This is a genomic window from Methylocystis sp. (genome assembly GCF_050246715.1).
Classification (GTDB): Bacteria; Pseudomonadota; Alphaproteobacteria; order Rhizobiales; family Beijerinckiaceae; genus Methylocystis.
Map to the genome: position 1 here is coordinate 1 of NZ_JBFWVN010000009.1, position 55,555 is coordinate 55,555.

At 60.8% G+C, this 55,555-nt stretch carries 56 protein-coding genes and 2 pseudogenes; 31 read left to right on the forward strand and 27 right to left on the reverse strand.

Annotated features, from left to right (window positions below):
• Positions 1 to 555 precede the first annotated feature (555 nt).
• The 4 genes from AB7I51_RS05335 to AB7I51_RS05350 all read right to left on the reverse strand — a co-directional run bounded on the left by AB7I51_RS05335 (position 556) and on the right by AB7I51_RS05350 (position 3,534).
• Positions 556 to 1,428, reverse strand: coding sequence for an outer membrane protein (locus AB7I51_RS05335; protein ID WP_428404988.1), 873 nt, complete (start codon positions 1,426 to 1,428; stop codon positions 556 to 558).
• A 192-nt stretch (positions 1,429 to 1,620) separates the two neighbouring features.
• Positions 1,621 to 2,040, reverse strand: a complete 420-nt coding sequence (locus AB7I51_RS05340) for an EVE domain-containing protein (protein WP_428404986.1) — start codon at positions 2,038 to 2,040, stop codon at positions 1,621 to 1,623.
• A complete protein-coding gene (locus AB7I51_RS05345; RefSeq protein WP_428404985.1) occupies positions 2,040 to 2,321 on the reverse strand; it encodes a YciI family protein in 282 nt (93 codons plus the stop codon). Before AB7I51_RS05345 ends, AB7I51_RS05340 begins: the two co-directional genes overlap by 1 nt.
• Positions 2,322 to 2,445: 124 nt before the next feature.
• The gene (locus AB7I51_RS05350) at positions 2,446 to 3,534 is read right to left on the reverse strand and encodes a hypothetical protein (RefSeq protein ID WP_428404984.1); all 1,089 of its coding nucleotides are present in this window, start codon (positions 3,532 to 3,534) and stop codon (positions 2,446 to 2,448) included.
• Positions 3,535 to 3,799: 265 nt separating this feature from the next.
• Here AB7I51_RS05350 and AB7I51_RS05355 point away from each other — a divergent pair, with 265 nt between their 5' ends.
• The gene (locus tag AB7I51_RS05355) at positions 3,800 to 4,225 is read left to right on the forward strand and encodes a hypothetical protein (RefSeq protein WP_428404983.1); all 426 of its coding nucleotides are present in this window, start codon (positions 3,800 to 3,802) and stop codon (positions 4,223 to 4,225) included.
• Here AB7I51_RS05355 and AB7I51_RS05360 read toward each other — a convergent pair.
• Both AB7I51_RS05360 and cysQ read right to left on the reverse strand, forming a co-directional pair.
• Positions 4,194 to 4,790 (reverse strand): DUF1134 domain-containing protein, encoded by a 597-nt coding sequence (locus AB7I51_RS05360; protein ID WP_428404982.1) that lies wholly within the window; start codon positions 4,788 to 4,790, stop codon positions 4,194 to 4,196. The genes AB7I51_RS05355 and AB7I51_RS05360 overlap by 32 nt on opposite strands.
• 124 nt (positions 4,791 to 4,914) lie before the next feature.
• A complete protein-coding gene (gene cysQ / locus AB7I51_RS05365; RefSeq protein WP_428404981.1) occupies positions 4,915 to 5,772 on the reverse strand; it encodes a 3'(2'),5'-bisphosphate nucleotidase CysQ in 858 nt (285 codons plus the stop codon).
• Positions 5,773 to 5,961: 189 nt separating this feature from the next.
• Between cysQ and chpT the strand changes: the two genes are divergently transcribed.
• The gene (gene chpT / locus AB7I51_RS05370) at positions 5,962 to 6,651 is read left to right on the forward strand and encodes a histidine phosphotransferase ChpT (protein ID WP_428404980.1); all 690 of its coding nucleotides are present in this window, start codon (positions 5,962 to 5,964) and stop codon (positions 6,649 to 6,651) included.
• A gap of 124 nt (positions 6,652 to 6,775) precedes the next feature.
• Positions 6,776 to 6,985 (forward strand): hypothetical protein, encoded by a 210-nt coding sequence (locus tag AB7I51_RS05375; protein WP_428404979.1) that lies wholly within the window; start codon positions 6,776 to 6,778, stop codon positions 6,983 to 6,985.
• 85 nt (positions 6,986 to 7,070) lie between these two features.
• On the opposite strand, the gene AB7I51_RS05380 is transcribed toward AB7I51_RS05375, so the two are convergent.
• The 3 genes from AB7I51_RS05380 to ctrA all read right to left on the reverse strand — a co-directional run bounded on the left by AB7I51_RS05380 (position 7,071) and on the right by ctrA (position 9,195).
• Positions 7,071 to 7,580: a DUF1697 domain-containing protein gene (locus tag AB7I51_RS05380; RefSeq protein ID WP_428404987.1), complete on the reverse strand. Its 510-nt coding sequence runs from the start codon at positions 7,578 to 7,580 to the stop codon at positions 7,071 to 7,073.
• Between the two features lie 185 nt (positions 7,581 to 7,765).
• Positions 7,766 to 8,329, reverse strand: coding sequence for a DUF4142 domain-containing protein (locus AB7I51_RS05385; RefSeq protein WP_428404978.1), 564 nt, complete (start codon positions 8,327 to 8,329; stop codon positions 7,766 to 7,768).
• Positions 8,330 to 8,493: 164 nt separating this feature from the next.
• Complete coding sequence (gene ctrA, locus AB7I51_RS05390) at positions 8,494 to 9,195, reverse strand: response regulator transcription factor CtrA (protein ID WP_409980011.1); 702 nt, start codon at positions 9,193 to 9,195, stop codon at positions 8,494 to 8,496.
• Positions 9,196 to 9,738: 543 nt separating this feature from the next.
• Between ctrA and AB7I51_RS05395 the strand changes: the two genes are divergently transcribed.
• From AB7I51_RS05395 to AB7I51_RS05450, 12 genes are all read left to right on the forward strand, one after another.
• The gene (locus tag AB7I51_RS05395) at positions 9,739 to 10,332 is read left to right on the forward strand and encodes a TetR/AcrR family transcriptional regulator (RefSeq protein ID WP_409980010.1); all 594 of its coding nucleotides are present in this window, start codon (positions 9,739 to 9,741) and stop codon (positions 10,330 to 10,332) included.
• Positions 10,333 to 10,397: 65 nt separating this feature from the next.
• A complete protein-coding gene (locus AB7I51_RS05400; RefSeq protein ID WP_428404977.1) occupies positions 10,398 to 10,667 on the forward strand; it encodes a DUF4242 domain-containing protein in 270 nt (89 codons plus the stop codon).
• Between the two features lie 33 nt (positions 10,668 to 10,700).
• Positions 10,701 to 11,984: a selenium-binding protein SBP56-related protein gene (locus tag AB7I51_RS05405; protein WP_428404976.1), complete on the forward strand. Its 1,284-nt coding sequence runs from the start codon at positions 10,701 to 10,703 to the stop codon at positions 11,982 to 11,984.
• Positions 11,981 to 12,664 (forward strand): SCO family protein, encoded by a 684-nt coding sequence (locus AB7I51_RS05410; RefSeq protein ID WP_428404975.1) that lies wholly within the window; start codon positions 11,981 to 11,983, stop codon positions 12,662 to 12,664. Before AB7I51_RS05405 ends, AB7I51_RS05410 begins: the two co-directional genes overlap by 4 nt.
• Positions 12,661 to 13,737 (forward strand): cytochrome-c peroxidase, encoded by a 1,077-nt coding sequence (locus AB7I51_RS05415; RefSeq protein ID WP_428404974.1) that lies wholly within the window; start codon positions 12,661 to 12,663, stop codon positions 13,735 to 13,737. The genes AB7I51_RS05410 and AB7I51_RS05415 overlap by 4 nt, the downstream gene beginning before the upstream one ends.
• Positions 13,738 to 13,960: 223 nt before the next feature.
• Positions 13,961 to 14,095, forward strand: a complete 135-nt coding sequence (gene rpmH / locus AB7I51_RS05420; RefSeq protein WP_083858773.1) for a 50S ribosomal protein L34 — start codon at positions 13,961 to 13,963, stop codon at positions 14,093 to 14,095.
• Between the two features lie 32 nt (positions 14,096 to 14,127).
• A complete protein-coding gene (gene rnpA / locus AB7I51_RS05425; RefSeq protein ID WP_428404973.1) occupies positions 14,128 to 14,556 on the forward strand; it encodes a ribonuclease P protein component in 429 nt (142 codons plus the stop codon).
• Between the two features lie 7 nt (positions 14,557 to 14,563).
• The gene (gene yidC, locus AB7I51_RS05430; RefSeq protein ID WP_428404972.1) at positions 14,564 to 16,345 is read left to right on the forward strand and encodes a membrane protein insertase YidC; all 1,782 of its coding nucleotides are present in this window, start codon (positions 14,564 to 14,566) and stop codon (positions 16,343 to 16,345) included.
• Positions 16,346 to 16,423: 78 nt separating this feature from the next.
• Complete coding sequence (gene yihA, locus AB7I51_RS05435) at positions 16,424 to 17,086, forward strand: ribosome biogenesis GTP-binding protein YihA/YsxC (RefSeq protein ID WP_428404971.1); 663 nt, start codon at positions 16,424 to 16,426, stop codon at positions 17,084 to 17,086.
• Between the two features lie 173 nt (positions 17,087 to 17,259).
• Positions 17,260 to 18,126, forward strand: coding sequence for an acetylglutamate kinase (gene argB, locus AB7I51_RS05440; RefSeq protein WP_428404970.1), 867 nt, complete (start codon positions 17,260 to 17,262; stop codon positions 18,124 to 18,126).
• 176 nt (positions 18,127 to 18,302) lie between these two features.
• The gene (locus AB7I51_RS05445; protein WP_428404969.1) at positions 18,303 to 18,998 is read left to right on the forward strand and encodes an NAD-dependent deacylase; all 696 of its coding nucleotides are present in this window, start codon (positions 18,303 to 18,305) and stop codon (positions 18,996 to 18,998) included.
• 121 nt (positions 18,999 to 19,119) lie between these two features.
• A complete protein-coding gene (locus AB7I51_RS05450) occupies positions 19,120 to 19,824 on the forward strand; it encodes a pyrimidine 5'-nucleotidase (protein WP_428404968.1) in 705 nt (234 codons plus the stop codon).
• On the opposite strand, the gene AB7I51_RS05455 is transcribed toward AB7I51_RS05450, so the two are convergent.
• Complete coding sequence (locus tag AB7I51_RS05455) at positions 19,821 to 20,330, reverse strand: DinB family protein (RefSeq protein WP_428404967.1); 510 nt, start codon at positions 20,328 to 20,330, stop codon at positions 19,821 to 19,823. The genes AB7I51_RS05450 and AB7I51_RS05455 overlap by 4 nt on opposite strands.
• 397 nt (positions 20,331 to 20,727) lie before the next feature.
• Here AB7I51_RS05455 and dapD point away from each other — a divergent pair, with 397 nt between their 5' ends.
• The 5 genes from dapD (at position 20,728) to dapE (ending at position 23,756) form a co-directional block, all read left to right on the forward strand.
• Positions 20,728 to 21,585 (forward strand): 2,3,4,5-tetrahydropyridine-2,6-dicarboxylate N-succinyltransferase, encoded by an 858-nt coding sequence (gene dapD / locus AB7I51_RS05460; RefSeq protein WP_428404966.1) that lies wholly within the window; start codon positions 20,728 to 20,730, stop codon positions 21,583 to 21,585.
• Positions 21,585 to 22,064, forward strand: a complete 480-nt coding sequence (locus AB7I51_RS05465) for a hypothetical protein (RefSeq protein WP_428404965.1) — start codon at positions 21,585 to 21,587, stop codon at positions 22,062 to 22,064. Before dapD ends, AB7I51_RS05465 begins: the two co-directional genes overlap by 1 nt.
• Before the next feature lie 111 nt (positions 22,065 to 22,175).
• Positions 22,176 to 22,403: a DUF1902 domain-containing protein gene (locus AB7I51_RS05470; RefSeq protein WP_428404964.1), complete on the forward strand. Its 228-nt coding sequence runs from the start codon at positions 22,176 to 22,178 to the stop codon at positions 22,401 to 22,403.
• Positions 22,403 to 22,597: a type II toxin-antitoxin system HicA family toxin gene (locus AB7I51_RS05475; protein WP_428404963.1), complete on the forward strand. Its 195-nt coding sequence runs from the start codon at positions 22,403 to 22,405 to the stop codon at positions 22,595 to 22,597. Before AB7I51_RS05470 ends, AB7I51_RS05475 begins: the two co-directional genes overlap by 1 nt.
• Position 22,598: 1 nt before the next feature.
• Positions 22,599 to 23,756: a succinyl-diaminopimelate desuccinylase gene (gene dapE, locus AB7I51_RS05480; protein ID WP_428404962.1), complete on the forward strand. Its 1,158-nt coding sequence runs from the start codon at positions 22,599 to 22,601 to the stop codon at positions 23,754 to 23,756.
• A gap of 37 nt (positions 23,757 to 23,793) precedes the next feature.
• Here the strand turns inward: dapE and AB7I51_RS05485 are convergent, their stop codons facing one another.
• Both AB7I51_RS05485 and AB7I51_RS05490 read right to left on the reverse strand, forming a co-directional pair.
• Positions 23,794 to 24,579, reverse strand: a complete 786-nt coding sequence (locus tag AB7I51_RS05485) for a hypothetical protein (protein ID WP_428406125.1) — start codon at positions 24,577 to 24,579, stop codon at positions 23,794 to 23,796.
• 468 nt (positions 24,580 to 25,047) lie between these two features.
• A complete protein-coding gene (locus AB7I51_RS05490) occupies positions 25,048 to 26,136 on the reverse strand; it encodes a hypothetical protein (protein WP_428406126.1) in 1,089 nt (362 codons plus the stop codon).
• A gap of 329 nt (positions 26,137 to 26,465) precedes the next feature.
• Between AB7I51_RS05490 and AB7I51_RS05495 the strand changes: the two genes are divergently transcribed.
• The 6 genes from AB7I51_RS05495 (at position 26,466) to AB7I51_RS05520 (ending at position 34,954) form a co-directional block, all read left to right on the forward strand.
• A complete protein-coding gene (locus tag AB7I51_RS05495) occupies positions 26,466 to 26,891 on the forward strand; it encodes an MAPEG family protein (RefSeq protein WP_428406127.1) in 426 nt (141 codons plus the stop codon).
• 114 nt (positions 26,892 to 27,005) lie between these two features.
• Positions 27,006 to 28,061: an MBL fold metallo-hydrolase gene (locus tag AB7I51_RS05500; protein WP_428406128.1), complete on the forward strand. Its 1,056-nt coding sequence runs from the start codon at positions 27,006 to 27,008 to the stop codon at positions 28,059 to 28,061.
• Between the two features lie 418 nt (positions 28,062 to 28,479).
• Positions 28,480 to 29,190 (forward strand): trehalose-phosphatase, encoded by a 711-nt coding sequence (gene otsB / locus AB7I51_RS05505; RefSeq protein ID WP_428406129.1) that lies wholly within the window; start codon positions 28,480 to 28,482, stop codon positions 29,188 to 29,190.
• The gene (locus tag AB7I51_RS05510; RefSeq protein ID WP_428406130.1) at positions 29,187 to 30,983 is read left to right on the forward strand and encodes a glycoside hydrolase family 15 protein; all 1,797 of its coding nucleotides are present in this window, start codon (positions 29,187 to 29,189) and stop codon (positions 30,981 to 30,983) included. The genes otsB and AB7I51_RS05510 overlap by 4 nt, the downstream gene beginning before the upstream one ends.
• Positions 30,980 to 33,268 (forward strand): alpha,alpha-trehalose-phosphate synthase (UDP-forming), encoded by a 2,289-nt coding sequence (locus tag AB7I51_RS05515; protein ID WP_428406131.1) that lies wholly within the window; start codon positions 30,980 to 30,982, stop codon positions 33,266 to 33,268. The genes AB7I51_RS05510 and AB7I51_RS05515 overlap by 4 nt, the downstream gene beginning before the upstream one ends.
• A 198-nt stretch (positions 33,269 to 33,466) precedes the next feature.
• Entirely contained in the window at positions 33,467 to 34,954 is a 1,488-nt protein-coding gene (locus AB7I51_RS05520; protein ID WP_428406132.1) for an MFS transporter, read from the forward strand.
• A 71-nt stretch (positions 34,955 to 35,025) separates the two neighbouring features.
• Here the strand turns inward: AB7I51_RS05520 and AB7I51_RS05525 are convergent, their stop codons facing one another.
• Positions 35,026 to 35,733 (reverse strand): cyclase family protein, encoded by a 708-nt coding sequence (locus AB7I51_RS05525; protein ID WP_428406133.1) that lies wholly within the window; start codon positions 35,731 to 35,733, stop codon positions 35,026 to 35,028.
• Between the two features lie 141 nt (positions 35,734 to 35,874).
• Positions 35,875 to 36,687: an SDR family oxidoreductase gene (locus tag AB7I51_RS05530; RefSeq protein ID WP_428406134.1), complete on the reverse strand. Its 813-nt coding sequence runs from the start codon at positions 36,685 to 36,687 to the stop codon at positions 35,875 to 35,877.
• 467 nt (positions 36,688 to 37,154) lie between these two features.
• On the opposite strand from AB7I51_RS05530, the gene AB7I51_RS05535 reads away from it, so the two are divergent.
• Together AB7I51_RS05535 and AB7I51_RS05540 are read left to right on the forward strand one after the other, a co-directional pair.
• A complete protein-coding gene (locus AB7I51_RS05535; protein WP_428406135.1) occupies positions 37,155 to 37,856 on the forward strand; it encodes a hypothetical protein in 702 nt (233 codons plus the stop codon).
• 513 nt (positions 37,857 to 38,369) lie between these two features.
• Positions 38,370 to 39,866, forward strand: coding sequence for an amidase (locus AB7I51_RS05540; protein ID WP_428406136.1), 1,497 nt, complete (start codon positions 38,370 to 38,372; stop codon positions 39,864 to 39,866).
• 101 nt (positions 39,867 to 39,967) lie between these two features.
• On the opposite strand, the gene AB7I51_RS05545 is transcribed toward AB7I51_RS05540, so the two are convergent.
• Positions 39,968 to 41,545, reverse strand: a complete 1,578-nt coding sequence (locus AB7I51_RS05545; protein WP_428406137.1) for a phytoene desaturase family protein — start codon at positions 41,543 to 41,545, stop codon at positions 39,968 to 39,970.
• A 293-nt stretch (positions 41,546 to 41,838) separates the two neighbouring features.
• Here AB7I51_RS05545 and AB7I51_RS05550 point away from each other — a divergent pair, with 293 nt between their 5' ends.
• Both AB7I51_RS05550 and AB7I51_RS05555 read left to right on the forward strand, forming a co-directional pair.
• Positions 41,839 to 42,117 (forward strand): transposase, encoded by a 279-nt coding sequence (locus AB7I51_RS05550; RefSeq protein ID WP_428406138.1) that lies wholly within the window; start codon positions 41,839 to 41,841, stop codon positions 42,115 to 42,117.
• A gap of 2 nt (positions 42,118 to 42,119) precedes the next feature.
• Positions 42,120 to 42,422: pseudogene (locus AB7I51_RS05555) on the forward strand (integrase core domain-containing protein); the annotation flags it as partial.
• 142 nt (positions 42,423 to 42,564) lie between these two features.
• On the opposite strand, the gene AB7I51_RS05560 reads toward AB7I51_RS05555, so the two are convergent.
• The 11 genes from AB7I51_RS05560 to AB7I51_RS05610 all read right to left on the reverse strand — a co-directional run bounded on the left by AB7I51_RS05560 (position 42,565) and on the right by AB7I51_RS05610 (position 54,213).
• Positions 42,565 to 42,858 (reverse strand): hypothetical protein, encoded by a 294-nt coding sequence (locus AB7I51_RS05560; RefSeq protein WP_428406139.1) that lies wholly within the window; start codon positions 42,856 to 42,858, stop codon positions 42,565 to 42,567.
• The gene (locus AB7I51_RS05565; protein WP_428406140.1) at positions 42,855 to 43,496 is read right to left on the reverse strand and encodes a cytochrome c oxidase subunit 3; all 642 of its coding nucleotides are present in this window, start codon (positions 43,494 to 43,496) and stop codon (positions 42,855 to 42,857) included. Before AB7I51_RS05565 ends, AB7I51_RS05560 begins: the two co-directional genes overlap by 4 nt.
• Positions 43,493 to 45,103 carry a cytochrome c oxidase subunit I gene (locus AB7I51_RS05570; protein WP_428406141.1) on the reverse strand — a complete coding sequence of 537 codons (1,611 nt, stop codon included), beginning with the start codon at positions 45,101 to 45,103 and terminating at the stop codon, positions 43,493 to 43,495. Before AB7I51_RS05570 ends, AB7I51_RS05565 begins: the two co-directional genes overlap by 4 nt.
• The gene (gene coxB, locus AB7I51_RS05575; protein ID WP_428406142.1) at positions 45,100 to 46,062 is read right to left on the reverse strand and encodes a cytochrome c oxidase subunit II; all 963 of its coding nucleotides are present in this window, start codon (positions 46,060 to 46,062) and stop codon (positions 45,100 to 45,102) included. Before coxB ends, AB7I51_RS05570 begins: the two co-directional genes overlap by 4 nt.
• Positions 46,059 to 46,841: an SCO family protein gene (locus tag AB7I51_RS05580; RefSeq protein WP_428406143.1), complete on the reverse strand. Its 783-nt coding sequence runs from the start codon at positions 46,839 to 46,841 to the stop codon at positions 46,059 to 46,061. The genes coxB and AB7I51_RS05580 overlap by 4 nt, the downstream gene beginning before the upstream one ends.
• Positions 46,842 to 47,246: 405 nt before the next feature.
• Positions 47,247 to 48,287, reverse strand: a complete 1,041-nt coding sequence (locus AB7I51_RS05585) for a hypothetical protein (RefSeq protein WP_428406144.1) — start codon at positions 48,285 to 48,287, stop codon at positions 47,247 to 47,249.
• Positions 48,284 to 48,769, reverse strand: a complete 486-nt coding sequence (locus AB7I51_RS05590; RefSeq protein WP_428406145.1) for a c-type cytochrome — start codon at positions 48,767 to 48,769, stop codon at positions 48,284 to 48,286. The genes AB7I51_RS05585 and AB7I51_RS05590 overlap by 4 nt, the downstream gene beginning before the upstream one ends.
• The gene (locus tag AB7I51_RS05595; RefSeq protein WP_428406146.1) at positions 48,766 to 49,299 is read right to left on the reverse strand and encodes a DUF3341 domain-containing protein; all 534 of its coding nucleotides are present in this window, start codon (positions 49,297 to 49,299) and stop codon (positions 48,766 to 48,768) included. The genes AB7I51_RS05590 and AB7I51_RS05595 overlap by 4 nt, the downstream gene beginning before the upstream one ends.
• Positions 49,296 to 50,699 carry an NrfD/PsrC family molybdoenzyme membrane anchor subunit gene (nrfD, locus tag AB7I51_RS05600; RefSeq protein WP_428406147.1) on the reverse strand — a complete coding sequence of 468 codons (1,404 nt, stop codon included), beginning with the start codon at positions 50,697 to 50,699 and terminating at the stop codon, positions 49,296 to 49,298. The genes AB7I51_RS05595 and nrfD overlap by 4 nt, the downstream gene beginning before the upstream one ends.
• Positions 50,696 to 53,572, reverse strand: a complete 2,877-nt coding sequence (locus AB7I51_RS05605; RefSeq protein WP_428406148.1) for a TAT-variant-translocated molybdopterin oxidoreductase — start codon at positions 53,570 to 53,572, stop codon at positions 50,696 to 50,698. Before AB7I51_RS05605 ends, nrfD begins: the two co-directional genes overlap by 4 nt.
• Positions 53,560 to 54,213, reverse strand: coding sequence for a cytochrome c3 family protein (locus AB7I51_RS05610; RefSeq protein WP_428406149.1), 654 nt, complete (start codon positions 54,211 to 54,213; stop codon positions 53,560 to 53,562). The genes AB7I51_RS05605 and AB7I51_RS05610 overlap by 13 nt, the downstream gene beginning before the upstream one ends.
• Before the next feature lie 398 nt (positions 54,214 to 54,611).
• Here AB7I51_RS05610 and AB7I51_RS05615 point away from each other — a divergent pair.
• Positions 54,612 to 54,758, forward strand: a pseudogene (locus tag AB7I51_RS05615) (IS3 family transposase); the annotation flags it as partial.
• Between the two features lie 75 nt (positions 54,759 to 54,833).
• Here the strand turns inward: AB7I51_RS05615 and AB7I51_RS05620 are convergent.
• Positions 54,834 to 55,322, reverse strand: a complete 489-nt coding sequence (locus AB7I51_RS05620) for a hypothetical protein (protein WP_428406150.1) — start codon at positions 55,320 to 55,322, stop codon at positions 54,834 to 54,836.
• Positions 55,323 to 55,555 lie beyond the last annotated feature (233 nt).

Below are 55,555 nucleotides of genomic sequence, written 5' to 3' on the forward strand. Positions count from 1 at the left end.
CCCTCCAACGCGTTCCATAAAGTGCGGTCCTAGAAGGGGTGAAAAACCCGAACGCCGCCGCGCGGCCATGCCGCCCGACATCACGACGACGCCGAAAGTCGCGCCGTCACGAATAAGACGGGCTAGGGCGTCGAACTCGGGTTGATTTCAGCTCACTCTCAGCCATCATGGCCGGGCTTGTCCCGGCCATCCACGCCGGGACATCGCGCAACGCTTCGAGCAGAGGCGGCCTGTCCGGCTCATGTTTTCACATTTGCGGGGCGTCATCGCGTGGATGGCCGCGACAAGCGCGGCCATGACGCTGTGAGATGAGGCCTCGTTAATCTGGATTCGGAGCCCTGCAGGTGAGACAGGGGCGGGGCAAGAGGCGGCGAGAACATGCGCCTGACCCCAGGGGTCATGCGCTAGATGTTATTGTAAAGGCTGCGTTTCTAAACAGAGTTTCGAGCGCCGCCGGGAACAATTCTTGACCCCCGCGGGTTCCATCCACACGGAGCTCCCCCTCCCCTTGGACTGCGCTCGACCGACCTGGCCGGGCGCTTTTTTGGTCGGGCGTCAGTATTTCGCGACGACCGGCGCGACGCCCCAGTTCAGATGATAGTTCACGCCGACGCGGACGACATGGCCGTCGAAACGCGTGCGGGCTTGTGTGGCGGTGGCGGCCAACAATTCTGGCAGCTCCCAGTCCGTGGCGACCGCCACCGGATAAGAACCTGCGCCAAGATCATAGAAGAGATATTCGAGCTTGGCGCTCCACTGCGGCCAGAACATCCATTCCAATCCGCCGCCGGCGGTCCAGCCGACGCGCATCTGCGAATACCGTCCCTGACTGGCGCCGATCAGCAGGAAGCCGGGATCGTCATTGGGCACGGTCTGGAAGAAATTCGTGGTCGAGGTCGCCTGGCCATAGATGAGGCCGCCGGTCGCATAGGCGAGCAATGTCGGGGTGATGAGATAGCCAAGGCGGGCGCGCGCGGTGCCGAGAAAATCGAGCGACTTGCCGCTCGAGACGCTGGTCAGAAGGTTGAGCCCGGCTACCGGCGCGGGGACGAGCGTCAATGCGGAGGCGCGGTTACTTGCGCCGGCGAGTCCCTGAACGTCGGTCTCGATTCCGGCAAGGAAGCGATCGTTGAATTGCCAGTCGTAGCCGAGCTGTCCGCCGCCGATGAAGCCGCCGTTGTTGGTCGAGAGCGCGCCCGTGCCTGTGATCGCCATAGCGGCCGCCCACGGGGCGTTCTCCACGTCATTGATGAAGAACGGCGCCGAAGCGAAGTTGGTCGTCGTGCTCGCAGCCCACGTGCCGCCGGCGTTCAGACCGACGTGGAAGCCGGTCCACAGCGGCGGCGGCGGCGGGACGTAGGCCGGCGGCGCCTTGAGGGAAGGAAGGTCCGCGGCGAACGCCGATCCGGCGGCGAGCGCCAGAGCCATAACCGCGCCCGCGATGAATTTATTCGTCACTGCTTTGTCCCCGCCACTGCAAGCAAATTTCAGCTAGAGCTTGAGGGGAAATGAGCAAGGCGAAAGGCTTTTCGCAATCAAAACCTTACGCTTTTGCAGCGACTTTGGTTCATTTCACGATGCGTGTGCCATATCTGCAACAGATGGCGATCGACTCTCGTCCTATGGCTTCTCGCCAGCCATCTCCAGCACCACGCGCCATTCTTCATCGGTCACCGGCTGTACGGAGAGGCGCGAATTATTGACGAGAATCATGTCCTTGAGACGCGGCTCAGCCTTGATTTGCGCGAGCGTCACCGGCTTCTTCAGACCCTTTACCGCCTTCACGTCTACCATGCCGAATTTGCCGGTCTCGTCGGTGTGGTCGGGATAATAGGTCTTGATGATCTCGACAATCCCGACGACCGCCTTGTCCTCGTTGGAATGATAGAAGAAGCCGCGCTCGCCCTTCTTCATCGCCATCAGATTGAGCTTGGCCGAGTGATTGCGCACCCCGTTCCAGAAGGTGCCCTTGGCGCCGGCCTCGACCTGCTGATCCCAGGACCAGCTCGACGGCTCGCTCTTTAGAAGCCAATGCGCCATCAGAGCTGCGCCCCCACCACGCGTTTCCAGGGTTTCAATTCGACAGAGGCGAAGAGGCCGGCGAGGGCGTAAGGGTCTTCGCTAAGCAGCGCGTGCGCCGCCGCCTCGTCTTCGCAGTCGAGAACGAGCATGGAGCCGACGGGTGTTTCGCCGTCGAGAAAGGGGCCGCCGAGCTTCACCCGCGCGGCGTGCTTTTCGAGAAAAGCGAGATGAGCGGCGCGCGTCGACAGGCGCAAATCGAGGTGATCGGGCTTATCCAGACAAAGGGCGACGAAGAGCACCAGCGGCCTCGCGTGAGAAGGAGGAAGGCGCAACTTGTTCCAAAGCGCGCGCCGCCGGTCAACCGCGCGCGCGTGCGATTCCGCTTTCGGACGAAAGTTTTGGTGGCAGGGAAGGGGCCGCGCCTCAGGCGCGCTTGGCCGGCGCCTCGTAGTCCTGCGCGACCACGCGGTCGCCGAATTCGAGGATCGCTTCCCGCAGGGAGGCGATTTCGGCGTCGCTCGCCGCGGCGGGAACGACGGACAGTCCCTTGGCCGCGCTAGTGGCGGCGCGACGCTGATTGGCCCGGTCGGCGCGCAACGCCTCCACGGCGCCTTGCAGCATGGCGTTGTCGGCGCGCGCCGATTCGAGCTTTCCGGCGGCGTCATTGGCTTCGGCGCGGGCGAGGCGCAGCGCGTCCTCCAATTGGTCCGCCTCGCCCTTCTGGCGCTCCTCGGCGGCTTTGAGCTTCACCCGCGCCTCGTCGAGTTCGGCGGCGAGCGTCTCGCCCAGCGCGCGGGTCGCCGCGAGCTCGCCCGAAATATGCGCGAGCTGATGTTCGAGCTCGGTCGCCCGCGCGTCCGGCAGGCCGGCCCGCGCATGTTCCTCGCGCAGAGCCTCCAGAACGCCCTGCAATTCGGCATTGTGCTGATGTAGCGCCGCGACGCGCGCCTCATAGGCGGCGACGAGCCCTTCCAGCTGCACGCCGGCCTCTTCGTTGAGTTGCGACGTCTCGGATCGAATCAGCCGCATCTGCGCGATGCGGGTCTCGGCGCGGTCGGTCATATCCTGCAGCGCCTTCTCCGTGGCGTGCAGAAGGCCGGTGCGCTCCGCCAAAGCCTTTTGCGCGTCGCCGACGCGGACATTCATGTCGCGATTGTCGGCCGCGGCGCGCTTGAGTTGCGTTTCGAGATCGGCGATTTGAGCTACATGGCGGCCGATCGTCGCGAGATCGGCGGCGCGCGAGGACTGAACCGCCTCCATCGCCTGTTCAAATCGCCGCTCGCGGACGGCGAATTCGGCGCGCAGCAGATCGCGCTCGGCGAAGACCTCCTCCATCGTCATCGGCGCAAGCATCTGCAGTCGCCGCATCGAAAGCCGAAGCGCGCGCCGCCAGAAAGCGGGCAGGAACATCAAGGCGAAAAGCCCGGCGACGAGAAAGCCGAGCGCAAAATACATCGCTTGTTCGATCAAGACGCAGCAACCCTTGATCCGTCTCAAAGCGGACGGCGCCATTTGATTTTGCCACGTAACGACGCCGAACGCAAAGCGCGCCGGGCGATTCGCGTCGTCGGTCGCCGCCAGAGGGGTTTGTCACGCTGTTTGCGCTTCCTCTGTTTAGATGACGACTTCTCCGCCGGCGCGCGGCAGAAGGCGCATCAATCGCGCGGCGCGCGTAGATCTCGGACGAATAGGAGAGAAGCCATATGTTTAAATTTGCCCGCCTTTTTTATGGCGGCGCCGGCGAGCGCGTCGCGCCGCAGTTCGCGCGTCCTGCTCGATGAGCGCCTTGCGCTGCCCTTTCGTTCCGGCGCTTCACGTCGGCGCGCGCAAGATTGGCGATCAGCCCCCGAGCGCCGGTCCCTTCATGACGACGCTTGCTGTGGACGAAGGCTTTCTGGCGGCGGCGCAGACGCAAGGCGCGCCGGCCGCGCGCAACCGATTCGCGCCGGCTTGCGTCGAAAACGACTGCGCGCATTGGAGCGGCGGCGGATGCGAGCTGCTTGGCCGAATCGCGCAACTACTGGCGGAGGCTAGCGCGCCAGTCAGGCCGAGCCCCGCATACGATTGCAGCATTCGTCAGGACTGCCGCTGGCGCCGGCAGCGCGGCGACGACGCCTGCGGCATATGCGGTTTCGTCGCGCGTGAGCCGCTGGAGCCGTCCTCCGATCGTTTCAGAACGGGTTCCAAGTCGATTCCGGCGTGAATTTGAGATAGCCGAGATTGAGGCCGAGCCGCGCGCCGAGTCCGGAGCGGACCGGCATGACGACGACCTCGTCATTGTTGAGCGCGGTGAAGCCGAATCCGCCGACGAGATAGGCCGATCCATTGGCGCCGGAGAACCGCCGATAAATGGCGTCGACGGACGGAAGATTATAGACCAGCATCATCGTCCGATCGCCGTCGCCGCCAGCGTCGAGGCCGATCGAAGGTCCTTGCCAAAAGACGCGCTGCTGGCCGGCGTTGCGCGTATACATCGTGCCCTCGCCGTAGCGGAGACCGCCGACGAACGCCCCGCTCGCCTCCTGGCCGAGGATATAGGCGTTCGGGCTGCCCCACTGGCGCGAGGCGCGCTCGACGCCCTCAGCGAGCCCACGGGAGATCGAGCCGAAAAAACGATGGCCGTTCTCGACGATCTCGCCGCTCGAAAAGGTTTCGGGGCGCTGAGCGGCGCGCGCGAAAGACAATGGCGCCGCCCATGCGCAGGCCGAAGCGGCGGCGAGGCGAATGAGGTCGCGACGCGAGGCGGCGTTGAACGAAGATTTGCTCATGGCGACGAAGCTCCGGAACCCAGATATTGCGGCAAGCATCGGCGCGAACCATGGCCGACGCGCGGCGCAGCGGCGTCGCAAAGGCGACGCCCGGCGTTGCTCCCCTTAAAATCGCGCGTCGCGGTTAAGGAAGCGTTGCGGCGGCGTCGTGCGCGGGGGCGTCGGCCCAGGCGATGAACGGGCCGTTGCGATAGAAGGCGTCACTCTTGCCGTAGCGCAGCGGCGCGCCTTGCGGATCAAGCGTGGCGCCGCCGGCCGCGCGCAGCACCGCGTCGCCCGCCGCCGTGTCCCATTCCATGGTCGGACCGAAGCGGGGATAGACGTCCGCCTCGCCCCTGGCCAGCAGGCAGAATTTGAGCGAGGACCCGGCGGGCACGCTGCGCGCAATGCGCTGGCTGGACAGAAACGCCTTCGTCTCCTCGTCGAGATGGGATTTTGAAATCAGCGCGACCATGCCGTCTTGGGGTCGCGGCCGCGCTTGAAGCAATCGCCAGTCCTGCAACGCGGGCAAGGATCGGCCAGGAACCGCCTCCGCCTCATAGCCGCGCGCGCCCGCGAACCAGACGCGCCCTTGCGCGGGCGCATAGACGGCGCCGGCTCGCGCCGCGCCATTTTCAGCGAGCGCCACATTGATGGTGAAATCAGAGCTGCGGGAGAGAAACTCGCGGGTGCCGTCAATCGGATCGATCAACAGAAAGGCGTCGTTGGCGCCGAAGGACTTGCTACGCGCGGCGCTCTCCTCGGCCAAAAAGGGAACGCCGGGCAAAGATTTTTCCAGCTCGCGAAGCAAATAAGCCTCGACGTGCTCATCAGCCTCAGTGACCGGCGACCTGTCGTTCTTGAGGCGCGACTCGATTTTCGCGTTGTTGAACGTCTCCATCGCCAGCGCGCCGGCGGCGATCGCGAGATTCGCGAACAGGCGGGCGAGGTCTTCGATCTCGTCGGACGCGATCGCCGAATGCAAGGATTTGTCTTCCGTCATCGTTCGATTTCTCCTCGCTCGTTCAAAAAATTTGCTGCGCGCGTGATTTGCAATCCGCGCCGCGCCCGCTAGTTTCGATCAGCCTGAATGCGGTGATTCGCGCGCTACGTCATTGCGTCGCGTATTCTACAGGAAGTTTAGACCGAACTTTCTTGGACCTCGCCGCTTTCGCCCGCTTTGGATGGCGCCATGACCAAATTCTCGCTCGATCCGCTCGATCTCGCCGCGCTCCTGTCGTCAAGGGTCTGCCACGACGTCATCTCGCCGGTCGGCGCGATCGTCAATGGCCTTGAAGTTCTCGAAGAGGAGAAGGACGCCGAAATGCGCGGCCACGCGCTGGCGCTGATCAAGTCGAGCGCCAATGAGGCCTCGGCGCGGCTGCAGTTTTGCCGGCTCGCCTTCGGCGCGGCAGGCTCGAAGGGCGCCTCGATCGACACGGGCGACGCCGAACTCGTCACGCGGCAGCTGATCGCCGATGAGCGCACGCAGCTTTTGTGGAGCGTGCCGCGCGTGCTGATGTCTAAGAACAAGGTGAAGCTGCTCCTCAATCTGTGCCTTCTCGCCGACGCGGCGATTCCGCGCGGCGGAATCATCTCGGTGAGCTCCTCGGGCGAAGACGACGGACTGGCGTTCAGGATCGAGGCGAAGGGCGTAAACGCGCGAGTCGCCGCCAATGTGCCGCAGCTCGTGGAAGGCGAATCGGAGGAGGGCGCGATCGACGCGCGCGCCATTCAAGCCTATTACGCCGGCCTTGTCTCAAAGGCGTGCGGGATGCGGGTCGTCGTATCGGGCGAGCCCGAACTCGTGACCATCGAGGCGGTTCCGACGCAGGCGCAGACGGCCGGCTCGGACGATTCCGCAGAGAGCGCCGCCGCCTGAGAAGGTGCTAGCCGGGAATGGGCTTTTCGCGCCCGATCGCCGTAAGATCATGCAGTCCAGTTCCCTAATGGCGAATTAAGCGGCTCTGAGTCGACGAAAAAAAAGCTGCATGCGGAGATGCTGAATGAAAATCTCGATCGGTTCCGCCTCGACGGCCGCCGCCGCCATCGCGCTGGTGCTTGCCGGAGCGGCCCCCGCCGTCGCCAAGGGCAAGAGCCCTAGCCGCTCCAAGGCGCCCGCCGCGAAGCAGGATTGCAGACAGCAGACCCAATGCGGCCGAAAGGCCAAGGCGGACAAGCCGGCCGACGGCGCCCCGGAAATGGGCGGCAAATAAGGCGTCGCGCAACAAAAGATTCCCGCCGACGCGTCGCGGCGCCCGCTGTGACGCGAAAACGAAAAAATCTGGGCGCGAGCGGCGGTCAGTCTTGAGCCATGCTGACGAGTTTCGCGACGGTATTCATATTTCTCGCGGTGCCTTGGCTCGCCGCAGGAATTTTCAATTTCGAACGGCCCATGCCGGCGCCATAGCGGACATAAATTTCCCGCGCGCCCAAGCGCATTTCCTCGTCCGCGCCGCCCACTGCGTGATCTAACGCATCGGGCGGCGGCGGTTCGTCGAGAAAAATCGCGACGGTGAAATTGGGCGGATGTTTCGGGAAGGGATTCCCTTCCAAAACGGCCTTCATCTCGCTGGCCGAGCGCAGCAGCACGCCCACGGGCTTGCCGGCGTAGGCGAGCAACTTCGCCTCAAGCGCCGATTTCACTTTTGCGGGAGAGTTCTTGGCTTCGAAGACGACATTGCCGCTCGCAATATATGTTTCGACATGGTCGAAGCCGGCTTCGCGACACATCGCCTTTAAGTCAGCCATTGAAAGCTTGCCGGTTCCGCCGACATTCACCGCCCGCAACAATGCGATGTATTTGGTCATGCCGAAGGTGAGCACGCGGGAAGGGCGGCGGTCAACCGACAGTCGAACGAGATTATGGTCGCCTCTTATATGCGAAATTTCGTCATGGGCGTCGCGCATGATCCGCTCGCGAGGACCCGCGCCGGACTTGAGCGCGGATCCTGCGATGTCCGGCGGGGCCGGTCGGCGTGGCGGCAGACGCCGAGCTATCGCGCCGCATGCGCGCCATGCGCGGGACGCGGCAGCGCCTTGGCGTCGCGCAAATGCTTCTCCAGCGTCGGAATGGCGCTTTGCGCCCATTTCTTCAGCTCCGCATTCTGACCGCTCTTCGCGTAATGCTCGAAAAGCTTCACCGCCTTCTCATGTCCATCGATCTGCTGCGTCCGGAATTGATCTTCGAAGCGTGCGCCGGTCATCGCGGACAATTGCTGCAGAAGATTCATGTGTTCCTTGTCGAGCGCGGTCGGAACGGGGAATCTGCTCTGCTGCATGATTTGCTTCAGCCCGTCGTCGAGACTGGCGTGATCCTTCTCAATCATGCGCGCATAGTCGAGATAGTCGCGCCCGCTCGCCTTGCTCTCGGCTTCCCGTCCGGCCTGAATTTCAAAATTGTTGATGTTCCAGGCGGCGTCCGCGAAGTTCTGGGTCGTGGCGTCGGCGCGCGTCGGCGATCGGGTCATCGGCGCCGTTCTCGACCAGGACGCCGCAAGGACGAGGCTCGGCGCCAGAAGCGCAAGCGCGATGGCGCCCGCCAGAAGGGGTTTTCTCATCTTCGTCTCCTCAGACGTTCGCCCCCCACGCTAAACCGATTGCGCGCACGCCTGTTCCGCGACAGGCTTCCGCTCGCGCGAAGAAAAAGCCGCGTCCTGAGGCGCTGCCTTTTTCCGGGAGACTTCTTAAATTTTAGCCGTGCTGGATTGAAGCGCCGCGCGCCTTAAGCCGTAATGCGCTCATCCGCCTCGCTCGGCTCGCGCAGCACATAGCCGCGGCCCCAGACGGTCTCGATATAGTTGCGGCCTTCGCTGGCGTTGGCGAGCTTCTTGCGCAATTTGCAGATGAAGACGTCGATGATTTTCAGTTCCGGCTCATCCATCCCGCCATAGAGATGGTTGAGGAACATTTCCTTGGTCAGAGTCGTGCCCTTGCGCAGCGAGAGCAGCTCCAGCATCTGATATTCCTTGCCGGTCAGATGCACGCGGGCCCCGGCGACTTCCACCGTCTTCTGATCGAGATTGACGACGAGTTCGCCGGTGATGATCACCGACTGGGCGTGGCCCTTGGAGCGGCGCACGATCGCGTGAATGCGGGCGACGAGTTCGTCCTTATGGAAGGGCTTAGTTAGATAGTCGTCGGCGCCGAAGCCGAGGCCCTTGACCTTGTCTTCGATGCCGGCCAGTCCGGAGAGAATGAGGATCGGCGTCTTCACCTTGGCGACGCGCAGCGTGCGCAGCACCTCATAGCCGGACATGTCTGGAAGATTGAGGTCGAGAAGAATGATGTCGTAGTCGTAAAGCTTGCCGAGATCGATGCCCTCTTCGCCGAGATCGGTCGTATAGACGTTGAAATTCTCGGACTTGAGCATGAGCTCGATGCTCTGAGCCGTTGCGCTGTCGTCCTCGATCAATAAAACGCGCATGTTGGTTCCCCACCGAGCTTCGTCGTCCGCAACCGGCACGCGCCAAGGGCGCGCGCCAATGGGCCGGCGAGTCCTCGCCCCAGCGACCTGACCGACCTTCCTGGAAGGTAAGCGGAATTGGTTAATAAACCTTCACTTACGCCTCAAACGCGGCCCAAAGTCTTAATCATGGGCGCCAAGCAAGGCGGACGCATTACGCAACGTCTGGAAGGATACGGACGGCGACGCGAATCACGTCGTTACCAATCTATACGCCGTTGCGAGTCAGGTGGGCAAAGACAAAATACGCGACGCGTATTCGGGGCTAAGGCGAGGCTGCGCATCAGCGTTTCTCGCCCCATTTGCATCATCATCAGGCCCGATGCGCGGCGTGAATGAGGCGCAGCGAAGAAATGCTGACGATGCGCGCAGCGGACCAAGCCCTTGGCCTCGGCAAACTCGCTTCATCGCGCTTTTCATCCATTGCGATTGGCGCGCGAGAGGCTGTCTTGCGCCCTTGCGCCCCTCTTGCCAAAATAAGACGACTGGTCATATCATGACGCCATGAGCCGACGCGACGTAAATGAGTTGAGAGAGAAACTCCTAGACCGTGGAGTCGCGCTCCTAATGGAGCAGGGCTATCACGGCACCGGGCTGCAGGAGTTGGTGCAGAGCGTCGGCGTGCCCAAAGGCTCCTTTTACAATTACTTCGAAAGCAAAGAGGCGTTCAGCGCAGAGGTCGTCAAACATTACATCGAGCCATTCATCCAACAACTCGACGCGCATCTGCGCCGTGAGGGCGTCACCGCTGACGTCGCGCTCAAGGGATATTTTGAGGAGATGATCGAGGAGACGGAGCGTCGTGATTTCAAAGGCGGATGCCTCCTTGGCAATCTCATCGGCGAGATCGGCGACACGAGCGAACTCTGCCAGACGTCGCTGCGTCAGGCTGTCCATCGCTATCGTGACAAACTGCGCGAGGGAATCGCCCGGGCTCAGCGCGAAGGTAGATTCCGCACCGACATGGAGGCGAAGGACATGGCGGATTTCCTCGTCAATGTCTGGCAGGGGGCATTGCTGCGCATGAAAATCGAGCGCTCCGTGCGTCCGCTGACGCAGTTTTGCGACATGCTGCTAAACGGCTACTTCAAGGCGTGATCTATTTTTCGCTGAGATGAGACGACCGGTCATATAAACACGTTGCTAGATAGGAAGGATGGACAATGCCGAAATTCATCATTGAACGCGACATTCCCGGCGCCGGCCAGATGACGCAAGCCGATCTTCAGGCGGTTTCGCAGCGCTCCTGCGCGGTCCTGCGCGAACTCGGCCCGAGGGCGCAATGGATCGAGAGTTATGTCACCGACGATAAGCTCTATTGCGTTTACATCGCGGACGACGCGGAAGCGATCAAAGAACATGCGGCGCAAGGAGGCTTTCCAGCAAACCGGATCAGCGAAATCAGGGCGATCATAGACCCTGCCACAGCCTGACCGGGGTCTGACCAAGAAGGGAGAATGGTTCAAATGAAAAGCTTGCCGTCTCGCGCCGCCGTCTGCGCGCTCGCCTTGGCTTGGGCGCTTGCGCCTGCCGCTGCGGACGAAACCTGCAACTCGCCGTTCATGACCGGTCTGATCAAAGGGCAGGAGCAGTATCTCCATGTCTGGACGCTTGGCGAAAAAGGCGTTGGCGATGGATCCGACAAGCTCGTCACGATCGACGTCATTCCTGGCTCTTCGACTTACGGCAAGGTGATTCACGCCATTTCCGTCGGCGGGCGCGGTGAAGCGCATCACATGGGATTCACCGACGATCGCAAACATCTCTGGGCGGGCCGTCTCGACGATAACAAGATTTTCATTTTCGACGTCGGCTCCGATCCCTCGACGCCGAAGCTCGTCAAGACCATCGACAATCTTGCCGAGAGCACAGGCTACGTCGGGCCGCACACATTTTACGCGCTGCCTGGCCGCATGCTCGTGCAGGCGCTTTCCAACAACAAGGATCACGGCGGCGTCACCGGGCTGATCACCTACAACAATGCCGGCGAGCTCGTGACGACGACGCCCATGCCGCTTGATGACGGCGGCGACGGCTATGGCTACGACATCGCCATCAATCCGGCCCAGAACCGCATGCTGACGTCAAGTTTCACCGGCTGGACCAATTACATGATGGATCTCTCGCAACTCATCCAGGACAGTTCCGCGATGAAGAACTTCGGGAACACGATGGTGATGTGGGATTTGAAGGCGATGAAGCCTCTAAAAGTCTTTTCCGTCCCCGGCGCGCCGCTCGAAATTCGTTGGGCGCTGAAGCCCGGCGCCAATTGGGCGATCACCGCCGGCGCGCTCACCTCCAAACTTTATCTGATCAAACAGGACGACAAGAACGAATGGCGGGCGAAAGCCGTCGCCGACATTGGCGATCCGTCGAAGATTCCCTTGCCCGTCGACATTTCGATTTCGTCCGACGCTTCGTCGCTTTGGGTCAACACGTTCATGGACGGGACGGCGCGGCTCTTCGATCTTTCCGATCCGGAAGCGCCGAAACAGGTCTATGCGAAAAAGATCGGCGCGCAGGTGAACATGGTCTCGCAAAGCTGGGACGGGAAGCGCGTCTATTTCACGACGTCGCTGCTCGCCAACTGGGACAAGAAGGGCGCGGAAAACGAGCAGTTCCTCAAGGGCTACTCCTGGGACGGCAAGGAGCTGAAGCAGGATTTCGTCGTCGACTTCCACAAGGAGGGGCTCGGCCGCGCGCATCATATGAAGTTTACCGCGCGCGCGCAGAAGGCCGAGCTGCCGTGAGCGCGCGCCGCAGCGGCCTGAGAGCCACGATCGCCTTTGCGCTCGCGCTCGGAGCGACGTCGGCCTTCGCTGTGGACCCGGCGGCCACGAGACTGCCGGCGCCCGGAAGCTATGTGCTGCATTCGATCCAGAGCGCGCCAGAGGCGTCGCTGCTCGACGCGCAAGGCAGACGGACGTCGCTCTCCGCATACACGCGGGGCGCGGTAACGGCGCTCGGCTTCTTCTATTCGCGCTGCGCCGATCCCCTCGGCTGCCCGGTCGCCTGGTCCACATTTGAAGAGACGCGAAAGCAGGCGGAGACCGATCCGCTCCTGAAGGGCAGGCTGCGCCTTGTCTTCGTCAGCCTCGATCCCAATCGCGACACGCCTTCCGTCTTGCGCATGCTCGAGACGCAGGAGCGGGGCGGCGACGTGCCCTGGGTCTTTCTCGTCGGCGCGAGCGAAGCAGAGATGACGCCGCTGCTCTCCGCCATGGGTCAGAATATCGCCTATGAGACGGATCGCGCCGGAAGGCGCACCGGCGCGATCAATCATATGCTGAAAGTGTTTTTGATCGATCCCGAAGGCTGGGTCCGCGAGATCTACAGCACGGCGTTCTTGACGACAGAAGGCTTGCTGAATGACCTCCGGACGCTCGCGATGGAATTTCCGGACGCGAGCAACGCGGTCGCCTTAAAATGAACGGCGCGCAGTTCTTCATTGCGCGCCTTCTGACCATTCTCGCTGTGATTGGCTGCATCAACAGCGCTGCAGGGGAGGCCATCAAACTCCCTTTGGGCCTCCCTCCAGTTCCCGCCGCAGTCGCGGGAACGCCAACGATGCGCAAGCTTGGCGAGAAGCTGTTCTTCGACCGCAGCCTTTCCGCGAACGGCACGCTCTCCTGCGCCATGTGCCACATTCCCGGGCAGGGGTTCGCCTCAAACCAAAGCGCGCTTTCGATCGGCATGGAGGGGCGCTCGCTGCGGCGTAACGCGCCCTCGCTTTATAATGTCGTCTTCAAGAAATTCCTGTTCCACGACGGTCGCGAGATCGATCTCGCCGCGCAGGTCTGGGGGCCGCTGCTCGCCGCCGACGAGATGGGCAACGCCGGTATTGGCCCGCTGATCGCCCGCCTCCGCGCCGACACGGACTATGGACCGCTGTTCGAGGCGGCCTTTCCGGGCGAAGGCGCGACGATGATGACGCTCGGGCGCGCTATCGCCGCCTACGAGGCCTCGCTGCTGCGCGGCGGCGGGCGCTTCGATCGCGCGCTCTATGGCGGCGAGCGATCGGCGCTGACTCCTCGCGAGTGGCAGGGCTATGAGCTTTTCGTCGGCAAAGCCGGCTGCGTCGCCTGCCATGAAATTGGACCTCAAACGGCGCTGTTCACCGACCAGACGTGGCACAACACCGGCGTCGCGTTTCGTTCCGGGGCGACGGGAGGGAAAACCGAGGTTCGGCTCGCGCCCGGGGTCTTCCAGAATGTCGACCTTGCGGCGGTCGGCCTCGCTCAATCCGGCGCGCCGAACGACATCGGCCGCTTCGAGATCACCAATGCGCCCGCCGACCGCTGGGCCTATACGACGCCCATACTGCGCGGCGTAAGAGAGAGCTCGCCCTATATGCATGACGGCAGTCTCGGGACGCTCGCTGAAGTCGTCGAGTTTTACGATCGCGGCGGCGGACCCAATCCGGCGCTTGATCCGCAAATCCGCCCACTGGGCCTGTCCGCTGAGGAGAAGGCATCCCTCGTCGCCTTTCTTGAGGCGCTCTGAGTCCTGATTTCGCGGCGACATACGTTGACTTGATCGCGCGCTTTCTCCTATATGCCTGCCATCGGCGCCGCTCCTCAAGGGGCGGCGAATGTTTTGTGACGGCTATGTGTCGTCGTGAACCCCGATACGACTTTTTGACCCGTCTGCGGCACGCCGTCAGCGGAATTGACAAGACGAGCGCGGGAGCAGGCGTTAAAGTCCCTTCCGCCAGCGGAGAAGAACGGTGAAACGGACATTTCAGCCCAGCAAGATCGTGCGCAAGCGGCGCCACGGCTTTCGCGCCCGCATGGCCACGGTCGGCGGCCGCAACGTTATCGCCGCGCGGCGCGCCCGCGGACGCAAGCGCCTGTCGGCCTAACCCGGCTCCAAGCGGACGAGGCGGATGACTGCATGAAGGCGCAAGTCCCCGCCGAAGACGAGAAATCTCCGCGGCCGGAGACTTTGCGCCGACGCGTCGATTTCGTCCGCGTTTCGCACGGCGCGCGCATCGCGCAGCCCGCCTTTACGGTGCAGATGGCGCCCCGGGAGCCTGTGGACTCGACAGCGCCGGCCCGTTTTGGCCTTACCGTTACGCGGAAGGTCGCCGGGGCGGTGGATCGCAACCGCATTCGCCGCAGGCTCCGTGAAGCCTTACGGCTCGGCGGCGCCCTTGGCGCGAAGCCCGGTCGCGACTACGTCTTCGTCGCGCGGCGCGCGGCCCTCTCAGCGCCGTTTCCCGAACTTCTCGCTCAGATGACCGAAGGACTCGCCAGAGTGAACGATCGTGGCGCGGCGGGTCCAAGAGCCAAAGCCCAAGACGCAAACAGGAAGACAGGCTGACACGGCCATGAATGAAAACACCAAGAACATGATCCTCGCTGCGGCCGTGTCGCTGGTCTTCATCGGCCTGTGGGATTATTTCTACGCCTTCCCGGAGATGGACAAGCAGCGCCGGGCGCAGACGGAGCAGGCGCGGCTCGCCAAGGTTCCCAAGCTCGGCGCGCCCGAGCAAAGGGTGACGGCGGCCCCTCCCGCCAAGGCTGCGCTCAAGACGCGGGCTGAAGCGCTGGCGCTCAGCCCCCGCGTCGCCATCGACACAAGGTCGATTTCCGGCTCGCTCGCCCTGAAAGGCGCGCGCATCGACGACGTCTCCTTGAAGAATTATCGCGAGACCGTCGACCCTTCGAGCCCGATCATCACGCTGCTTTCGCCGGAGGACGCGCCAGGCGCCTATTACGCCGAGCTTGGCTATCTGACTGCCGAAACCGAAAATGCGCCCGTTCTGCCCAACACCGAGACGCTGTGGACGGCCGATTCCGACAGGCTGACCGAGACAAGCCCGGTGACGCTCACCTGGGACAACGGCCAGGGTCTTGTCTTCAAACGCGTCATTTCCGTCGACGACGAATATCTTTTCACGGTCAAGGACAGCGTCGAAAACAAGGCGGACAAGCCGATCACGCTCTATAATTACGCGCGGGTCAACCGCGTCGGCCATCCGCCGTCCGCCGGCTACGCCGCCCTGCACGAGGGCTTCGTCGGCGTCATCGGCGACTCCGGACAGGAAGTCACCTACGACAAGATCGAGAAGGAAGACAACGCGGCCAAGACGTTTAAAGGCGTCGGCGGCTGGGTAGGACTGACCGACAAATATTGGGCCGCCGTCGTCGCCCCCAATCAGAGTGCGCCGATGGAGGCGCGCTTCGCTGCGATGGGCGGCGCGGTGAAAACCTATCAGGCGGATACGGTCAGCGACCCCGCCACGGTCGAGCCCGGGAAACCTATGGAGGCGACGACCTATGTTTTCGCCGGCGCCAAGGTTGTCGACGTGCTCGACGCCTATAAGGAGAATCCCGGCCTCAAGCGCTTCGATCTGCTGATCGACTGGGGATGGTTCTACTTCATCACCCGGCCGATGTTTCGCTTGATCGACTTCCTCTACAAGGTCCTCGGCAATTTCGGCCTCGCCATCCTGTCGGTGACGGTCATCGTCAAACTCGCCTTCCTGCCGCTCGCCAACAAGAGCTACCAGTCGATCGCCAAGATGAAGGCGATTCAGCCCAAGATCAAAGAGCTGAAAGAAAAATACGGCGACGACAAGCATAAGTTCAACATGGAGCAGATGGAGCTGTTCAAGCGGGAGAAGGTCAATCCCGCGAGCGGCTGTCTGCCGGTGATCGTGCAGATTCCCGTTTTCTTCTCGCTCTACAAGGTTCTGGTCGTGACGATCGAAATGCGTCACGCGCCCTTCTTCGGCTGGATCAGGGATCTTTCTGCGCCGGACCCGACCAATGTCTTCAATCTATTCGGTCTGCTGCCCTTCGATCCGACTCACATCGCGATCTTTGGCCCCTATCTCGCGCTCGGCGTCTGGCCGCTGCTGATGGGCGTCTCGATGTGGCTGCAGATGAAGATGAATCCGGAGCCCGCCGACGAGATTCAAAAGACGATGTTCGCCTGGATGCCGGTGATTTTCACCTTCACCATGGGCGGCTTCGCCTCGGGCCTGCTGATCTACTGGACATGGAACAATCTCCTGTCGATCGTGCAGCAGGGCGTCATCATGAAGCGCGCCGGCGTGAAGTTCGAATTCTGGGACAATCTGCGCAAGACGTTTCAGAGGGCATAAGGGCGGCAGTCGGGCTTAGGCGGTCGGCAGTAGATAACTACCCGACTGCCGACTGCCGAACTGCCGACTGCCGATCTCATGCAAAACGCAACAGAGACCGACTTTACTGAGCAGGGCCGCGTTCTTTTCGCCGGCCCCTGCGATTTCATCTTCGCAAGCGCCAAGGCGAGCGATCTGCCGCCGATCGGCCCGCCCGAGATCGCCTTCGCGGGGCGCTCGAACGTCGGCAAATCCTCGCTGCTCAACGCCTTGACGAACCGCAAGACGCTCGCGCGCGTCTCCAACACGCCCGGGCGCACGCAGCAGCTTAATTTCTTTGCGCTTGGTGGCGCGCCCGGCGCGGCGCGACTGCGCCTCGTCGACATGCCGGGCTATGGCTACGCGGCCGTTGGCAAGGAGAAGGTCGCGAACTGGTCGCAGTTGATGCGCGACTATCTCAAGGGTAGGGCGAGCCTTGCCCGCGTCTTCGTGCTCGTCGACGGGCGTCGCGGCGTGAAGCCTCTCGACGAAGAAATGTTCGATCTCCTCGATCAGTCCGCCGTCTCCTATCAGGCGATTTTGACCAAGCATGACGAATTGAAGACTGCCGAGCGGGACGAGGTCCTCGCCGCGACGATAAAAGCGCTCGAGAAGCGGCCGGCGGCGTTTCCCGAGGTGATTTTCACCTCGGCGCTTAAGGGCGAAGGAATCGCCGAATTGCGCGCAGCGATCGCAAAGCTCATCGCCGAACGAAACGCTTGAAAGCGACAGCCGCGCCGGGCTAGTTGGGCGCGCCAACCCTAGAAGAGGGCAGCGCCGCCAGGGGTATCGGGTGGAGGGCTTCCTCGTCCTTCGAGACGCGTGCTGCGCACGCTACTCAAGATGAGGAAGTCCTCCACCCGATCGCCCTGAGAGCTTGCCCGCGAGGCCACACGATGACCGACGCCGCCGACACCGCGCTCCAGCAGGCCCGCATTCTCATGCAGGCGCTGCCCCATATGCTGCGCTACGACGACGCCATCGTCGTGGTGAAATATGGCGGCCACGCCATGGGAGACGATCAGGTGGCGCGCGATTTCTCGCGCGACATGGTTCTGCTCGAACAATCCGGGGTCAATCCCGTCGTGGTGCATGGCGGGGGGCCGCAGATCGGCGCGATGCTGAAGCGGCTTGGCGTCGAGTCGCGCTTCGCCGACGGGTTGCGCATCACTGACGACGAGACCATGGACGTCGTCGAAATGGTACTTGCCGGCGCCATCAACAAGCAGATCGTCGGCTACATCAATTCAGAGGGCGGTCGCGCCATCGGCCTGACCGGTAAGGACGGGCGCATGGTCACCGCCAAAAAGCTCGAACGGCCCGACGGCGTCGATCTCGGCTTTGTCGGCGAGCCCGACAAGGTCGACACGACGGTGCTCGATCAGGTTTTGGGCCGCGAACTCATTCCGGTGCTGGCGCCCGTGGCGCAAGGCCCTGATGGCGCGAGCTATAATGTCAACGCCGACACCTTCGCCGGCGCGATCGCCGGCGCGCTACACGCCAAGCGTCTCATCTTTCTCACCGATGTGCCGGGCGTGCTCGATCGGAACAAGAACATCATCGAGGAGCTCAAGGTCGACGATATTCCCGAACTCATCGCCGAGGGCGTGATCACCGGCGGCATGATCCCGAAGGTCGAGACCTGCATGTACGCCATCGAACGCGGGGTCGAGGGCGTCGTGATCCTCGACGGCAAACTGCCGCACGCGGTGCTGATCGAATTGCTCACCGATCACGGCGCGGGCACGCTGATTACAAGGTGAGGGAGCGATTATTTCCCGCTTCATGGCCCCGCCTTGTGCCGGCCATCCACGCCGAGAAACGGCGCAGTCGCGGGAAATATGCTGTACGATCCAGCTTGACGATCCGGACGCTCGCAATGTCCTGGCGTGGATGCACGCGACAAGCGCGGGCGTGACGGAGAAGAACAGGCGCTCAGATGAATGTCTTCGTCCTCACCGGCGCGGGCGTTTCCGCCGAAAGCGGCCTCGGCGTCTTTCGAGGGTCAGGTACGGCGTTGTGGAAGCGCTACGATCCGATGCAGCTCGCCACGCCCGAAGCCTTTGCGCGCGATCCGGCGACGGTGCATGAGTTTTACAATGCGCGGCGGCGCAATCTCATCGCCGCTTCGCCAAACGCCGCACATGCCGCGCTCGTGCGGCTCGAAGCGGGACTTGCGCAGCGCGGTGGCGCGCTGACGTTGGTAACGCAGAATATCGACGATCTGCATGAACGCGCCGGCTCAAGCCGCGTTATTCACATGCATGGCGAATTGCTCAAGGCCCGTTGCGCTTCTTGCGGCGCCGTGAGCGACTGCCAACGCGATCTTGGCGTCGACTCACGTTGCGGCTGCGCCGGCGCGCTGCGGCCGCATGTCGTCTGGTTCGGCGAGACCCCGCTTTATATGGATGAGATTTATGCCGCGCTGGAAACTGCGGATCTCTTCGTCGCCATCGGCACGTCGGGCGCGGTCTATCCGGCGGCGGGCTTGGTGCGCGAGGCGCGGATGAGAGGCGTGCGCTGCTGTGAGCTTAATCTTGAGCCGTCGGATAACGCCGCCGAATTCGACGACAGGCGCTATGGCGCTGCGAGCGAGATCGTCCCGTCATGGGTCGACGTGATATTGGAGAAATGAGCCGGTCCCTGAGTCATTGCCGACGCGCGCAGCGCGATCGGGAATCCAGCGCAGCCACAACGATCGCCGACGTTGCTCTGGATTCCCGCTTTCGCGGGAATGACACGAAACTGGCCGCGCAATGACCAAACGCCTGCCCGAGAATTCGCGCTTCGTCGACATCGACACTTGGGTGTTCGATCTCGACAATACGCTTTATCCACAGACCGCCGATCTCTGGCCGAAGATCGACGCGCGCATCACGCTGTTCATGATGCGGCTCTTTGGCCTCGACGCCATTTCGCTGCGGGCGCTGCAAAAGCATTACTACCGCCAATATGGCACGACGCTGCGCGGGCTGATGACCGAGCATGGGATCGACGCCGAAGCCTATCTTTCCTATGTGCATGACATCGACCGCTCATCGCTCGCCCACAATCATTCGCTCGCTGAGGCGATCGCCGCGCTGCCCGGTCGCAAGCTGATCCTCACCAATGGCTCGCGTCATCACGCGATCGAAACCGCAAAGCAACTCGGAATCGATCACGTTTTTGAGGATATTTTCGACATCATCGCCGCTGAGTTCATCGCCAAGCCCGACGAAGGCGCGTATATGCGCTTTTTCCAGAAGCTGAAGATCGAGCCGAAGCGCGCCGCGATATTCGAAGATATCGACCGCAATCTTGTCGTGCCGCATGCGCGAGGCATGACGACGGTGCTCGTGCTGCCGTCCCACGACAACGGCCCCGAGCGCGAAGCTTGGGAAATCGCCACCGGCGAGGAGCCGCATGTTGATTTCGTCACCGACGATCTCGTCGGGTTTTTGGAGGGGTTGAGCGGAACTTAAGACGTAAACGGCTCCATCAACATCAAATCGGTATCTTGCGGCCTGGCGCCTGCGGCGGTCAGCATCGCATGAACCTGGCCCCTGTGGTGGGTTTGGTGGTTGAAAATATGGCTGACGACAAACCACTTCGGCCTTGCGAGTTCCGCTTTGATTATCCTCGAACGCCAGACGAGTTCGCCCGTGAGCCACTCGTCAGTCACGCCGTCGGCCCAAATGATCAGCCGTTCGTCACAGGTCATTCTATCCTGTTTCAGTGTCGTCCAATCGTCACGATATGAACCCGACTCCTCAAGCTGTACTGAGGGCGGCTTCCCGTCGGAAATGCGGCTCAGCCACATATGATCCGCCCAAAGCAGGTGGCTGAGGGTCGCATGAATTGACTTAAAAAATGCGCCGCGGTCCTTGCGCCGGTCGTCATCCGACAAACTATCGGCTGCGGCGTAGAGGCTGGCGTTCTGCCAGCGATTGTAGCGCGCCATGGTTTCCACAAATGCCGAACAGGTCATGTGATTGTCTTGCCTTTCGGAAGCTTCGCACGGCCCCTGAATTGTGCTTCGTCGCTGTGCTCTTCGCATTGACGGCGGGTGTGACTCCGCAAAACATAGGGCTTTGATGACCAGCGCATCAACATGTTCGTGGTGGCGCTTGCCAGGGTTTCGCCGTCATGGCCGGGCTTGTCCCGGCCATCCACGCCGGGACGTTGCGCCAATGCGACGGGATTTGCGTAACGGCGCCGCGTAGATGCCCGGCACAAGGCCGGGCATGACGCTAAGAAGGCGCGGCCCGTCTTGGCGGCGCTCCTCAGCACGAGGGCGAGGAGGAGTGCGTTCCTCTCCCTTGTTGACTCCCCTCGCCAGACTCCTACAACCGCGCCAGCCTCCACCGCATCAATTCGGGAATTTCATGCCGCACACCGGACTTGAGACGCTGATCACCGCCGCCTTCGAAGATCGCGCCAATATCAACGCCGAAACCCAGGGCGACATCCGCCGCGCCGTCGACGGCGCCCTGCGTTTGCTCGACGCCGGCAAGCTCCGCGTCGCCGAGAAGATCGAAGGCGAGGAGGGGCCGGAAAGCTGGAAGGTCAATCAGTGGCTCAAAAAAGCCGTGCTGCTGTCCTTCCGCCTCAACGACATGGCGGTGATCGCCGGCGGGCCGGGCGGCGCGACCTGGTGGGACAAGGTCCCTTCCAAATTCGTCGGCTGGGGCGCGGGCGAGCATACGGCTGCGGGCTTTCGCTCAGTGCCCGGCGCGATCGTGCGCCACTCGGCCTATGTCGCGCCGGGCGCGATCCTGATGCCGTCCTTCGTCAATCTCGGCGCCTATGTTGACAGCGGCACGATGGTCGACACCTGGGTCACGGTCGGCTCCTGCGCCCAGATCGGCAAGAATGTGCATCTTTCCGGCGGCGTCGGCATCGGTGGCGTGCTGGAGCCGCTGCAGGCGAATCCGACCATCATCGAGGATGACTGCTTCATCGGCGCGCGCTCCGAGGTCGTCGAAGGCGTCGTCGTCGGCAAAGGCTCGGTGCTGTCGATGGGCGTCTTCATCGGCGCTTCCACCAAAATCATCGACCGCGCGACAGGCAAGGTCCATGTCGGCCATGTGCCGCCCTATTCGGTGGTCGTTTCGGGGAGCCTGCCCGGCAAGGCATTGCCGGGCGGCGCACCCGGCCCGTCGCTCTATTGCGCGGTGATCGTCAAGACGGTCGACGCGCAGACGCGTTCGAAGACTGGCATCAACGAGCTGCTGAGAGACTGATGGACGCCGCGCGGCTACGCTTTCTCTATCAGACCGAAGAGGGCCGAATCGATCGCGCGACCTGGCGGCGCGGCGCCGGCGCGCTTCTTGCGGCGCTCGCGCCACTGACGCTGATCTGGTTCGCGCTTCAGCCCTATTCGAGCCATGATCTGGCGACGACGCCCTTCTTCGCGCCGATGACCATTCTCGCCTACGCCTATGTCATCTTTTTCGCTTTCGCCGTCATGCTTGCCGTGGTGAGCTTCATCAATCTTTCGGCCAAGCGCTTTCGCGATCGCGGCCTTACGCCGCCGCTCGGCCTCGCGAGCCTTGCGCCGCTTCTGGCGCTCGTCGCCGGCGCCGTGCATTTTTGGCAACCGCGCGCCGCTGAGGTCATGTCGCGCTGGTATGTCTGGGGCGTCGACGCAATTTTCGTCGCCGGCACGCTCTGGACTATTTATGAATTGGGCTGGCGGGAGGATGATCCCGCTGGGCGCTGATCATGAAAAGCTGGCCGCCGCTTTGAACGGTCGAACGTCAATCTCCGAAGGGATGCCGCCGACCGACCGAGTTCGCTTGACAAGTCAGTGGAGCCGACCGATTTTTCCTTCATGACCGCCCCCATCAAAATCGACGCGCGCTGGGATGATGAAGCCCATGTCTGGATTGCGACGAGCGGTGACGCTCCGGGACTGGTCGTAGAGGCTCCGTCATGGCAGTTGATGATCGACGAAGTACGATCCGTCTTGCCTGACTTGCTCGAACTCGATGCGACGCACGCACGGGACGTTTCGCTCACTTTCAAGGCGGAGACGCATCTCGCGCTCGCCGCCGGCTGATGGCCGATTTCTATCCGCAGATCGTTGCGCTTCTTGTTGCCGCCGGATGCAAATTGGCGCGCCCCGGCAAGGGCAGCCACGAGATTTGGCATAGTCCGATTACGAGCCGAAATTTTACATTGCCTCGGACAACGAAATCGCGCCATACCGCGAACGAGGTCTTGAAACGGGCCGGGCTGCCGAAAGCCTTCTAAAATGATCGAGTCCCGCGCTGTCGCGCTCACCCGCGAACTCATCCGCTGTCCATCCGTCACGCCGACCGACGCCGGCGCGCTCGATGTCGTCGAAAAAGCGTTGAAGGCGTCAGGCTTCGAGACCCATCGAATCGTCTTCTCAGCGCCGGGCACGCCCGACATCGACAATCTCTTCGCCAAGATCGGCTCGGGCGCCCCCCATCTCGCCTTCGCCGGCCATACTGACGTCGTGCCGCCGGGCGATCCCGCGCGGTGGCGCTTCAATCCCTTCGCGGCCGAAGTCTCGGATGGCCGCATTTTCGGCCGCGGCTCTTCGGATATGAAGGGCGCGATCGCCGCATTCATGGCGGCGGCGCTGGCTTATGTCGAGCGGCATGGCGCCCCGAAGGGAACGCTCTCGCTGCTCATTACCGGCGACGAAGAAGGCCCGTCGATCAACGGCACGGTGAAGCTCCTCGAATGGGCGCAGACGCGCGGCGAGCGTTTTGATCATTGCATCGTCGGCGAGCCGAGCAATGTCTCGACGCTCGGCGACATGATCAAGATCGGCCGGCGCGGTTCGCTCAACGGACGGATTCGCGTCATCGGCAAGCAGGGCCATGTCGCCTATCCGCATCGCGCCGAAAATCCAGCGCCGATCATCGCGCATATCGTCGCCGCGCTCTCCGGGCATGAGCTCGACAAGGGCACGACCCATTTCGAGCGCTCCAATCTCGAATTTTCCACCATCGACATCGGCAACAAGGCGGTCAATGTCATTCCCGGCGAGGCGCGCGCCGACTTCAACGTCCGCTTCAATGACGTCTGGACTCATGACTCGCTGAAAGAGCGCATTCTGCAGGTGATCAAGGCGACGGCGCCGAACGCCAATGTCGAGGTCGAATTTCCGCCGTCGAACGCCCACTCCTTCATCACCAAGCCCGGCCCCTTCACCGAACTTGTGGTCGAGGCGGTGCGGCAGGTGACGGGCCTGACGCCCGAACTTTCGACGACCGGCGGCACGTCCGACGCGCGCTTCATCGTCAATTATTGTCCGGTGCTGGAGTTCGGCCTCACCAATGAGACGATCCATGCGGTCAATGAGAATGCCCGCATCGCCGACGTCGACCAGCTTTGCGCGGTGTATCTGAATGTGCTCGAGCGCCATTTCAGTAACTGAGGCTCCAGCTGGCATACACTTTTTCTCAAGTCGCGCTTTAAGGCCCGCCCGACAGCCCGAAAGCTCTGATTTCATACGCTTGATGGGTGAAGAGCATTTCGGGCGACAGCAGCGACAACGACGACGTAATCGGCGGCGGGCCTCCGCCACGTCTGGAGTTTTTTGGGTAGACGATCTTCGTCAGCTGCGTTTTGCCGGAGGGCGGGCCGATGGTGATCAGCAGGGTGCTCGTATCCTTTCTGCTCGCGTCGAACAGTGGCGCGTTGGAGGTTGAGACGCGCACAAGGCTCCATGAGGGCGTGGCGTTCACGTCGAATTTCAGCGCGAATTGCACTTGATGGGTGAGGGTTGAAATCGGATTTCCCAGAAGGATTTTTGTGAAGTCCGCCTTACGGCAGGCTTCGCTCTGTTCGGCTTCGCCAGCGAACATCGTCATTCTTTCCGCTTGTTCAACATCGAGCGGAAATCCCAAAAAGGCGCATTTCTTTACCGGCTCCAGGACATCATCGAGCCAATCCTTCAGCTTCAGATCTGCTTCGATGGTAATGCCGGCGATCGAGTAACATGGTCGGTCATCCGAAAGTTCGACAAGTTCTCTTCTTTCGTCCAGGAACTGCTGGAATGGATAGGCGAACTGGACCATGTCTTCGCGACTGGGGTTATATTGAATGCTTCCGCCGACGCTAAACCTGTAGGACTGCGGCACAGTGTGCCTCGTGGTGTTCGCCAGCCACACAACCGCATCAGGCAAATTGGGGGTGAGAAAGGAAACCCCCGGACTGAACATAATCGAATCGTCAATTTTAACGTTCAAGTCGATCAATGCGTTCCAGGTCTCGAGCCATGCGAGCTTGCGCGCGCCCCACCGGCCAGCCCGGTCAAGCGCGATCTGATATCTGACCGACTTTCTGATCTCGCACTGCACGCCCCGGATCACGTCGTAAAGAATGCGCTTCTTTCTTTCGTGTCCCAGCAAGGGCGCGGCTTCCGGAATGATGCAGCCGGAAAGGCAGGGGGCGATCAAGCAGATGGCCGCAATGAAAGATATCGATCGACGAATTAATGCGCGCTCAGCCATGTTGAGCACTCCTCAGCCAGATTCGTTCAAATTACTGAAATACAAATAACTACGCTGTCGATGAAGCTTGCGCGGTCAGCGTCGACTCGCTCAAGCTGCGAGATCATAGGCAAGCGTGAGCAGCGGCGCAACTATTGGAAAATGAACAACTATATTGCGTCCGCGCGGCGGCCCCGCCACATCATCACGAATGAGTATTTTACACACACAAGTTCATTGCGCTTCATCCTCGCGCCGCGTCAGCAGCGCGGCGACGCTGACGTAGCGGAAGGGGTAGCGCCCGGGATTCTCCCGGATGAGCCGCTCGCACCGGCCGTAGATGTCATGCGCGATTGCAGCAGGCTCATCGCCGGGAAAAGCCATGCGTAGCGGCGCCTCCGTGAAGGCGCGGAAAAAATCCGTATAGGCGCGGGCATAGGCGCACGTGTCTCCTGTCGCCCGGTACGCCTCAACGAACGGAACAGCGACCTCGTAGGTTTCGGCCCGATCGAGATCAAACAGAGAGCTGAGCGCGGACTCAGGCCCGGAGACAGGGGCCACAAGTTCCTCCAGCGTGCGGAAATAGACCGGCTGGTAGTAGGTCTCGTATCTGGGGCGATCGATCACGCCGTCGCTTAGCGCCTCCAGCAGCGCATCGTTTAGAACGTCGTAAATGCCGTCGCAGGCGCGCGTGGTTTGGCTTGCCCCGAACACCTCGATCAGCAATTGACCGCCGGCGGTCAGCTCCGCTGCTCGCGCGCGCAGAAAGCTTTCGATGTCGGCCGCAGCCTGGGCGGCGAAGGCTGCGCGCTCGGCTTCGCTCACTTTGCCGACGCCACGCGCGGCGCTAGGCCCATTCGGCAGAATATAGCCCGGCAAGTCATCGAGTGGGCGTCGGCTCAGGAAGCCGATGGCGTTGAAGGTCGTCGCCAGATGGATCGAACGTGGCGGCAGGAGCTGGTCGAACATGGAGCCGCCGATCACGGCGGAATAGACGTTATCGCCAAAAACCGACCGCCCGTCGGCGCGCAAGCTTTCCAACAGAGCGGTAAAATCATTGGTCGGCAGGTCGCTCTGGATCGTCATGATCGGCCGTGCGCCGCCTGCTCGCAGAGTGGAGACGAGCCGATGCATGACCTCACTCGAATTGCGCCCCTCTGAGCAGCCGAAATCAGCAATCCCGATCGTCTCTGGCGGATCGATGCGGCTTATCCGAGCAACCGCGTCGTCTAGCCAAGGCAGTATGGCTTCGGTTGCCGCCCATTGTGGCGCCGAGTTCCGGTTATAGAAGCCTTGGCCGATCATTCCCGTGGTGACCGTCATCGGTGACCCTCCCGCGAGCGTGTTGCATTATCTATCGCGAATGCTTCGTTGTTCTCGCGCCCGCGCCGATTCCGATGAGCGCCTGCGGCATGGTGTGTCATGAAACCCGTCCAGTGGCGAGCGGCGTCTGCGTGGGATTCCGCGGCCCTATGCTCACCACTAAAACAAAGTGAGAACGCATTGGTTGGTGAAGGATGCCTCGAACGCTGCTTGGCGCCAGGGGCTGCCCCTTGGCGGCGCGTTATTTTTCGAAGGGTCTTTCCTGGTCGCGCCAATTCATTGGCGCGACGCGTCGAGGCTGAGGCAGTCGGCCTAACGAGGAGGTATTAATGCTGATCCCTGTCTGGGTCCTGCTTGGCTTCGCTGCGTGGACCTTGCTCATTCTCTTCGCGACGGTGGGCGTCTACCGCTGGAGCCGCATTCTTACCGGCCGCACGGCTATCGCGACATGGCGCGCCGATGAGCCGCAGGGGAGCGACTGGTATCGCAGAGCAATGCGAGCCCATATGAATTGCGTCGAGAACCTCCCTGTCTACACCGCGCTCGTCGTGGCGCAATTATCGGCTCACGTCACGAGCCCGATCCTTGACGGACTGGCGATCACGATTCTAGTTGCGAGGGTCTGTCAGAGCACGATCCATTTGCTTTTCGCACAGACAAATGTCGTCGCCGGCGTTCGCTTTGGTTTCTATTTCGTCCAGGCGCTAGCCATGACCACTATGGGCGTCCTTATCGCCATGTCGGCGAATGCGTGAGACCGAATCCGACTGGATTTCGAGGCGGAAACGACCCAAAGGCGGAGAAGGCCTTATATATGGATCGTCTCGCAACCGCGCTAAGCTCTCCCGAGCGACGAGGAACGCCGGCACGTGCTCTTCCGCCAGCTCTTCGATAGTGTCTCCAGCACATACACCTACATCATCGCCAGCAGGCATGGTGGCGAGGCGCTAATCATCGATCCGGTGCTGGAAAAGGTCGAGCGCTACCTGCAGCTCGCGCGGGAACTCGACCTGAAGCTCGTCAAGGCCGTCGATACGCATTTGCATGCGGATCACATCACTGGCCTCGGCGCGCTGCGCGACCGCACGCACTGCGTGACGGTGATGGGAGAGCATTCGCGGGCCGACATTGTTTCGATGCGCGTTGCTGAGGGGGAACGTATCGAGATAGAGGGCGTGAGCCTCGACGTGCTTTATACGCCGGGGCATACCGACGACTCCTATTCTTTCGTGATGGATGACCGGGTGTTCACCGGCGACACGCTGCTCATTCGCGGCACCGGTCGCACCGATTTCCAGAATGGCGACGCAAGGGCCCAGTACGACTCGATTTTCGGCAAATTGCTAAAGCTGCCGAGCGAGACATTCGTCTTTCCGGCGCATGACTATAAAGGAGATACGGTTTCGACGATTGGCGAAGAGAAGCAGTTCAATCCCCGCCTCCAGGTCGGATCGGTTGACGAGTACGTCGAGCTGATGGGCAATCTGAAGTTGGCCAATCCAAAGATGATGGATGTGGCGGTGCCCGCCAACATGCACATCGGCCTCCACCAGGACGAAATCGCGCGCAAAGGCTGGGCGGTCTCGGCCGTCGATGCAGTGCTCCTGCGTGATCGCCGAGACGTCGCATTTGTAGATTTGCGGGAGAAGCATGAGCGCGAAAGACACGGCAGCATCCCTGGCTCGCTACATGCGCCCTATCACGACTTGCAAGAAAACATCGCCGAAGGAGGCATGCTGCACGAGTTAGCGGAGGCGACGGGCAAACGGATCCTATTCTATTGCGCATATGGCGAGCGCTCGGCGATGGCGGTCGAGGCCGCGCAGGAAGCGGGCATCAAGACCGCTTATCATATCGCGGGCGGAGTCGACGCGTGGAAAAAGGCGAACGGTCCGGTGACTCGGCAGACGAGTCGGCTTGTTTGACGTCCGCTAGCGCTGAAAGCGCTCACTCTATGTGCGGACTATCTCCGTTTGAATGGCGGCGATCAGTCGTTCGCCTCGGCGAGCCACCGGCCAAGCGTTTCCGGAACGGTGAACGCGTCGCATTCGATCCGAGCCACTCAATTTCCGTCACCTTCTCTTCGTCGTCGCTTTCGCATAAGATCGCCTTTCCCCAAAAAATGGCGATCTCGTCCTCGAAAATTTATATAACTCCCCGCGACCGTGAATGCTCCCAGCCGCCGTGAAGCATCTAGAGATTAGACGGAGCCTCGACCGCCCCGAGGAGCTTAAAGACGCACCGAAAAGCCAGTCCCGCAAAGACGTGCCGCATGGGGCTCCGGCGGCTGACGGAGGAGAGACCGCGCAAATGTCGAGAAAGTTGCTTGAAGGGCGTAGAAACTTGGCGCTTTTTCTCGACTTTGACGGAACCTTGGTTGAGATCTCGGCCACGCCAGAAGCGATCGACGTTCCCGCAGGATTGCCGGAGCTTCTGGAGCTCCTGTCGGTGAGGTTCGAAGGCAGACTCGCGATCCTGACGGGGCGCCCGATCGCTAGCATCGACCGGTTCTTGTCGCCGTTCCGCTGCATCGCCGCTGGAGCGCATGGAGCCGAGCTGCGCTTCGATCCAAGCCAAGACATCGTTCTCGACGCGCCTCCAATCGCGCCCGGGATCATTGATGCGGCGCGTGAGGCGATACGCCCGTATGAGTTGGTGACACTCGAGGCCAAACGAACATCCATCGCCGTCCACTATCGTTTGTGTCCGGATGTCGAGTCTCCGCTTCGGCGCGCGTTGCAGGAGATCGTAGCGGACAGACCCGAAGATCTTGTTGTTTTGAGTGGGCGCAAGGTTTTCGAGATCATTCCGAGAACCGCTTCTAAGGGCGGCGCGCTGGAGCGCATTCTGGCATTGCCCAATTTCCAAGATTGCTGTCCCGTGGCCATCGGCGACGATTTGACCGATGTCTCAGCGATCGAGGCCGCGAACAGCCTGGGAGGAGTCGGGCTCAGCGTCGGCGGCGAATATTTTCCCTCCGAGTCCGCGAATTTCTCCGGACCGTCGGACCTGCGAAGCTGGTTGAAAACCTTGGTGAAAGGAGACATGTCTTGACGCTGCGTCCCTCGCTCGATCTTGCCTTGATTGGAAACAGCAGCATCGCGGCGCTGCTCGATCGGCGTGGCTCCATCGTTTGGATGTGCTGGCCGCGCATCGACGGCGATCCCGTGTTCTGCTCTCTCCTTGACGGCGACGCGTCGAAAGGCGGATTCTTCTCGATCGAACTCGCCGAGGAATCCGAAGCTGGAACGGAACAAAGCTACGTTCGCAACACTGCAATGGTGCGCACGGAGGTGCGCGCCGCATCCGGCGCGTCCTTTGCGATCACCGATTTCGCGCCGCGCTTTCGCCATCACGGACGAATGTTCAAGCCGCCAATGATCGTGCGGTTGATCGAACCGATCGAAGGTATGTGTCGAATTCGCATCAGTTGCCGACCCCGACTCGGCTATGGCGAAAAAATTGCAGCGCGCTTTTCGGGCAGCAACCATGTTCGCTACGACCTTGAGCACAGCGCTATTCGTCTCACTTCGGATGCGCCCGCCACTTACATCGTAAGCGAGTCCGGCTTTGTCCTGTCGCGACCGGTCACATTGATCCTGCATTCGGACGAAACCCTGGCCGATTCTGTTGGTCATGTCGGGCAGAATTTCCGCGCGCAAACCATTTTTCACTGGCAGGAATGGGTACGCACGCTCAACGTTCCATTGGAGTGGCAGGAACAGGTCATTCGGGCGGCGATCACTCTGCAACTCTGCTCCTTCGAGGACACCGGCGCGATCGTTGCGGCGTTGACGACCTCGATTCCGGAAGCGCCCGGCAGTTCGAGAAACTGGGATTACCGCTATTGTTGGATCAGGGACGCGTTCCACACCGTTCAAGCGCTGAACCGGGTTGGCGCGACCGCGACGATGGAGCGCTTCATCGATTATGTTACGAATGTGATCGCTTACGAACGCGGTCCAACGCTCAAGCCCGTCTATTCCATAGTGCCTGAATCGCCGTTGGAAGAGGTAGAGGCGCCATTCCTGAGCGGCTTCGGCGGCGCTGGACCAGTGCGCGTCGGCAACGCCGCGCGCGATCAGATCCAGCACGACGTATTTGGCAGCGTCATTCTCGCTGCGTCACAGATGTTCTACGATGAGCGATTGCCGAGCAAGGGCGATAAGTCGCTCTTCTTGAGTCTTGAGCCGCTCGGCATGAGCGCGCTCAGCAACGCGCTGACTCCGGACGCCGGGATTTGGGAATATCGCGGCCGCTTGCGAGTCCATACGCATTCAGCGGCGATGTGTTGGGTGGCCTGCGACCGGCTGTCACGGATCGCGGCAAAGCTCGAACTTTCGGACCGAGCGCTTCAGTGGCGTCAATCCGCCGACGAACTCAAGCAAACGATTCTCTCGCGGGCGTGGAATGAAAACCTCAAGTGCTTTGCTGGATCCTTGGATGGCGAGGAGCTGGACGCCAGCGTGCTCCTTCTTCACGAAATCGGCATTGTTCCAGCGCACGACGAGCGGTTTATTTCGACGGTCGACACAATTGGCCGTCTGCTGCAGCGCAACGGCCATGTGCGTAGATACTCCGCCCCCGACGACTTCGGCGTCCCGTCTGTCGCGTTCATTGCCTGCACGTTTTGGCATGTGGATGCGCTCGCCGCGATCGGGCGGGTCGAGGAGGCGAGAACGATTTTCGAGGACCTCCTCAGCCACATGAACCATGTCGGCTTGCTCTCGGAAGACCTCGATCCGATGACCGGCGTCTTGTGGGGCAACTTTCCGCAAACCTATTCCATGGCCGGACTCATCGTCGCAGCGACGCGCTTATCCAAGCAATGGGGGAGCGTGGAATGAAGCAGGAGTCACGTTTGTGGAATCTTCAGACTCTCCTGTCGGTTGAACGTAGAAGGCTGCGCGCCGCCTTGCGAAAGCTGGCGCTCCACCCGGCGGTTAGAGCGGCCGGTCTCGTCTTCGGCGCTGCGCTCGTTCTGATCATCGGGCTCGCTCCGCTGTCCTCTTTCTTGGTCGAAGGATGGCTCAGGCAGGACATCGAACTTCGTTCCCAACTCATTGTTCGCTCGATCAAGAATCAGGTGATCGCAAATCTTTCGAAGTCAAATCCGGATCTGGTTCCGTTCCTTGAGCGCATTACCGACGACGAACGTCTACTTGCTGTCGGATATTGTTCGGATGCGGGGCAGATGCTCTATGCTACATCCTCGATGCCCAGTGAGGTGACCTGCAGCACCCTTGCACATGCGAAAGGCGACGCATTCGATCTCGTCCTAAAAGATGGTTCGCGTGTGCATGTCAGCTCCACTTTGTTGCGGGCCGGCGCGACGAGTGGTCACCTTCTCGTGGTTCACGATCTGTCGTTCCTTGACGAGCGTACGGGTAAGGCTCGACTCTATACGATCATCGGTTTGATCGGCGCCAGCTTGGCGTTCGGACTGCTCACGATCGGCGTGGTGGGCGCGCTCATGCGCGGATGGCGGCAGTCTCTCCAAAGCGCAATCGCACAAATCCATGGCGAGACCACCAGTATCAGGCAAGCCAACCCGTCATTTCCGATCGGTCGAGATTTCTACGCGCTTCTTGATGCGCTGCGGGCCGAGCGCACGTTCGCTGAGGGTCTTTATGTGGAATGGTCGCCCTCGAGGCTGAGCGAACTCCTTCGCGATGAACTGCCGGGAGCGCAAGTCATCATCGTATCGAACCGAGAGCCATATATTCACAATTATGTCGACGGAAAGCCGACAGTTCAGATCCCGGCGAGCGGCCTCGTCGCGGCTTTGGAGCCGGTGATGCGCGCCTGCGGAGGCGTTTGGATTGCGCATGGCAGCGGCTCCGCGGACAGAGACACGGTGGACGAGCACGATCGCGTCGCCGTTCCGCCCAACCATCCCGAGTATAGCTTGCGACGAGTCTGGCTCAGCGATGAAGAACAGGAAGGCTATTATTATGGCCTGTCTAACGAAGGACTATGGCCGCTTTGCCATATTGCTTTCGTCCGCCCCAATTTTCGCGAATCGGACTGGCGTCAGTATACCGCCGTCAATCAGCGCTTTGCGGAGATCGTCTTGTCCGAGACGACGGCCGACGACCCCATCATTCTGATCCAAGATTATCATTTCGCGCTTCTGCCGCGCATGGTTCGCAAGCTTCTTCCCAAGGCGACGATCATCACATTTTGGCATATCCCATGGCCGAATTCTGAAACCTTCGGCATTTGTCCTTGGCGCGAAGAAATCATCGACGGGCTGCTTGGGAGCACAATTCTCGGATTCCATACTCAATTCCATTGCAACAATTTCATCGAAGCCGTCGATCGTTTCATGGAAAGCCGGATCGACCGAGAAATCGGTTCGGTCACGCTCGGCGGGCGCGAGACTCTGATTCGTCCCTATCCGATTTCCATCGAGTGGCCGCCACGCGCGCTGGCGGGCCAGGCTTCAATCGAAGATTGCCGAAGATCTGTCCGCGTCCGATTCGGCTTTCCCGAAGACATGCGAATAGCAGTTGGCATCGAGCGCTTCGATTACACCAAGGGCGTGATCGACAGAATGAAGGCCGTCGATACGCTTCTTTCGCTGCATCCGGAATGGTGCGGCAAGTTCGTCCTTGTTCAGGCGGCGGCGCCGACCCGGAGCAAGCTCGCCGCATACGCCGAGCTACAGAGTGAGGCCGCGCGCCTCGCCGAAGAGATCAATGCACGCCACGAAACTTCCGATTGGCGACCGGTGCATCATATCGTACGTCATCATGAGCAGGACGAAGTGTATGAACTATTTCGCGCGGCAGACATGTGCATCGTCTCTAGCCTGCATGACGGGATGAATCTTGTCGCGAAAGAATTTGTCGCGTCGCGAGATGACGAGCTCGGCGTGCTGATCCTCTCAGGCTTGGCAGGCGCATCGCGAGAGCTGTCGGAGGCGCTCATCGTCAACCCCTATGATGCGGGCCAGATGGCGCGGGCCATCAATCAGGCGTTGCGCATGTCACAAGGCGAGCAGCGGCAACGGATGCGCCTCATGCGAGATCTCGTGCGCCGCCACAATGTCTATGGCTGGGCCGCAAAAATGCTGCTTGACGCATCACACCTTCGCGAGCGCGAACGGGTCGCTCACCCAGGCCTTTGAGTGCGCTTCAACCGAAGAGCCGGCTTCCCGCTTCTCGCAGCGCGTTCTACGGTTTTTGGTTGCGGACCGGGCGCCAGCGAGGCAGACCGCGCCGAGGCGGCGCATGGACGATCGTGACGGAAGCGAGCATGCCCTTCAATTCGAATAAGCCCCTCCGAAGACGCGCGCAACCCGAACGCGCACAATGGCTCTGATGTCGTGAACGAGCGCTCTCTCGGACCGTTGCATCGGCAGTGCGATGACGGCGAGCTCATCGAAACGGACGTCCCGGCAAGGCTGGACGCTCTCCCTTGGAGCCGCTTCCACACATTGGTGGTGGCGACGCTCGGCATAACATGGATTCTCGATGGTCTTGAGGTGACCTTGGCGGGAGCGGTCGCCGGAATTCTCGAACAAAAAGCCGGTCTGGGCTTGACGACAGCGGAAATCGGATTGGCGAGCAGCGCCTATTTGAGCGGAGCGGTTCTCGGCGCGACGTTTTTTGGATGGCTCACCGACCGACTCGGCCGCAAAAAATTGTTCTTCGTCACTTTGGCGATCTATTTATCGGCCACAGCGCTGACGGCGGTTTCGTGGAACGGCGTCAGCTACGCGTTTTTTCGGTTCTTTGTCGGTTGCGGGATCGGCGGCGAATACGCAGCCGTCAATTCCTCGATCCAGGAGCTCATTCCCGCCCGCATGCGGGGACGGATCGACCTCATTATCAATGGGAGCTTTTGGCTCGGCGCGGCAATCGGCGCCGGCGCGTCGCTTATCTTGCTCGACCCGAATTTGTTGGATCCCCGCCTGGGCTGGCGCCTGGCGTTCTTGATCGGCGCGGCGCTCGGTTTGACAATTCTGCTCATGCGCAGATGGCTTCCAGAGAGTCCGCGCTGGTTAATCCTGCATGCGCGAAAGGCGGAAGCAGAGGACATCGTCGCGCAGATCGAGGCCCAGTCTCGTCATGGTTCGGCCAAGAGTGAAGTTCCATCGGCCCCGAAGATGATGCTGCGCGCCCGCGCTTATACGCCGATTGCGGAGGTTGGTCGGGCGATGTTCCGTCTCTATCCGCAACGCACGCTCGTCGGCGTCGCGTTGATGGCCTCTCAGGCTTTCCTGTATAATTCGATTTTCTTCACCTATGCGTTGGTGTTGACAAATTTCTACGGCGTGGATGGTGATCGGGTGGGGCGCCATCTGCTCGCCTTGGCGGCGGGAAACTTTCTCGGCCCGCTGCTGCTCGGTAGATTTTTTGACACTTTGGGACGCCGAGTGATGATCTGCGCGACCTACGCGATCTCCGGCCTGCTGCTCGTCGGAGTCGGATATCTTTTCCAGTGGGGCGTCCTGACGGCGGCGCAACAGACCGCGGGATGGATGCTCGTTTTTTTCTTCGCCTCAGCCGCGGCGAGTTCCGCCTATCTCACTGTCAGCGAGATCTTTCCGCTTGAAATTCGCGCGCTGGCGATAGCCGCCTTCTACTCTTTCGGAACGCTCATAGGCGGCGTGGCGAGCCCTTGGATTCTCGGGATGTTGATCGAAACTGGCGTTCGTTCGCGCGTGTTCGACGGCTATGCGCTGGGCGCGTTCCTGATGCTCTGCGCCGCGGCGATCGAATGGCGCTGGGGCATCGCGGCCGAACGCAAACCGCTCGAAGAGGTCTGCCCGCCGCTCGGCGCGGTCAGCCGGCAAAACCGGATCCGGTGACGAACCGACGAAACGCTTGGCCTCGCCCCGACAATGCCGCGGCGAACCGGCTGAAGCCAGGCCGGCCGCTGCTAATAGAGATATCCAACGACGCGAGCGGGCGCTGCCGAAGCGTTTCTGATTCGCAGCGGAAACACTGCGATATCGAAGCCATGGCTCGGGAGCTGATCGAGTCCCCGCAGCTGCTCCATCTGCCAATACGGCTTTCGCCGACCGACGAGATGTCCCTGCCAGAAGATTGTGGCGTCGTTCGTAGCCTTCGATTTTCTGATCTGGTGATGAAACGGCAAATCCCATCCCCACTGATCGATCCCCATCACCGAAACGCCCCGATCAATTAGCCACTCGGTCGCGCCGGCGCTCATTCCCGTGCCTCTCTTCCAATATTCCTTGGAGCCCTGAAATCGATCGCGGCCTGTCTGAATCACTGCGATTGCGCGTTCTTCGAGTATGGCACCGCTCGACTTCAGGCTCGACTCCATGTCGTCGACGGTGATCTCCTCCCCATCCGCTTTATGGCGCATGTCAAATTTGATCCCTGGCCCAAAGCAGAGATCCAATGGCATTTCATGGATCGCAGCCGGATCGCCACCGTCCGATAGCTTGGGACCATAATGCCACGGCGCATCGATATGGGTTGTGGAATGAACGCCCATATGCGTAATCGTGTCGTCGGCCCACCCCGCGAATTCCTTCGGGAAAAGCCTGAATGGCAATCCTAGAGCGCGCACGAGCCATCGCGCATTCCGATGGCGGTGATGCTTAATCTTAACACGCATGAAAAAGGGATCGTTCCGATTGTAGGCGATTTCCTTCGAGAGATCGACAATGCGAGTTGGTCTCACGCGATTCACGGCGGCTCTCCGGCTATTCCCTATTGGAGCTCCCCCGCATTGCCGGGGGATACATGCACCATAACTTTATTCGGACAGGATTTTCATCATCGCCCACTCAAATGTGTTTTGCGGTAGGAAGCGTTTGAGAATTGGCAGGATGCGCTGGCTCGGCATGGCGACGACATAGCGCAATTTCGGATCTGGATCGTCCAATATTTTCTGGACCAGAATCGCGACCGGTTCCGCCGTCGAGGCCCTAAGTTCGAATGCGCGCCTTTTTTGTAGAAAGACGTCGAAGGCTCCTGCATAGACGCCTTTCATTGTTGCTTCCGAGATCCGGCGCGCATTTTGAAGCTCGGTTCTGTAGTCTCCCGGCTCGACGAGCACGACACGAACGCCGAATGGCCGTAGTTCTAAACGCAAGCTTTCGGTCAGGGCCTCCAGCGCGGCTTTGCTTGCGCAATAGTGAGCGGTGAAGGGCAACCCAACCACGCTCGCGAGGGAGCTCATGTTGATAATGCAGCCACGGCTGTTCCGCAGAGCCGGCGCTGCGGCTTGGCACACTCTCAGGGCTCCGAAAAAATTCGTTTCGAAAATGGCTTTCGCCTCATCCATGGAAACGTCTTCAACGGAGCCGCGTATCGAAAATCCGGCATTGTTGATGACGGCGTCTATTTTCCCGGCTTGTCCAAGAACGTACGTAATTGCCCGTTTGACGGAGGCATCGTCATCGACGTCCATCTGGATCATTTCGACGCCGTCGAGAGACGCTTTGGTGCGCGCCCCTCCAAAGACGCGCCAATTGGCCTTCACAAGCCTTTCTGCGCAGAGCCGGCCGATTCCCTTTGAGGCGCCTGTAACGAGACCGACGCGGTATGATGAGGAGTTTTCGGTCATGTTAAACTCATGGCTCTCAGCCAGCGTCTGTTTTCACCGGAGCGTAGCGTGGGTCAGAGCGGATGTTTGCGGCAAGATTGTTCCTAGAGCCAGAGCGGTCAGCATTCTAGTGACGAATACGGCCCGACGGCGTTGTAACGCCGCCTCCGCCGCTCGATAATGATTTGGGTTTCGGGCGGCGTCGCGAAGATCTCGCCGTTATCTTCGCAAGCCAGCCACGAACATTCCTGGCGGCGAACTCGGGGCTGGCCTCAGACTAAATTTCCTGCAGGGACCACTTTGCCTGGGGCAGACCATACGTCCATTGAGATCAATGTGGATTGGCTTGTCGCCCACGCCTCAAGCTTGCCGCAAAATGAGCAAGGCCCCGACATTTTTCTATGCGCATCGCTTTTGTGGGATCATTTAATTCGTGCGACCGTCGGCTCAATGCGCCTAGCACCTGGAGCGTGGGGGAAGGAAGCCAAATGAGCGGGACGCCTCTCAGCGATTGGACGCCGATCGCCTATTTCCAAAGGGAAGAAGAGCGACGCCGAAACGAGCAAAAAGCGGCGGAAGCGGCGCCGCCGGAGCAAGAGGCTCGTAACAACGATGAAAAGCACTTGGGCGGCGTAACTGTCGCAAGCTTGCAGAGAAGATTCGTCCTCCTGGAACAACGTCTCGCTATTCTTGAGCAACGGGAGCATGAGCGTCAGATTAGAGAAAAACATGACGCCGCTTCGATGCAAGCCCAAAGTGTGACGGCCGCCGCCGGCGTGGCGTATCTCGGAGAGGAACTTTCAGTCCGTCAAGGAGAAGATCATTCGAAGGCGAGATCGCGGCCAGAATTTACCTACAGCAAAGTCGAACAGGCCGAACCGGTAGACGACCGCAAAACATGCGATCTCCCTCCTCAATCACATGCAAGCGACTCATGGCGCGAAAAAAGTAGCGAGACTCCAAGCGAATTTGTCGAGACACATCCATTGCGGAGCGGCGAGCCATTTCAGGCGGAGCCGGCGCGCAGGATGGCGCAAACGTTTTATTCCTTCGTGGTCACCGCATTCCTGGCTGGATCGATCGGCTTCTTGGGCGCCATCCTCATTGTGCCGGCTGAAAAAGCGCTAAAATTTCACGCTTTCGTTAACATCGCCGTGAAAGCTCTCACCGAAGCTTCTCGTACGAAATAGCATCCCCTATCAGGCCAGGCGCCTCCAATATCCTCGTCTGCTGGATTTTTGTTGAAAAAAAAATTAAAAATTAAAAATCGGCGCCGGCTGCCAAAAATTTCGAACGGCGTCCCAAATAGATTTTTCAACAACTTCGGCGCGAGGCGGACGCAGCGAGTTGGAGGACGTAACCCTGCCGAAGGCTGGGAATTGCTGGATATCTGGATTCAGTAGAATATTTCCGATCTTGAATCGCAGCTATCGACATCGAATTAGGCCGCAGTGAACCACTGCAAGTTGAGACGCGGCCGCGCACGCTGATGATCTTTAGCGACGCTGTCAGCGCCTTGGCTGATGCAAGGATTTTCACTCTTCGGCCTTGGTCGGATTGGTCTTCGCATTGTTGGCCGCCGGGCATTGACGGCGCATTGTTGTCGCGGGACCCAAAGGATGCGCTATGGGGCAGGTTCGGCGCGGGCGTGCGGCGACGACTGAAGCGATTCGCCGCGGCTCGTGCCCAGAGCGGAGGATGCCATGCTCCTTGGAGACTTCACGATCGCTCAGGCGCAGGATTTTTTCGCTCGCGGGGAGGGGACCTCGGTTGCTTTGTGCCAAGCCTATCTCGAGCGAATCGCAGAAATCGACCGCGCGGGTCCGAACCTGCGATCCGTGCTGGAATTAAACCCGAATGCTCTCATGACCGCAGAGGCGTGTGATCGTGCGCGCCAGAATGGAGCTCAGCTTTCTCCGCTGAACGGAATTCCGATCCTTGTCAAAGACAGCATCGATACAGCCGATGGGACGATGACGACCGCCGGGTCGATAGCAATGATTGGCAATTTCGCAACGAGCGACGCCTTCATCGTCAAAAGGCTACGTGAGGCTGGGGCCGTCATACTCGGCAAAGCTAACATGACCGAGTGGAGCTATATGCGCTCCGCACGCACGTGCAGCGGTTGGAGCAGTCGCGGCGGACAGATACGCAATCCGCATGTCCTTGACCGCTCGCCATCCGGCTCCAGCGGCGGCTCGGCAGTTGCCGTGGCTGCCAATCTGTGCATGGCGGCGCTTGGCGCTGAGGTAGATGGCTCAATCGTCCGGCCGTCTTCCGCCAACGGCGTTGTGGGAATCAAACCAACGGTGGGTCTCGTCAGCCGAAGCGGCGTCATGCCGGTCGCTGAACCACAGGACACGGCCGGTCCTATCGCGCGAACAGTAACTGACGTCGCAATTGTTTTGTCAGCGCTCTCAGGCCAGGATCGTGCGGATCCAGCAACGATGGCGGGCGAAGCGGCGGGGTCAAGAGATTTTTCGGCGTTCCTAAAGCCAGATGCGCTTCGTGGAGCTCGCCTCGGCGTCGCCCGAGATATGATGGGGACGCATGAGGCGGTCGACAAGGTGATCGACGCGGCGATTGATGCGATGCGGGACTTGGGCGCCGAGGTGATCGATCCAGCGATCGGCGCGTGGACGCCGTTCTTTGGAGAAGCGGAAGTTGAACTTTGTCTCTATGGATTTAAAGCAGGCATTAATCGCTACCTGGCCAGTCACCCAAACTCGCCAATGCGGAGCTTGGCGGAAGTTATCGCCTTCAATGATGCGCACGCCGATCAAGTTATGCCCTATTTTCCGCAGGACTTGTTCGAACGTGCGCAAGCCAAAGGCGGTCTTGGCGAGGAAGCCTACGAAAAAGCAAAGGCAGAGTGTCGTCGCATGTCGCGTAGCGATGGGATCGACAGGGTCCTGCGTAAATATCGCCTCGACGCCTTGATCGCGCCGACTGACGGCACGCCGCCTTGGGTCGTCGATCCGCTGGTGGGCGATCACATCATCGGCGGCTGCTCCGCGCCGCCGGCGATGGCCGGATATCCGCATGTCACCGTTCCCGCCGGCATGTGCTATGGGCTTCCCGTTGCGCTGTCCTTCTTTGGCGACGCATGGCAGGATGGAAAGCTGCTCGGATACGCTTTCGCCTTTGAGCAAGCGACGCAAGCCAGACGAACGCCTGCCTTTAAGCCGACCGTCGTTTGAAGGATCGCATCGGCAGGCGCATCGCTGAATTCGCGAAAGGCGATCTTCTACGCGATTGTTTGAGACGAGCCTGAACCAATTTCACCGCTGCGGCGCAGAGCTTACGCCTTGCCTGTCTCCCCCAATATTACTCGTGACGCATTCCGCCCGGGCGCCATCGTGATGCCGCCTCCTGGATGGCTGCCGGCGCCGCACAGGTAAACATTCGGCACAGGCGTGCGATATTGAGCCAATTGCGGCAGGGGACGCTGCGACCCGGTCTGGTAAGGCAGGAACGCCCCGTGGGTCACCGTGCCATGCACCGCGCTTGCCATCAGTTTCTCCATGTCGACCGGTGAATGGACGACCCGCTTTAAGATGAGGCTTTTCAAATTGGGGGCATAGGTCGCAGTGACGTAGTCGATGAGATAGTCGGCATAGGGCTCCTTGACTTCATCCCATTTGCGCGCCCCAATCTTGCCCGTTGCGTCACCCCGGATTTCATATGGCACATTGTGGACGATCATCTTCATGACGGCCTTGCCACTCGGCGCTCGGCTGGGATCGATAGCTGAATCATTGCACATCAGCACAAAAGGCGCAGCCGGCAGCCGCCCACTGCGACATTGAGCGTAGTCAATGGATAAGAATTCGAGCGATGGCGGGGTCGCATGCACATATGCGCTGCGCTGCGCGTCCGGTCCCGCTTTGTATATCACCGGCCCGTCGAGGGCGAGATAGATCGTCATATATCCATCGCCCCATTCGTAGCGCTGCATTTTTGCAACGAGCTCGGCGCCGACATTCTCTTCGCCCAGGAAATCAACGATGAGTTGCCGAGGGTCCGCGTTCGAGGCGACAACACCCTTGTCCGTGAGGCGAATCTGCTCTCCGTCCGCCAACTGCACGCCTGCCGCACGGCCATGTTCAATTAGAATTCTTGTGACTCGCGCTCCGGTGCGAATCTCGCCGCCCCGTGATTGCAAATATGCTGCTAACGCCAATGGCAGACGGTGCATCCCCTGCTTTACCGCCCGATTGCCGACGTCCTGAATTAACGCCGTAAACAGCCACGCAAGGCGCCCCCCGCCTGCATCATCCGGAGCAATGCTCGCATGACACGCCCAAGCGCCGATAAACAAACGCGTTTCCTCACACTCAAAGTGCTCGTTGGTCCATGAGCGAACGCTTTGTAGACTGGCGCGGTACCCATCAATGTCGTGCGGCTGTTGCGCCAGCTGTTCAGTTTCTTGGACCAGCGACCGAGGCGGCGAGTTCATCCACTCAGCGATCGAAGCCTTCGCCTGCACAAAGTCGCTCGCCAACCGCCGCCACGTCTCGCCGTCCTTTTTCGAATACCGGCTAATGCTCGCGATCGTGTCATCCACGCCGCGGTGCATCGAAATGATGCCCCCGTCTGGAAAAACATGCGAGTAGTTAATCTCTGGTCGAATCAACTCCAATCCAAAATTCGCCAGCCCCAGTTCCTGTGGCGCAGGCGACAGATTGGCGAACTGGTAGCCGAACGCATGCATGTCCGATCGGAACCCGGGGAGCGTGACCTCCTCGGTGGTCGCCATGCCGCCCACGGTATGGTACTGGTCAACGACCAGCGTCTGCAGGCCGGCGCGCGCCAAATAGCACGCGCATGTCAGCCCGTTGTGTCCTGCGCCAATGACGATTGCATCATACGAATTCAACTTTTTGGCTCAACTTTCTGATGGGGCGCTGGCGCGACTTAGCTAGAGCGCCGTTCGCTTAATTCAATGCGAGCCTGTACAATAGCGAAGTAGAACTTCCGGCGATGTATGAGAGGCTTAAACCGTCCGCCGAGTGCGTCGGCGCCCAGTCCTTCACTTCTTCGGGACACGGAGTTTCCAAGTCGCAGCGCCAACTGCTGCGCGGGACGACTTATCGCTGCTACGCTCGATGACCTGACCTGTCTTTTCTGAACCGGGGGATTTGAGAGAATCCGATGGAAGGAGAGACAAAGATGCCGAGGAAGGGTTTGAGTTCGGAGCAGATTGTTGCGAAGCTGCGGCAGATCGAGGTTCTGACGACGCAAGGACGGACGATTGGCCAAGCCTGTCGAGAGGCGTCGATATCGGAGCAGAGCTATTTCCTCTGGCGGCAAGAATATGGCGGCCTGCCAATAGAGCAGGCGAAGCGGTTGAAGGACCTTGAGAAAGAAAATGCGCGGCTGAAACGTCTGGTCGCCGATCTCTCGCTTGAGAAACAGGTTCTTAGGGATATCGCGCCGGGAAACTTGTAAGCCCCGAAATGGTCGCCAAAGCGCTTCGGCAGTGGCTCGCCGGTCTGGGGACGCGCCCACTTTACATCGAGCCGGGCAGCCCCTGGGAGAACGGCTATTGCGAGAGCTTCAATGGGAAGCTCCGCGACGAATGCTTGAACCTGGAAATCTTCTACAGCCTGAAGGAAGCACGCATCGTGATCGAGCAGTGGCGTCGTCACTACAATACAGTTCGACCGCACTCAGCGCTCGGTTATCGACCGCCAGCGCCCCTGACTATCGAGCCCTTGCCGCCAGCTTTCGATCAGAGCGCGTCAATGCATTAAACTCTCAAATCCGCCGGTCCAGAAAAGCGGTCAGGTCACATGAGCGTCGCCGTCTTCGTCAAACTCGCCATGATCCACATCAGCTTAAACGTCTAACGCGTGCAACATCTTGTTCATGAATTCAAACTTAATGGATCGGCTCTTAGGGCACGGCGATCACCGTAGGGTAGAGCGTGCGCGTGAGAAGATCGAGACTGCCGAGGCCCAAAAGGATAACGAGCCAAAGCACCGCCGCGGCTGCGAACAACCAGACCGATGCGCCCTCCTGACGCAGCTCCATGAATCCAAACGCCGCTACGGCCACCATCGTCGCCGCGACGATCGCGATTCCGCCGCGTCCCCAACCCGGAAAGGCGAAGGTCGCAGCAAGCTCTGCGGCGAGAAGCGCAAACATCAACGATGCGACCGCGACAAGACGAACGATAACTGCCGTCATGATGCGCGTCCCATGAGATAGATGAGCGGAAACAGGATCAGCCAGATGATGTCGATGAAGCTCCAGTAGAGTCCCACGACATGAACCGGACTATGCCGCTCTGCGGTATATCGTTCAGCCTGGAAGATGATCCAGGCGAGAAGCCCAAGGCCGACGACGAGATGCAGCCCATGGAGCGCCGTGCCGAAAAAATAGAAGGCGAAAAAGAGTTGCGCGCCGCTTCTTGCCGGCCCGTGAATGGCGAAGTGCGGACCGGGAAACAAACCCTTCTGTAGGTCCATTTGCCATTCGACTCCGAATTTGAGTGCGATGAAAGCGGCGCCCAGCGCCCAGGCGATCGCCAGCCAAATTACCATCCCGCGACAGCTTCCGAATCGGATGAAAGCCAGGCCGACGCTATAAGCGAAACTGCTTGCGATCAGCAGCGCCGTGTTCGTCAGGCCGATCATCAGCTCCGTTTGTCGAGCGCCGGCGTCGAACGCGATCGGATCGGCATGACGCGCATAGATCCATGAAAGGAAGATTGGTCCAAAGAACAGCGCCTCGGTCGCGAGAAACAGCCAAATGCCGGAAATCGCCGTTTCGCGCTGGTGTCCGGCGCTCTCGAATTGGAAATCATGAGCCGCGGCGTCACTCATCGTCCAGCGGCCTCCGCCCGCCGATACTGATAGGGCTCTTCGGTTACGGTCGGCGTCACTGGGAAATTTTCTGTCGGCGGCGGCGATGGCGTCGTCCATTCGAGGCCGGTCGCTCCCCACGGATTGGCCGATGCGCGTTCGCCATAAAGCAGCGACCAGGCAAGATAGCCGAGCGGCAGAATATAACCGACCGCAAGAATCAAAGCGCCCGCCGACGACAGCAGGTTAAGCGCTTCGAAATGTTGCGGATAGGCGAAATAGCGTCTCGGCATGCCGAGATAACCAAGCAGGAACTGCGGAAAGAAGGTGAGGTTGAAGCCGACAAAGATGATGATTGCGCCGGCCCGGCCCCACATCTCGGGATAGAGACGGCCCGTGATTTTCGGCCACCAGAAATGAAGGCCGGCGAAATAGGCCGACACCATACCGCCCACCATCACATAATGGAAATGCGCCACCACGAAATAGGTTTGCGTGAGATGGACGTCGGCGGCGAGCGCTGCGAGAAAGAGGCCGGTCAGACCGCCAGTGGTAAAGAGGCCGATGAAGCCGATCGCGTAAAGCATCGGCGCGTCGAAACGGATGTAACCCTTGTGCATCGTGCCGACCCAGTTGAAGACTTTGATCGCCGATGGGACCGCGACCATATAGCTGAGCAGCGAAAAGACGAGCGCCGAATAGAGCGAGGTTCCCGCCACGAACATGTGGTGGCCCCAGACCAGAAAGCCGATGACGGCGATTGCGATGCTCGCCCAGACGACAAATTTATAGCCGAACAGCTCCTTGCGGGAGAAGGCGGGAATAATCTCGCTGATGACGCCGAATCCGGGCAGGATCATCACATAGACGGCGGGATGCGAGTAGAACCAGAAGAGATGCTGAAACAGCAGCGGATCGCCGCCGATCGCCGGATCGAACACGCCGATCCCGAAGATGCGTTCGAAGGCGAGCAGCAGCAGAGTCATCGCGAGCACCGGCGTCGCGAGCACGAGAATGACGCTCGTCGCGTAAAGCGACCACAGGAAGACCGGCATTTTATACCAGGTCATGCCCGGCGCGCGGAGCTTATGGATGGTGACAATGAAATTGAGGCCGGTCGCGATCGACGAAAATCCGGCAATAAAGATGGCGACGACGGCCGCGACCACATGTCCCTTGGAGTAGAAGGACGTGAGCGGCGTGTAAAAGGTCCAGCCGGTGTCGACGCCGCCGACGACGACCGCATAGAGCGCGACGAAGCCGGCGGCCATGAACAGATACCAGCTCAGCAGATTGAGCCGCGGAAAGGCGAGGTCGCGCGCGCCGAGCATCAGCGGCGCCAGGAAATTTCCCAGCGTCACCGGCACGGCCGGAACGAGAAAGAACCAGACCATCAGTATGCCGTGCATCGAAAAAAGCCGATTATAGGTCTCCGCCGATCCGATCAGCCCTTTCGGAGAGCTCAGATTGTAGCGAATGAGAAAGGCCGCAAATCCGCCGGCGAAGAAAAAGAAGGTGATGGCGACGATATAGAGAATGGCGATGCGTTTATGGTCGGTGGTGAACAGCCAGCTGCGCAACGTATGGCCGTCGTCGAGATAAGAGACTTGTGCCGCCGAATGCGTCATGTCCGGCTCCTCGATCGAAGTGATTTGATATAGGCGATGAGTCGCAGCACGTCCTCTTCGCCGATCTGGCCTAGAAAGGACGGCATGATCGGGGGATAGCCGGCGATCGGCGTCTTGTCCGGCGTCAGAATGCAGTCGCGTATGAAATTTTCATCCGCCGTCATCGTGGCGCCGGTCCGCAGCTTGACCGACCGGCCGAACAGTCCCGCCAAGACGGGCGCGCTGACGCCGGTCGTCGCCGGCGTTCCGCCGACGCCGCCTTCGCCATGACAACCGCTGCATCCATGCGTGGTGAACAGCGCCTTGCCGGCGGCCGCCATGTCTTCGCGTGCGCCAGGCGCGGCGCCGCCAGAGAGCCAGGTTTCGAATTCGGGTTGCGTCATGGCGATGACGTCGCCGGTCATCGAGTAATGGCCGACGCCGCAGAGCTGCGTGCAAAAGAGTTGAAAGGTTCCCGGCGTTTCGATCCGGAACCAGAGCGACTCATAGCGTCCGGGAAGAACATCGTGTTTGATGCGAAAGGCTGGAACGGAAAAATCATGAATGACGTCTTCCGACGTCATCACCAGCTGAATGGGGCGGTTGATCGGAATATGCAGCGCGTTGATCTCGCGCTGACCACCCTGATGCTCGACCTTCCACATCCACTGCTTGCCGACAACGTAGATTTGCAAAGCGTCGGCAGGCGGTTGGAACAGCCGTACGTAAAGATCGCCGCCCCAGACAAACAATACGAAAAACACCGCTAGCGTCGCTACTGTCCAGCTGATCTCAAAACGCCAGGTCTTGCGCCCCGGCGCGCCGCGGTAGATGTCGCTCTCGGCCCGATATCGAACCATGTAGAGAAAGATCAGCGCGAAGACGAGGGCGAGAACAGCGCATGAGACAAGCGCCAGCGCGAGGATGAGAAAGTCGATCTCACGACCCTCGGCCGTTGCGCTCGGCAAATAGCCATTCATGCGCGCGCGCCCTTCCGGAACTCGCGATAAAGGATCGCCGCAAGCGCGAGGGTCATGACGACGGCGCCAAGGCGCAGGAATTTGAGGATGGCGAATGTATATCGGCCCGTCGTCGAGTCGAAATCAAAGCAAAGCAAAAGCGCGGGCGAAGCGCGCGCCGTCACGTCCTCTGCCGCGGCTGCCTGAATCGCCCTGCTGATGTCCTCGGGAGTGGACCCGATGGCGGAGAGGTAGCCCGAGACCACGCCGCTCGGCGTCGCCACAACGGCGCCGATCGGATGAATGAAGGTCTCAGGCTGTGCGCCGTCACGATAGCGATAGCCAACAGCCGCCGCAAGCGCGCGAATATCATTGGGTTTCCCGGTAAGGTAATAAAATCCGTCAGCCGCCCCATGTGGCGCCGCCGCGGCGAAATCAATCTCGCGCGCCTTCCGCGCGGCGTCGGCCGTCTCAGTTGGGTCGATGCTGACCGCGACGAACAGATAGTCGGCGCCCGCTGACAGTCCCGCTTTCTTCGCCGCGCGCAACAGGGTCATCCGAGCCGCCCCGCAAAGCTTCTCGCAATGGAAGTAGCCGAGTACGAGAACGAGCGGCGCGCGACTGGATAAATCACCAATACCAATGTCTCGTCCGTCGGCGTCGATGAAGGCGCTTTTTGACGGCAGACGCGCGCCGAGCTTTTGCTCGTAGGCAATCCCCTTTAGATCGGGCGTTCGTTGCGCATGGGCTGGAAGGCCGTTGAGAAGAAGCAGGGCCAGCAGCGTAGGAAGCAGCTTCATGCGCATTCTCCTCTTGCAGCTGAGAGGTGAGCGTCGACTGGGGCGTGGAACTTGGCCAGTCTGCAATTCCCTCTTTGGCGATTTTTCGCATCGCGATTGCGATCGGAATGTGCGCCGCGCCGTTCGCCTGATCGGTCCAGCCGGCGCTGTTCAAGCGGGCCAATTCGCGCCGGTGAAAATCCGCCATGTCCTCGGCCGGATCGATCTGCAGCCGTGGCTCTGGGTATGGCGGCAATGGCAAATTCATCGTTCGGTCGATAATGGCGCCGGGAAAGAGCGCCCATGCGAAAAGGGAAAGAAGGATGACCGCAAAAACCGTTGAAGCAAAGCCGACGGCAATGAAGCCGCCCCTCACGTCGCCGCCTTCGTGCGAAGCTGGAGCGAGGTCTTTTTCTTGCATTGTGCTCACGCCTCGATCCAATTCCAGATTCTTTTATTCCCGCGCGTGACGAGCAGACTCGTGCAGGCCATGGCCAGCAAGGCGGAAAGCGTAAGCAGTGCGATCATCCCTGAATTAGCGCCGGCAAATGGCGCGACCAGCCAGAACTGGTGAAGAATTCCGCCAACAATGATTGACGCAGCGGCAAAACCTACAGCCCTTCGCGAATGTTGCGCCGTCGACGAAAGCAGCGTGAAAAAGGGGATAGCAAAGTGCGTGAGGACGATGAGTCCGCCGACGACGTCCCAGCCCTGGCGCCAGCGCAGAAGATACCAGGCCGCTTCGTGCGGCAGGTCGGACTGCCAGACGATCAGCAGTTGCATGAAGGCGAGGTAGCTCCACAGAATGACGAAAGCGAGCAGCAGGCGCGCAATCTGGCGCAGCGCCTCGGGGTCGTGCGGCGTCGCCGAAAAGATCAGCGCCAGCGCCGCTATGGCGAGAGACAGCGCGGTGATCTCGCCGATCTGAATGAGCCCGAATATGCTCGACGCGAAAGTCGGGTCGAGCGACATGATGGCGTCGACGGCTGCGAACGTCGCGGTCAGCGCTAAAAGAATGAGCGCCGGCGGCGCAAGACGCGCGAGTTCGTCGGCATCGTCGGCGGCGCGGGTGACGAGCACGGCCAAAACCAGCCAGATGAAGAGATAGATGACGCCCCGCAGCACGAAACCGGGGCCGTTGAGATAGAGCGCGTTGTCCAATTGCGTCGCGCCGGCCTGGAGCCAGGGATAAAGGCGCTGCGCCGTCAGCGCGTAAGGAATAACGAACAGCGGGATGAGAAACACGCTTCGCACCCCCTTGGCGAGCGCTTGATGAATCGCCTTTCCCCAGCGGCCGCCAGTAAGCGCGTGGATGAGCATCAATGCCATGGCCCCGAGCGGCCAGGCCATCCAGACGCTCAGCGCGGCAAGCCAGCCAAAGCCAAAATTTCTCGGCGCCATCGCCCAGCCAAGGGCGATTCCGCCATATCCGATCGCGCCCGCCAGCGCTGCAAACATGAGGTTCATGGCGCGGCTTCCGCTTGCGCCGCAGCGAGGTCTTCCGCCGACGCGTTCTGGCTTATTTGCAAAGCTCGGATATAGGCGGCGATCGCCCATCGATCGGTCGGCGGCACGCGCGCGGCATAGGAATACATGGCGCCGTGGCCTCGGGCGATCACATCGACAAAATGACGCGTCGGCGCTTTCAGCAATCGCTCGCTGGTATAAGACGGCGGCTCGGGAAAGCCGCGCTGCACGATCATGCCTTGGCCGTTGCCGAGCTCGGAGTGACAGGGCGTGCAATAAATTCGAAAGCGCTGCTGGCCGCGCTCGACGAGCGCGAGCGTCAGTCGCGGCGGCGTCGGCTCGCCATAGAGAAATGTCACGGCTCCGGGCGGCGTTTCGGCGGGACCGACGAGCGGCGCATAGCTTCGCTGCTTTGGCTGTTCGCTCATGTCGCTGCAGGCGGTCAGCGCGCAAAGCGAGAAAATGGCGAAGGCGCGGGTCACAGTTTGGCCTCTTCGATCACGCGAGCGCCGCACCGTTCAAAAATGTCGCGCGACTGCGCCAAGGATTCCGAACTGGAGGCGTGAACGACAATGACCCATCGATCGATCGTCGCGTCCCGCAGCGCGCGGATTTCGTCGACCGAGTCGTAATAGCGCGTGAAGCCGCAGAGCGCGCCCGCGCCGACGACCGTGGCGAGCACGACTGACAGAATGCCCGCTTCGAAGGCGATGGGAATGAACGACGGCCAGGAGAATGGCGGCCGTCCGCCGATATCGAGCGGATAGGCGACAATATTTGCATAGCTTTGCAGGCCGAAAGCGCCGGCGGCGCCGAGCAGTCCGATGAGGAGCACGAAGGCGGACAGGCGCGAGCGCTTCGGCGGTCCGGGAGGCGGGAGAGGGCTGAACAACCGCACCTCGCCGATCTTGCCCGCGTTCAAATTGGCGAGCGCCACGAGTGAGGCGTCTTCAGAGAGGAAGGTCGCCGCCAGTCCATTCGGCGCGATCGGCGCTTCGGCTTCGGCGTTCATTGATTTCGCCTCGCATTGCGAAGAATGACTTCACGCATCTCGAACATCGAAATCGTCGGCAGCAGGCGAATGGCGATAAGCAGGCCGGCGATGAACAGACCGATCGTGCCGAAGAGCGTCAACCAATCCCAGACCGTTGGCGTAAAGTCGCCCCAGGCCGAGGGCAGATGCGTGCGCCGCAGGCTCATCACGACGATGACATAGCGTTCGCACCACATGCCGACGATCACGAAAAGGCTGATGAGAACGACGAGCGTTTCGTTCAGTCGAATGCTCCGGCGCCACATCGCCTGCGGCGCCAGGACATTGAAGACAATTGTCGCCCAGTAGATGGGCGCCAGTTCGCCCGCGACCTTATCGATGAAGAGGCGCTTCTCGGCGGCGTCTGGCCCGTAAAAAGTCGTGAACGCCTCCATGAGATAGGCGTAGCCAACGCAAAGACTGCTGGTCAGCAGCAGTTTTCCGAGAATGTCGAAGTGGCGGCCGGTGATGAAATCCTCGAGTCCGAGCATCCGCCGTATCAGAACGGCGACCAGCATCACCGTCGCGAAGCCCGACAGCAGGGCGCCGAACACGAAGAAGGGCGGAAACTCCGTCGAATGCCATCCGAGCGTCGCCGCGCCGGCGAAGTCGAGGCCGACGATGCTGTGAACGGAAATGACGAGCGGCGCCATCACCGCGGCCAGGAGGCCATAGCCGACGGTATAGTGGCGCCAGGCGTTGTCCGAGCCCCGAAATCCCAGAGCGAGCACGCCGTAAAAGCGACGCTTGGCCGGCGCGTCGGACTTGTCGCGCATTGTTGCGAGGTCGGGAACGAGACCAAAATACCAGAACAGGATTGACGAGATCACATAGGTGAGAATCGCCACGAAATCCCAGAGCAGAGGACTGCGGAATTGCGGCCAGACCCCCATGACGTTGGGATAGGGGAACAGCCAGTAGAAGAGCCAGGGACGGCCGAGATGCAAAAGCGGATAGAGGGCGGCGCAGGCGGCGGCGAAAATCGTGATCGTTTCGGCGATACGGTTGAGCGCGCTGCGCCATTCGACCTCGGCGAGATAGAAGAGGGCCGAAATAAAGGTTCCGCCTGAAGCGATGGCGATCCACCATACGTAATTGATGATCGCGAATCCCCAGACGACGGGCCAGTCGATGCCCCAGACGCCGACGCCGGCGTAAAACAGCCAGCCGATAGCGACGGCGAGGATAAGGACCAAGGCCAATGCGCTCGCCAGGCTGAGCCTCCACCATAGGGGCCATTTCCGCCGAAGCGGCGGCGAACATATTTTCGAGGTCATCGACGAGATGGTCTGAGTCGGGGAGACGATGGGGTCGTTGGCGCGCGGCTGTCGATCCTGCGTCGAGGCTTCGATCGCCGAGCCGGTCCGGAGCAGCGTCATTTCCGCGTCTCTTTCGCTTCATCGACATTGGAGATGCGCGCTTCATAGGTGACGCGCGGTTTGGTGTTCTGGTCGGCGAGCAGCGCATAGGACAGCGGTCCGGCGCGGCGCGCCGCGACTTCGCTCCCCTTGGCCGCGAGATCGCCGAAGGTGAAGGCCCGAGTCGGACAGGCGGCCTCGCAGGCGGTCGTCACCGTAGACGCTTTCTCTCCGTCGCGGTCGGCGATGATTCGCGCGGCGGCGATGCGCTGCAGACAGAAGGTGCATTTCTCCATGACGCCGCGCGCGCGCACGGTGACTTCTGGATTGCGCGACTCGATCGCGCGGCGCTCTTCGCCCGCGAAGTCGAAATAATTGAAGCGCCGAACCTTGTAGGGACAATTGTTGGAGCAGAAGCGCGTGCCGATGCAGCGATTGTAAACCATCACATTGAGCCCTTCGGAGTCATGCATCGTCGCGCCGACCGGGCAGACGGGCTCGCAAGGCGCTTCTTCGCAGTGCATACAGAGAACCGGTTGGAAGCTCGTTTTCGGCGACTCCGGCGGCCCGTCGTAATAGCGATCGATGCGCAGCCAGTACATTTCGCGCTCGCGCAGAACCTCGGCTTTGCCGACGACCGGAATATTGTTTTCCGCCTGACAGGCGACGACGCAGGCGCCGCAGCCAATGCAGGCGTTGAGATCGATGCTCATGCCCCAAGCCGCCGGCCCTTCCGGCTTCCATTCATAGAGGGCCGGCTGCGGCTCGTCGTTGCGCCGAACGAAATCCGGATCGTTAAGGAATTGCGCAAGCGTCCCGTTGCGCGCATACACGCCCCACTCGTCGAATATGGCGGCGTGATGTTGGGCGCTCGCCAATTCTTCTTTGGCACCGGCTTTCTGAATGTCCGGCGCCCCGCAGGAACGCCCGGTCAGCTTGAAGAAATCGACGCCGACATCCCGCCCGACCGGTCCCGTCTGACGTCTGCCAAATCCAAGCAGCGCGACGATGCAATCGTCCGACTGGCCCGGCGCGATGATGATCGGCGTTGTCGCATGCGCGCCGTCGATTGCGATGCGCACGACATCGCCGCTCTCCAGCGACAGTTCGCGGGCGCGCCGGGGCGAGATCTGAAGCGGATTGCCCCAGCTTATTCTCGTCAGCGGCCGCGGCAATTCCTGAAGCCAGGGATTGTCGGCATGGCGCCCGTCGAGAAGATAAGGATCGGGTCGAAACAATAGGACGATCCCGGCCTTTGGCGGCTGGGGCAATTGGACGCGCGCAGCGGCGTTGGACAGGGGGCGATTGCTGACCGAACTGGCGCTGTCGGGGATGACGCCTTTGGCAAGGGCGTCGGTCCAGGCATCCTCAGAGCCAAGTCGATCCTTCCAGGTTTCATGCACGAGATCGCGCGCCTTCGCCGCATTGGGCCCCAGCAACAACGCCAGCGCCTCATGCGGTTCGAGGCCTTGATACAGAGGAAGGGCTTGTGGCTGCATCACGCTCGCCGTCCCGTCGAAGGCGCGCGCGTCGCTCCAGCCTTCCCAAGGATGAATCATCGGGACCGCCCAGAGCGATGCGTCGGTTGTTTCGTTCGGCGTTGGGCTCAGACAGAGGCTGAAGTCGACCCCCGCGAGCGCTTCCAGAAAATCGAGCGTGCCCGGCGCAGCATAGACTGGATTGCTGTCGATGATGAGAAGCGAGCGTACCAGATTGGCGTGCATGTCGGCGACAAGCGCGTCGAGCGACAGCGCGTCGTCGGATGAAGCATGCATCGGGTCGTCGACAAGCGCGTAGACGGCGCCGCGACCGCCAAGCGCCTCATTCATCGCAAGGACGAGCGCATGCACTTCCGGTGGATGATCGGGTCCCAAGTGAATGAAAGAACGACCGCGGTTGGATTTGAGGTCCGCGATGATCCTGCCGAGCCATGGCGGACCTTCGACTGGCGGCGCGCCGAGCAGCGCCGAGGCGAGCGCCAGCAGAATCCGGTGGGCGTCGCGCGGCCCGGCGATGAAGCGTTCGTCGGCGACGGCGCCGGTGAGCGACGGCGTGGCTTCGATCGCGTAAAGGCGATTCATTTTCGCGCGCGTCGGATTGCGCCGGGCCGCGAATTCGCGCGCGAAGCGCAGATGTCCCGGCGCGGCGCTCAAGAGATCGCTGTCGATCGCGAGAATGACATCGGCGTTCTGGAGTTGCGGTATTAATTCGAGGCGCGCGCCATAGGCCAGCGCGAAGGCATTCTTGGCGTTCTCGCGTTCGATCGGCTCCCAATGCAGCCAGCGAATCTGCGGATAGGATTTGCGCAGCGCGTCAAGCTGCGCGGCGAGCGTCGGCGATGTCGAAGCGCCGGATAGGATGACGAAGCCCGCGCCACGGGTGGCGGCCAGTCCGGCGCGCTGATCGGCAAGCGCCTGTTCCAGCGCCGACCGGCTTCGCGGCAGATTCGCGCGCGTTATGCCCCAGGATCGCCTGGGATCGTAAAAGTTCAGCAGTTCGGCCTGCGCCATCGGGCTCGTCGCCCCGAGACTGGCGGGATGAAAAGGATTGCCTTCGACCTTGATCGGCCGCCCCATGAAGTGTTTGACGACGGTTCCTTCGGCGTAGCCGCCGTCGACATGCGCGCAGCTGTAGTAATCCGGCATGCCTGGGACGACGCCAGGCGACGGGTGGACCGCGGGGATCAAATGCCCTTCCGGCGCGCCGTTGCACCCACCGAGTCCCGCGCCGGCGAGCGCCACTGCGGCGGCCATCAGCGTCAACGCCTCGCGACGATCGCGCGGCTCCGTGAGCGCGGCGTCCAGACCGGGGAACTCCCGTTCGGCGCGCAACAGAAATTGCGCATCCTGCGCCAGTTCCTCCAGGCTGCGCCATTGCGCCTTCACCTGTGACATATCGAGCAGTCCGTCAGTTTTCGCTGCGGGACGCCATATGCGGCGAGCAACAGCTCCGGCGCCGGCGTCGTTGCGTCGCGCGCCCAGCTCGTGTCGTAAATTTTGTCCTTCGGGCGCAGGCGCGGGCCGGGATTGCGATGGCAATCGAGGCAAAACTGCATGGTGAGCGACTTGGCCTTGTAGGTCAGCGCCATGCTGGCAACGTCTCCGTGACAGCTCGAACAGCCGACTCCTTTAGCGATGTGAATGCTGTGATCGAAATAGACGTAGTCGGGAACGTCGGTGATGCGGCTCCAGACGAGAGGCCGGTCGTTCTTTAGGCTATTGCGTATCGGCTCTAGCAGCGCGGCATTGGTCCAGATCTGCGAATGACAGGTCATACAGGTGGAGGTTGGCGGCAGGCCCGCGTTTGAGGAAACTTCGACGGCCGTGTGGCAATACCGGCAGTCGATTCCCAATCCCCTCACGTGATGTTGGTGGCTGAACGGGGCAGGCTGCGCCGGCGCCCAGTTCATGCGCCGCGCATAATCGCTGTGTGGCCAAAGCCAAACCGCAAGCGAAAACCCAACAGCGGCGAGCGCCAACATGAGGAGCGTGAGCGATGCCCAGAAATTCGCTGCGGGTCGAAAGGCTGAACCCATGAACCGTTCCGCTTCCGCCAAGCGCGCCTCTTGGCGGCGCGGCTAAATCCAAGCCTACAGTTGGCTCAGCACGCGCCTGCGGCAAGTGCCTCAGCACGCTCACAGCGCGTCGATCAACCGGAGTGGTCGCACCGTAATAGCAGGGAACGTTTCAGATCGGCAGCGCCGCCAAAGTTTATCTCGCGCTGCGGCTCGGGCCTCAGCGTGGCGGATCTGTCGCCCTCTGGGTTGCGTTTTTAGGGTCTCAAATCCGAACAGGAAACGGTTGAGCAACAGTTCATGATGCGATCGTTCGTACGATGAAGCCCACGACCAGCTTTGATACGTTGTCGAACTAAGCCTGAATGATCTTGTTGATGATTGCCCTCGTGCTGTAGCGGCCGACGCCATATGCCCGGCACAATCGCGGCGCGCCATTGCATCCCCAGACGCAAAGCAAGATCGAGCGCTGGCGTCAGACGCTCAAGAACCGCATTCTGCTCGAGAGCTGTTATCTGACCGGCAACCTAAAGGCGAAAATCGGCGCCTTCGTCGATCACTACAATCGTCGCCCAGTCGGTCCCAAATCATTCGACGACGGACAAATTGCGCGAGACGGCGTCAGCATAAATTGTTGTATGTCAGCGATACAGCATGACCAGCGCCATGACCAAAGCAAGCGCCACAACAGCCCTCAACAAGAGAAGCAAGGTTGCCTGCTCAAGCCAGGCTATGAGAGGAACGCTCAGCGCCAACAAGGCGCCCACGGCGGCAGTGCGCCAGGAGCGGACGTGAATTCCAGCAGTATAGGTTCCTAACGCCAATATCGTCAGCACCATGAGCGCGGAGGCGTCCGCATTCATCATCTGCTCAACATTCGCCACGAAAATAAGATACATGGCGACGAGCACACCGCCCCAATGAAGCAATTCCGTTTGTACAAGCGGCCAACGCAAGTGGCCCTCTTCGATATCCTGCCATCGGGTGAGAATGCTCATCGTCCCGAATATGGGGGCAAGCACCACCCAATAAATCAACATCCATTGTCGCGCGACGCTCGTGAAGGCGACGCCAAAGAGAGCAAGCGCCAACATGGCAATAAATGGGGAATTCCGAACGACAAGGGTCAATAAACTCCTTTCTGACCCTTTCGACATGTTGCTACCCGCATGGTCCATCATCTTGCGTGGTTCCTACGTACCCTCCCATTCTCCCACGTTACTATACGTAGAGCCTCTCATCGGCCTTGCCAGCCTCTATGGGGGCGATAACTAATGGAGTTTTGCTTAACCAATGCTTCGGCGGTCATCCGAAATTTTTTGGACGCTGGATCAGCGTTTCGGATCTGTCACAGCCGTCAGGT

Coding starts and splice junctions, on each gene's coding strand:
- AB7I51_RS05465 (WP_428404965.1), top strand. CDS start 21,585: ATGGACGCCGCGCGGCTACGCTTTCTCTATCAGACCGAAGAGGGCCGA.
- AB7I51_RS05540 (WP_428406136.1), top strand. CDS start 38,370: ATGCTCCTTGGAGACTTCACGATCGCTCAGGCGCAGGATTTTTTCGCT.
- AB7I51_RS05475 (WP_428404963.1), top strand. CDS start 22,403: ATGGCCGATTTCTATCCGCAGATCGTTGCGCTTCTTGTTGCCGCCGGA.
- AB7I51_RS05355 (WP_428404983.1), top strand. CDS start 3,800: ATGAGCGCCTTGCGCTGCCCTTTCGTTCCGGCGCTTCACGTCGGCGCG.
- dapE (WP_428404962.1), top strand. CDS start 22,599: ATGATCGAGTCCCGCGCTGTCGCGCTCACCCGCGAACTCATCCGCTGT.
- AB7I51_RS05360 (WP_428404982.1), bottom strand. CDS start 4,790: ATGAGCAAATCTTCGTTCAACGCCGCCTCGCGTCGCGACCTCATTCGC.
- AB7I51_RS05400 (WP_428404977.1), top strand. CDS start 10,398: ATGCCGAAATTCATCATTGAACGCGACATTCCCGGCGCCGGCCAGATG.
- nrfD (WP_428406147.1), bottom strand. CDS start 50,699: ATGACGCTGCTCCGGACCGGCTCGGCGATCGAAGCCTCGACGCAGGAT.
- AB7I51_RS05450 (WP_428404968.1), top strand. CDS start 19,120: ATGACCAAACGCCTGCCCGAGAATTCGCGCTTCGTCGACATCGACACT.
- yidC (WP_428404972.1), top strand. CDS start 14,564: ATGAATGAAAACACCAAGAACATGATCCTCGCTGCGGCCGTGTCGCTG.
- AB7I51_RS05570 (WP_428406141.1), bottom strand. CDS start 45,103: ATGACGCATTCGGCGGCACAAGTCTCTTATCTCGACGACGGCCATACG.
- cysQ (WP_428404981.1), bottom strand. CDS start 5,772: ATGACGGAAGACAAATCCTTGCATTCGGCGATCGCGTCCGACGAGATC.
- AB7I51_RS05595 (WP_428406146.1), bottom strand. CDS start 49,299: ATGAACGCCGAAGCCGAAGCGCCGATCGCGCCGAATGGACTGGCGGCG.
- AB7I51_RS05550 (WP_428406138.1), top strand. CDS start 41,839: ATGCCGAGGAAGGGTTTGAGTTCGGAGCAGATTGTTGCGAAGCTGCGG.
- argB (WP_428404970.1), top strand. CDS start 17,260: ATGACCGACGCCGCCGACACCGCGCTCCAGCAGGCCCGCATTCTCATG.
- AB7I51_RS05525 (WP_428406133.1), bottom strand. CDS start 35,733: ATGCGTGTTAAGATTAAGCATCACCGCCATCGGAATGCGCGATGGCTC.
- AB7I51_RS05580 (WP_428406143.1), bottom strand. CDS start 46,841: ATGAAGCTGCTTCCTACGCTGCTGGCCCTGCTTCTTCTCAACGGCCTT.
- AB7I51_RS05350 (WP_428404984.1), bottom strand. CDS start 3,534: ATGGCGCCGTCCGCTTTGAGACGGATCAAGGGTTGCTGCGTCTTGATC.
- chpT (WP_428404980.1), top strand. CDS start 5,962: ATGACCAAATTCTCGCTCGATCCGCTCGATCTCGCCGCGCTCCTGTCG.
- AB7I51_RS05515 (WP_428406131.1), top strand. CDS start 30,980: ATGAAGCAGGAGTCACGTTTGTGGAATCTTCAGACTCTCCTGTCGGTT.
- AB7I51_RS05385 (WP_428404978.1), bottom strand. CDS start 8,329: ATGAGAAAACCCCTTCTGGCGGGCGCCATCGCGCTTGCGCTTCTGGCG.
- AB7I51_RS05380 (WP_428404987.1), bottom strand. CDS start 7,580: ATGACCAAATACATCGCATTGTTGCGGGCGGTGAATGTCGGCGGAACC.
- ctrA (WP_409980011.1), bottom strand. CDS start 9,195: ATGCGCGTTTTATTGATCGAGGACGACAGCGCAACGGCTCAGAGCATC.
- AB7I51_RS05340 (WP_428404986.1), bottom strand. CDS start 2,040: ATGGCGCATTGGCTTCTAAAGAGCGAGCCGTCGAGCTGGTCCTGGGAT.
- AB7I51_RS05395 (WP_409980010.1), top strand. CDS start 9,739: ATGAGCCGACGCGACGTAAATGAGTTGAGAGAGAAACTCCTAGACCGT.
- AB7I51_RS05405 (WP_428404976.1), top strand. CDS start 10,701: ATGAAAAGCTTGCCGTCTCGCGCCGCCGTCTGCGCGCTCGCCTTGGCT.
- AB7I51_RS05415 (WP_428404974.1), top strand. CDS start 12,661: ATGAACGGCGCGCAGTTCTTCATTGCGCGCCTTCTGACCATTCTCGCT.
- AB7I51_RS05490 (WP_428406126.1), bottom strand. CDS start 26,136: ATGACGGTCACCACGGGAATGATCGGCCAAGGCTTCTATAACCGGAAC.
- AB7I51_RS05335 (WP_428404988.1), bottom strand. CDS start 1,428: ATGGCTCTGGCGCTCGCCGCCGGATCGGCGTTCGCCGCGGACCTTCCT.
- AB7I51_RS05535 (WP_428406135.1), top strand. CDS start 37,155: ATGAGCGGGACGCCTCTCAGCGATTGGACGCCGATCGCCTATTTCCAA.
- AB7I51_RS05530 (WP_428406134.1), bottom strand. CDS start 36,687: ATGACCGAAAACTCCTCATCATACCGCGTCGGTCTCGTTACAGGCGCC.
- AB7I51_RS05610 (WP_428406149.1), bottom strand. CDS start 54,213: ATGGGTTCAGCCTTTCGACCCGCAGCGAATTTCTGGGCATCGCTCACG.
- AB7I51_RS05585 (WP_428406144.1), bottom strand. CDS start 48,287: ATGAACCTCATGTTTGCAGCGCTGGCGGGCGCGATCGGATATGGCGGA.
- AB7I51_RS05495 (WP_428406127.1), top strand. CDS start 26,466: ATGCTGATCCCTGTCTGGGTCCTGCTTGGCTTCGCTGCGTGGACCTTG.
- AB7I51_RS05560 (WP_428406139.1), bottom strand. CDS start 42,858: ATGACGGCAGTTATCGTTCGTCTTGTCGCGGTCGCATCGTTGATGTTT.
- coxB (WP_428406142.1), bottom strand. CDS start 46,062: ATGAATGGCTATTTGCCGAGCGCAACGGCCGAGGGTCGTGAGATCGAC.
- dapD (WP_428404966.1), top strand. CDS start 20,728: ATGCCGCACACCGGACTTGAGACGCTGATCACCGCCGCCTTCGAAGAT.
- yihA (WP_428404971.1), top strand. CDS start 16,424: ATGCAAAACGCAACAGAGACCGACTTTACTGAGCAGGGCCGCGTTCTT.
- rnpA (WP_428404973.1), top strand. CDS start 14,128: ATGAAGGCGCAAGTCCCCGCCGAAGACGAGAAATCTCCGCGGCCGGAG.
- AB7I51_RS05565 (WP_428406140.1), bottom strand. CDS start 43,496: ATGAGTGACGCCGCGGCTCATGATTTCCAATTCGAGAGCGCCGGACAC.
- AB7I51_RS05375 (WP_428404979.1), top strand. CDS start 6,776: ATGAAAATCTCGATCGGTTCCGCCTCGACGGCCGCCGCCGCCATCGCG.
- AB7I51_RS05470 (WP_428404964.1), top strand. CDS start 22,176: ATGACCGCCCCCATCAAAATCGACGCGCGCTGGGATGATGAAGCCCAT.
- AB7I51_RS05455 (WP_428404967.1), bottom strand. CDS start 20,330: ATGACCTGTTCGGCATTTGTGGAAACCATGGCGCGCTACAATCGCTGG.
- AB7I51_RS05445 (WP_428404969.1), top strand. CDS start 18,303: ATGAATGTCTTCGTCCTCACCGGCGCGGGCGTTTCCGCCGAAAGCGGC.
- AB7I51_RS05605 (WP_428406148.1), bottom strand. CDS start 53,572: ATGTCACAGGTGAAGGCGCAATGGCGCAGCCTGGAGGAACTGGCGCAG.